Origin of the sequence: Paenibacillus ottowii (assembly GCF_050516475.1) — a bacterium.
Classification (GTDB): domain Bacteria; phylum Bacillota; class Bacilli; order Paenibacillales; family Paenibacillaceae; genus Paenibacillus; species Paenibacillus ottowii.
In genome coordinates this window covers 5,361,181-5,418,851 of record NZ_CP191577.1, presented here as the reverse complement: position 1 = coordinate 5,418,851, position 57,671 = coordinate 5,361,181, and the positions used below count along the sequence as shown (strand labels likewise).

At 46.0% G+C, this 57,671-nt stretch carries 53 protein-coding genes and 1 pseudogene (1 of these 54 running past the window's edge); 35 read left to right on the top strand and 19 right to left on the bottom strand.

Annotated elements, in window-relative coordinates:
- From ACQQ6X_RS25005 to ACQQ6X_RS24995, 3 genes are all read left to right on the top strand, one after another.
- Positions 1 to 1,226 carry the 3' portion of a glutathionylspermidine synthase family protein gene (locus ACQQ6X_RS25005; RefSeq protein ID WP_305167523.1) on the top strand. Its footprint begins 187 nt before the window's first position, so the window shows 1,226 of its 1,413 coding nt (coding positions 188-1,413); its start codon lies beyond the left edge, outside the window; it ends in the stop codon at positions 1,224 to 1,226.
- A 91-nt stretch (positions 1,227 to 1,317) separates the two neighbouring features.
- Positions 1,318 to 1,731, top strand: a complete 414-nt coding sequence (locus ACQQ6X_RS25000; RefSeq protein WP_305167460.1) for a DUF350 domain-containing protein — start codon at positions 1,318 to 1,320, stop codon at positions 1,729 to 1,731.
- A 236-nt stretch (positions 1,732 to 1,967) separates the two neighbouring features.
- Positions 1,968 to 3,044 carry a Gfo/Idh/MocA family protein gene (locus ACQQ6X_RS24995; RefSeq protein ID WP_305167459.1) on the top strand — a complete coding sequence of 359 codons (1,077 nt, stop codon included), beginning with the start codon at positions 1,968 to 1,970 and terminating at the stop codon, positions 3,042 to 3,044.
- A 49-nt stretch (positions 3,045 to 3,093) separates the two neighbouring features.
- Here ACQQ6X_RS24995 and ACQQ6X_RS24990 read toward each other — a convergent pair whose 3' ends face one another.
- Complete coding sequence (locus ACQQ6X_RS24990) at positions 3,094 to 4,563, bottom strand: MFS transporter (RefSeq protein WP_305167458.1); 1,470 nt, start codon at positions 4,561 to 4,563, stop codon at positions 3,094 to 3,096.
- A gap of 165 nt (positions 4,564 to 4,728) precedes the next feature.
- Here ACQQ6X_RS24990 and ACQQ6X_RS24985 point away from each other — a divergent pair, with 165 nt between their 5' ends.
- Positions 4,729 to 5,151 (top strand): MarR family winged helix-turn-helix transcriptional regulator, encoded by a 423-nt coding sequence (locus tag ACQQ6X_RS24985; RefSeq protein ID WP_305167457.1) that lies wholly within the window; start codon positions 4,729 to 4,731, stop codon positions 5,149 to 5,151.
- Positions 5,152 to 5,283: 132 nt separating this feature from the next.
- Here ACQQ6X_RS24985 and ACQQ6X_RS24980 read toward each other — a convergent pair whose 3' ends face one another.
- Positions 5,284 to 5,862, bottom strand: coding sequence for a TetR/AcrR family transcriptional regulator (locus tag ACQQ6X_RS24980; protein ID WP_305167456.1), 579 nt, complete (start codon positions 5,860 to 5,862; stop codon positions 5,284 to 5,286).
- A gap of 188 nt (positions 5,863 to 6,050) precedes the next feature.
- On the opposite strand from ACQQ6X_RS24980, the gene ACQQ6X_RS24975 reads away from it, so the two are divergent.
- Positions 6,051 to 7,274: an MFS transporter gene (locus ACQQ6X_RS24975; RefSeq protein ID WP_305167455.1), complete on the top strand. Its 1,224-nt coding sequence runs from the start codon at positions 6,051 to 6,053 to the stop codon at positions 7,272 to 7,274.
- A gap of 14 nt (positions 7,275 to 7,288) precedes the next feature.
- Here the strand turns inward: ACQQ6X_RS24975 and ACQQ6X_RS24970 are convergent, their stop codons facing one another.
- Together ACQQ6X_RS24970 and ACQQ6X_RS24965 are read right to left on the bottom strand one after the other, a co-directional pair.
- Positions 7,289 to 7,717: a DUF3995 domain-containing protein gene (locus ACQQ6X_RS24970; RefSeq protein WP_305167454.1), complete on the bottom strand. Its 429-nt coding sequence runs from the start codon at positions 7,715 to 7,717 to the stop codon at positions 7,289 to 7,291.
- A 12-nt stretch (positions 7,718 to 7,729) separates the two neighbouring features.
- A complete protein-coding gene (locus ACQQ6X_RS24965; RefSeq protein ID WP_305167453.1) occupies positions 7,730 to 8,284 on the bottom strand; it encodes a TetR/AcrR family transcriptional regulator in 555 nt (184 codons plus the stop codon).
- A gap of 547 nt (positions 8,285 to 8,831) precedes the next feature.
- On the opposite strand from ACQQ6X_RS24965, the gene thrS reads away from it, so the two are divergent.
- Positions 8,832 to 10,745 (top strand): threonine--tRNA ligase, encoded by a 1,914-nt coding sequence (gene thrS, locus ACQQ6X_RS24960; protein ID WP_149035254.1) that lies wholly within the window; start codon positions 8,832 to 8,834, stop codon positions 10,743 to 10,745.
- 155 nt (positions 10,746 to 10,900) lie between these two features.
- Here the strand turns inward: thrS and ACQQ6X_RS24955 are convergent, their stop codons facing one another.
- Entirely contained in the window at positions 10,901 to 11,701 is an 801-nt protein-coding gene (locus tag ACQQ6X_RS24955) for a GTP pyrophosphokinase (protein ID WP_142613581.1), read from the bottom strand.
- Positions 11,702 to 11,978: 277 nt separating this feature from the next.
- Here ACQQ6X_RS24955 and ACQQ6X_RS24950 point away from each other — a divergent pair, with 277 nt between their 5' ends.
- Genes ACQQ6X_RS24950 through ACQQ6X_RS24940 form a run of 3 tightly spaced genes read left to right on the top strand, consistent with a single transcriptional unit; the run spans position 11,979 to position 14,127 of the window.
- Positions 11,979 to 12,440 (top strand): S-ribosylhomocysteine lyase, encoded by a 462-nt coding sequence (locus ACQQ6X_RS24950; protein ID WP_013369209.1) that lies wholly within the window; start codon positions 11,979 to 11,981, stop codon positions 12,438 to 12,440.
- Positions 12,441 to 12,445: 5 nt separating this feature from the next.
- Positions 12,446 to 13,216: an SDR family NAD(P)-dependent oxidoreductase gene (locus tag ACQQ6X_RS24945; protein ID WP_305167452.1), complete on the top strand. Its 771-nt coding sequence runs from the start codon at positions 12,446 to 12,448 to the stop codon at positions 13,214 to 13,216.
- 29 nt (positions 13,217 to 13,245) lie between these two features.
- Positions 13,246 to 14,127 carry a MetQ/NlpA family ABC transporter substrate-binding protein gene (locus tag ACQQ6X_RS24940; RefSeq protein ID WP_305167451.1) on the top strand — a complete coding sequence of 294 codons (882 nt, stop codon included), beginning with the start codon at positions 13,246 to 13,248 and terminating at the stop codon, positions 14,125 to 14,127.
- Positions 14,128 to 14,194: 67 nt separating this feature from the next.
- Here ACQQ6X_RS24940 and ACQQ6X_RS24935 read toward each other — a convergent pair whose 3' ends face one another.
- On the bottom strand, positions 14,195 to 15,034 hold the full coding sequence (locus ACQQ6X_RS24935; RefSeq protein WP_305167450.1) for an AraC family transcriptional regulator: 840 nt from the start codon (positions 15,032 to 15,034) through the stop codon (positions 14,195 to 14,197).
- Positions 15,035 to 15,274: 240 nt separating this feature from the next.
- On the opposite strand from ACQQ6X_RS24935, the gene ACQQ6X_RS24930 reads away from it, so the two are divergent.
- From ACQQ6X_RS24930 to ACQQ6X_RS24905, 6 genes are all read left to right on the top strand, one after another.
- Positions 15,275 to 17,458: an alpha-galactosidase gene (locus ACQQ6X_RS24930; RefSeq protein WP_305167449.1), complete on the top strand. Its 2,184-nt coding sequence runs from the start codon at positions 15,275 to 15,277 to the stop codon at positions 17,456 to 17,458.
- Positions 17,459 to 17,577: 119 nt separating this feature from the next.
- Positions 17,578 to 19,359 carry a sensor histidine kinase gene (locus tag ACQQ6X_RS24925; protein WP_305167448.1) on the top strand — a complete coding sequence of 594 codons (1,782 nt, stop codon included), beginning with the start codon at positions 17,578 to 17,580 and terminating at the stop codon, positions 19,357 to 19,359.
- Complete coding sequence (locus ACQQ6X_RS24920) at positions 19,356 to 20,906, top strand: response regulator transcription factor (protein WP_305167447.1); 1,551 nt, start codon at positions 19,356 to 19,358, stop codon at positions 20,904 to 20,906. The genes ACQQ6X_RS24925 and ACQQ6X_RS24920 overlap by 4 nt, the downstream gene beginning before the upstream one ends.
- 87 nt (positions 20,907 to 20,993) lie before the next feature.
- Positions 20,994 to 21,947, top strand: a complete 954-nt coding sequence (locus ACQQ6X_RS24915; RefSeq protein WP_305167446.1) for an ABC transporter permease — start codon at positions 20,994 to 20,996, stop codon at positions 21,945 to 21,947.
- 14 nt (positions 21,948 to 21,961) lie between these two features.
- On the top strand, positions 21,962 to 22,900 hold the full coding sequence (locus ACQQ6X_RS24910) for a carbohydrate ABC transporter permease (RefSeq protein WP_064796667.1): 939 nt from the start codon (positions 21,962 to 21,964) through the stop codon (positions 22,898 to 22,900).
- Between the two features lie 38 nt (positions 22,901 to 22,938).
- Positions 22,939 to 24,618, top strand: a complete 1,680-nt coding sequence (locus ACQQ6X_RS24905) for an ABC transporter substrate-binding protein (RefSeq protein ID WP_305167445.1) — start codon at positions 22,939 to 22,941, stop codon at positions 24,616 to 24,618.
- 216 nt (positions 24,619 to 24,834) lie between these two features.
- Here the strand turns inward: ACQQ6X_RS24905 and ACQQ6X_RS24900 are convergent, their stop codons facing one another.
- Entirely contained in the window at positions 24,835 to 26,805 is a 1,971-nt protein-coding gene (locus ACQQ6X_RS24900) for a glycosyl hydrolase (protein ID WP_305167444.1), read from the bottom strand.
- A gap of 454 nt (positions 26,806 to 27,259) precedes the next feature.
- Here ACQQ6X_RS24900 and ACQQ6X_RS24895 point away from each other — a divergent pair, with 454 nt between their 5' ends.
- A complete protein-coding gene (locus ACQQ6X_RS24895; RefSeq protein WP_430493512.1) occupies positions 27,260 to 28,033 on the top strand; it encodes a GNAT family N-acetyltransferase in 774 nt (257 codons plus the stop codon).
- A gap of 320 nt (positions 28,034 to 28,353) precedes the next feature.
- Positions 28,354 to 29,688: an SMI1/KNR4 family protein gene (locus tag ACQQ6X_RS24890; RefSeq protein ID WP_326403292.1), complete on the top strand. Its 1,335-nt coding sequence runs from the start codon at positions 28,354 to 28,356 to the stop codon at positions 29,686 to 29,688.
- Positions 29,689 to 29,798: 110 nt separating this feature from the next.
- On the opposite strand, the gene ACQQ6X_RS24885 is transcribed toward ACQQ6X_RS24890, so the two are convergent.
- Positions 29,799 to 30,560, bottom strand: coding sequence for an SDR family oxidoreductase (locus tag ACQQ6X_RS24885; RefSeq protein ID WP_305167440.1), 762 nt, complete (start codon positions 30,558 to 30,560; stop codon positions 29,799 to 29,801).
- Between the two features lie 290 nt (positions 30,561 to 30,850).
- Positions 30,851 to 33,280: a UvrD-helicase domain-containing protein gene (locus ACQQ6X_RS24880; RefSeq protein WP_305167439.1), complete on the bottom strand. Its 2,430-nt coding sequence runs from the start codon at positions 33,278 to 33,280 to the stop codon at positions 30,851 to 30,853.
- A 311-nt stretch (positions 33,281 to 33,591) separates the two neighbouring features.
- On the opposite strand from ACQQ6X_RS24880, the gene ACQQ6X_RS24875 reads away from it, so the two are divergent.
- The gene (locus ACQQ6X_RS24875; RefSeq protein ID WP_137077759.1) at positions 33,592 to 34,437 is read left to right on the top strand and encodes a zinc ribbon domain-containing protein; all 846 of its coding nucleotides are present in this window, start codon (positions 33,592 to 33,594) and stop codon (positions 34,435 to 34,437) included.
- A 65-nt stretch (positions 34,438 to 34,502) separates the two neighbouring features.
- A complete protein-coding gene (locus ACQQ6X_RS24870) occupies positions 34,503 to 35,291 on the top strand; it encodes a TrmB family transcriptional regulator (protein WP_305167522.1) in 789 nt (262 codons plus the stop codon).
- A gap of 8 nt (positions 35,292 to 35,299) precedes the next feature.
- On the opposite strand, the gene ACQQ6X_RS24865 is transcribed toward ACQQ6X_RS24870, so the two are convergent.
- The gene (locus ACQQ6X_RS24865; protein ID WP_305167438.1) at positions 35,300 to 35,932 is read right to left on the bottom strand and encodes an NUDIX hydrolase; all 633 of its coding nucleotides are present in this window, start codon (positions 35,930 to 35,932) and stop codon (positions 35,300 to 35,302) included.
- A gap of 173 nt (positions 35,933 to 36,105) precedes the next feature.
- On the opposite strand from ACQQ6X_RS24865, the gene ACQQ6X_RS24860 reads away from it, so the two are divergent.
- Positions 36,106 to 36,399, top strand: a complete 294-nt coding sequence (locus ACQQ6X_RS24860) for a hypothetical protein (RefSeq protein WP_063211304.1) — start codon at positions 36,106 to 36,108, stop codon at positions 36,397 to 36,399.
- A gap of 78 nt (positions 36,400 to 36,477) precedes the next feature.
- Complete coding sequence (locus tag ACQQ6X_RS24855; RefSeq protein ID WP_326403289.1) at positions 36,478 to 37,179, top strand: histidine phosphatase family protein; 702 nt, start codon at positions 36,478 to 36,480, stop codon at positions 37,177 to 37,179.
- A gap of 82 nt (positions 37,180 to 37,261) precedes the next feature.
- Here ACQQ6X_RS24855 and mscL read toward each other — a convergent pair whose 3' ends face one another.
- Positions 37,262 to 37,756: a large conductance mechanosensitive channel protein MscL gene (mscL, locus tag ACQQ6X_RS24850; RefSeq protein WP_064796658.1), complete on the bottom strand. Its 495-nt coding sequence runs from the start codon at positions 37,754 to 37,756 to the stop codon at positions 37,262 to 37,264.
- Positions 37,757 to 37,907: 151 nt separating this feature from the next.
- On the opposite strand from mscL, the gene ACQQ6X_RS24845 reads away from it, so the two are divergent.
- Entirely contained in the window at positions 37,908 to 38,351 is a 444-nt protein-coding gene (locus ACQQ6X_RS24845) for a carboxymuconolactone decarboxylase family protein (protein ID WP_064796657.1), read from the top strand.
- Positions 38,352 to 38,369: 18 nt separating this feature from the next.
- Positions 38,370 to 39,317, top strand: coding sequence for a sigma-70 family RNA polymerase sigma factor (locus ACQQ6X_RS24840; protein ID WP_305167436.1), 948 nt, complete (start codon positions 38,370 to 38,372; stop codon positions 39,315 to 39,317).
- Between the two features lie 57 nt (positions 39,318 to 39,374).
- On the opposite strand, the gene ACQQ6X_RS24835 is transcribed toward ACQQ6X_RS24840, so the two are convergent.
- The 5 genes from ACQQ6X_RS24835 to ACQQ6X_RS24815 form a co-directional block, all read right to left on the bottom strand.
- Complete coding sequence (locus ACQQ6X_RS24835; protein WP_064796655.1) at positions 39,375 to 39,713, bottom strand: DUF4870 domain-containing protein; 339 nt, start codon at positions 39,711 to 39,713, stop codon at positions 39,375 to 39,377.
- A 144-nt stretch (positions 39,714 to 39,857) separates the two neighbouring features.
- Positions 39,858 to 40,541, bottom strand: coding sequence for an MOSC domain-containing protein (locus ACQQ6X_RS24830; RefSeq protein ID WP_305167435.1), 684 nt, complete (start codon positions 40,539 to 40,541; stop codon positions 39,858 to 39,860).
- Positions 40,542 to 41,007: 466 nt separating this feature from the next.
- Positions 41,008 to 41,289: a transposase gene (locus tag ACQQ6X_RS24825; protein ID WP_305167434.1), complete on the bottom strand. Its 282-nt coding sequence runs from the start codon at positions 41,287 to 41,289 to the stop codon at positions 41,008 to 41,010.
- A gap of 30 nt (positions 41,290 to 41,319) precedes the next feature.
- Positions 41,320 to 42,474: an MGDG synthase family glycosyltransferase gene (locus ACQQ6X_RS24820; RefSeq protein WP_305167433.1), complete on the bottom strand. Its 1,155-nt coding sequence runs from the start codon at positions 42,472 to 42,474 to the stop codon at positions 41,320 to 41,322.
- A gap of 43 nt (positions 42,475 to 42,517) precedes the next feature.
- Positions 42,518 to 43,555, bottom strand: coding sequence for a serine hydrolase domain-containing protein (locus ACQQ6X_RS24815; RefSeq protein WP_305167432.1), 1,038 nt, complete (start codon positions 43,553 to 43,555; stop codon positions 42,518 to 42,520).
- Positions 43,556 to 43,919: 364 nt separating this feature from the next.
- Between ACQQ6X_RS24815 and ACQQ6X_RS24810 the strand changes: the two genes are divergently transcribed.
- The 3 genes from ACQQ6X_RS24810 (at position 43,920) to ACQQ6X_RS24800 (ending at position 45,689) form a co-directional block, all read left to right on the top strand.
- On the top strand, positions 43,920 to 44,108 hold the full coding sequence (locus ACQQ6X_RS24810) for a hypothetical protein (protein ID WP_007428354.1): 189 nt from the start codon (positions 43,920 to 43,922) through the stop codon (positions 44,106 to 44,108).
- 134 nt (positions 44,109 to 44,242) lie between these two features.
- A complete protein-coding gene (map, locus tag ACQQ6X_RS24805) occupies positions 44,243 to 44,992 on the top strand; it encodes a type I methionyl aminopeptidase (RefSeq protein WP_305167520.1) in 750 nt (249 codons plus the stop codon).
- A 184-nt stretch (positions 44,993 to 45,176) separates the two neighbouring features.
- Positions 45,177 to 45,689, top strand: a complete 513-nt coding sequence (locus ACQQ6X_RS24800) for a GNAT family N-acetyltransferase (RefSeq protein WP_305167518.1) — start codon at positions 45,177 to 45,179, stop codon at positions 45,687 to 45,689.
- Here ACQQ6X_RS24800 and ACQQ6X_RS24795 read toward each other — a convergent pair.
- Positions 45,678 to 46,937, bottom strand: a complete 1,260-nt coding sequence (locus ACQQ6X_RS24795; protein WP_305167431.1) for a DUF438 domain-containing protein — start codon at positions 46,935 to 46,937, stop codon at positions 45,678 to 45,680. The two genes, ACQQ6X_RS24800 and ACQQ6X_RS24795, sit on opposite strands and share 12 nt — an antisense overlap.
- A 14-nt stretch (positions 46,938 to 46,951) precedes the next feature.
- Positions 46,952 to 47,179 (bottom strand): DUF1858 domain-containing protein, encoded by a 228-nt coding sequence (locus ACQQ6X_RS24790; protein ID WP_142613599.1) that lies wholly within the window; start codon positions 47,177 to 47,179, stop codon positions 46,952 to 46,954.
- Between the two features lie 239 nt (positions 47,180 to 47,418).
- On the opposite strand from ACQQ6X_RS24790, the gene ACQQ6X_RS24785 reads away from it, so the two are divergent.
- From ACQQ6X_RS24785 to ACQQ6X_RS24745, 9 genes and pseudogenes are all read left to right on the top strand, one after another.
- On the top strand, positions 47,419 to 48,138 hold the full coding sequence (locus ACQQ6X_RS24785) for a hypothetical protein (protein WP_305167430.1): 720 nt from the start codon (positions 47,419 to 47,421) through the stop codon (positions 48,136 to 48,138).
- Positions 48,139 to 48,179: 41 nt separating this feature from the next.
- Positions 48,180 to 48,581, top strand: coding sequence for a GntR family transcriptional regulator (locus ACQQ6X_RS24780; RefSeq protein ID WP_305167429.1), 402 nt, complete (start codon positions 48,180 to 48,182; stop codon positions 48,579 to 48,581).
- Between the two features lie 5 nt (positions 48,582 to 48,586).
- Positions 48,587 to 49,552 carry an ABC transporter ATP-binding protein gene (locus ACQQ6X_RS24775; protein ID WP_305167428.1) on the top strand — a complete coding sequence of 322 codons (966 nt, stop codon included), beginning with the start codon at positions 48,587 to 48,589 and terminating at the stop codon, positions 49,550 to 49,552.
- Positions 49,549 to 50,451: an ABC transporter ATP-binding protein gene (locus ACQQ6X_RS24770; protein ID WP_305167427.1), complete on the top strand. Its 903-nt coding sequence runs from the start codon at positions 49,549 to 49,551 to the stop codon at positions 50,449 to 50,451. The genes ACQQ6X_RS24775 and ACQQ6X_RS24770 overlap by 4 nt, the downstream gene beginning before the upstream one ends.
- The gene (locus tag ACQQ6X_RS24765; RefSeq protein WP_305167426.1) at positions 50,444 to 51,763 is read left to right on the top strand and encodes an ABC transporter permease; all 1,320 of its coding nucleotides are present in this window, start codon (positions 50,444 to 50,446) and stop codon (positions 51,761 to 51,763) included. Before ACQQ6X_RS24770 ends, ACQQ6X_RS24765 begins: the two co-directional genes overlap by 8 nt.
- 692 nt (positions 51,764 to 52,455) lie before the next feature.
- The gene (locus ACQQ6X_RS24760) at positions 52,456 to 53,613 is read left to right on the top strand and encodes a serine hydrolase domain-containing protein (RefSeq protein WP_305167425.1); all 1,158 of its coding nucleotides are present in this window, start codon (positions 52,456 to 52,458) and stop codon (positions 53,611 to 53,613) included.
- Positions 53,614 to 53,695: 82 nt separating this feature from the next.
- Entirely contained in the window at positions 53,696 to 55,030 is a 1,335-nt protein-coding gene (locus tag ACQQ6X_RS24755; protein ID WP_305167424.1) for an erythromycin esterase family protein, read from the top strand.
- A 543-nt stretch (positions 55,031 to 55,573) separates the two neighbouring features.
- Positions 55,574 to 55,747, top strand: a pseudogene (locus ACQQ6X_RS24750) (MmcQ/YjbR family DNA-binding protein); the annotation flags it as partial.
- Positions 55,748 to 55,820: 73 nt separating this feature from the next.
- The gene (locus tag ACQQ6X_RS24745) at positions 55,821 to 56,240 is read left to right on the top strand and encodes a MaoC family dehydratase (protein WP_430493511.1); all 420 of its coding nucleotides are present in this window, start codon (positions 55,821 to 55,823) and stop codon (positions 56,238 to 56,240) included.
- Between the two features lie 536 nt (positions 56,241 to 56,776).
- On the opposite strand, the gene ACQQ6X_RS24740 is transcribed toward ACQQ6X_RS24745, so the two are convergent.
- Complete coding sequence (locus tag ACQQ6X_RS24740) at positions 56,777 to 57,349, bottom strand: DinB family protein (RefSeq protein ID WP_305167517.1); 573 nt, start codon at positions 57,347 to 57,349, stop codon at positions 56,777 to 56,779.
- Positions 57,350 to 57,671 lie beyond the last annotated feature (322 nt).

Sequence of the window (57,671 nt, the reverse complement as noted above, 5' to 3'; positions counted from 1 at the left end):
TCCAGCAATTCATCCAGCGCTATATGCCAGATGAATATCTGGTGGAGCGATTGGGGATTCATCCAGGCTTGCTGCGTGCTGCACGGATGACGGCCGCGCCGGATGGCATAACCCGTCAGGACTGGATTGTGGGGGAAGCGGGGATCAAATGCATTGAGAATAACACCGATACTCCAACCGGAATTCCCGAGGTGGCTTATCTCGAAGGAAAGCTGCTGGAAGCGCTGCGTAGTGAGGGAATGTCAGAGGCTGACATGAATCTGCATGGCCCTTCCTCTGGAATGGATGAGGCGATTCAGTCTGCCTTGACGGAGCTCATTCATTTTTATAGCCGTAAGGGGTTAGGGACAAAGGTGTATTTCACTTGCTATGATTGGCATGTCGAGGATCAGACAAATACCAAATATATTATGCGATTATGTGAACAAGCCGGGTTTGAAGTGGTTTATGCGCCATTGGAAGAACTGGAAATCATCCCGAATGAAGGATTGTATCACCAGGAAGAGCAGATTCACATCCTCTATCGCCTGTATCCGCTGGAATATCTGATTGAAGATCGGGAGGAGGACACAGGGCTTGAGGTAGGGCAGGCGCTAATGGATATGGTGGCAGACGGGAAAATAGGACTAATTAATCCGCCGCAGCATATCATTACCCAGAGCAAAGGGTTCACCGCAACCGTATGGTCGCTGTACGAGCGCAATGAGCAGACACCGGCGTTCTGTGGTTTTCGTTTGTTTGACGACCGGGAGCTGGAGGTCATACGAACCTACCTGCTACCTACATATTTTGAACCATCTGTGTTTATGCAAAATAGAGAGCCTTATGTGGCCAAAGGCATATGGGGCCGAGAGGGTAAAGGGACGCACTTGATCGAACACCCTGAATCCGACGAGAGACTGGAATGCGTTTTGGGAGTGGCCCAAAATGCGAAGGCTGACCAGCCTGATCTGCTGCATCAAGCTGATGCTCCACTGACGCCTGAACAGGAGGAAGCTGCACATATTGCCGTTTATTACGAGGGACAGCCCAAGATTTATCAGCGGCTGTGGCCTATGCAGAGTGCAGAGGTACAGACTGAGGAAGGGTTATTTCACGGCTATGTGCTGACAGGCATATTCGTGATCGGAGGGCGCTTTGCGGGAGTCCTGCCGCGAATCGGCGAGAAGGTAACAGGTGATATGGCCTACTATTGCGCGGCCGCCGTTACCAACGAAACCTTCTAATCCGCCACTGTATAAGTTGAATTGCAAAATGTACAACATTCCGAACTTATCTGTTCCTATTCATTCACAAGCATCATAAGGAGGAAAAAAATTGGACTCTCATATCAGTTTGGGCAACGCATTGGGCAATGTAGGCATCGGCCTGCTTATCTTGTTTGCCATTTTAATCGTGGGTTATTTTGTGTTCAGCTTGCTGACACGTTATAACGATAATCAGGAAATCGCACACGGCAATGAAGCGGCAGGCATCTACATGGGTGCAAAGCTGCTAGGTCTGTGTATCATCGTGGGCATGGTGTCGTATAGTAGCCATTCATGGCTCGATATGCTGACCTGGTCGGCCGTGGGCATTGTAGTGTTGTGTCTGGTCTATATTATTTTTGATCTGGTGACACCGCGCACCAAGGTGTGTGAGGAAATTGCCAGAGGCAATGTGGCTCTGGCACAGATGCTGCGCTCGATCATCATTGGGGTATCTTTTGTCGTAGGTACATTTTTGATGTAATCGATGTAGTCGATCTAAAGAAGAAGTACAAAGGATCTGCAAAACCGGACAACGGAGCTGCAGATCCTTTTTTTATGGGGAATTATATTCACGGTCTAGTATCTGTCTGTAGAAGTAAAAGTTACGGCGCTCACTTCTGGTGGGACTATTCTACAAAGCTACAGGTGATACTGCATAGCAAAAGGGAATGTCTTACATATATCAAACCAAATTGTTGAGAAGGGAATTCTGAATATATGAGTACTTCTACTTCCCCAACTATCCCCATTCGGACGGGGATTATCGGCTTGGGCCTGATCGCTGAATATCACATCAGATCATTAAACAGTATGTCAGGGGTATCGATTGTGGCCGTTAGTGATGTAAATGTGAACCGCCTTCAAGCCATCGGAGAACAACTGCAACTGCCTGCTTCCAAGCGGTATCCCCATTATGAAGCACTGATCCGTGACTCAGAGGTAGATGCGATTTTGTCGCTGACACCCAATGATGTGCATTTTGACATTATTCGGATTGCGCTGGAAGAACACAAGGCAGTACTGGCAGAAAAGCCATTGACCCTCACATGGGAAGAAACCGATCAGCTGAAAAGGCTGTATACCGCGAATCCGGTGCCTTTGCTGGTTCACTACAAGCATCGCTACGGCGCGGCCTTCCAATATACCAAGCAGCTGCTGGCTGAGAATAAACTGGGTAAAATTTACAATATTCAATTCCGCTATCTGATGGATGCATTTTCACCGTATCGTCAGCATCCGTATACATGGCGACATAATTTAGCCAAGGCGGGCTCCGGAGTCGTGGGGGATACTGCCTCACACATTATTGATCTGGCCCGTTTTCTCGTTGGTGAATTTAAAAGCGTCGCGGCGCTGCTGCATATCATTACACCCGAGCGGTCTGATCCGGTCACGGGTCTGCCTGTAAAAGTGGACGTGGAAGATCTCGCCGCCTTCCATGGCATCATTGGCGATAATACCGTGGGTACCTTTATCACTCACAAAAATGCCATCGGCAAGCGCCACGATATCGAAGTGGATATTTACGGTGAGCTCGGTACGCTGCATGCCAGCCTTAATAATCCGGAAAGTATTCGTATCGTGCTGCGTGACCTGGAACATCCGGATGCCGAATACGAGACTTGGGCTGTTCCTGCAATCTATAATCATACAGCCGATGGCGACTTTGTTAAGCTGGCAAGAGGGGAGTTCGTAGATCGAGCCCCCTTGTTCGATGACGGATACAAGAATCAATGGGTACTTGAGAAAATTCTGCAATCCTGGAGAGAGAACGGACGCTTAGTAGAAGTGTAAGAGGATACGTAATCCTCATTACAAAAGCCTGTTTGGCTTCCTGATGGCCCTACCTCTTTTCTTGCTGCATTCTTGCCCGTCTAGCCCCGATCAGCCTCCAGCCTGTTAACAATGCCGCTACAAGACAGATGGACGCAGATGTCATAAAGACTACATGCATGCCTGACAGAAAAATTTCAGGGTGTCCCGGCACCAATCCGGTGACCCGATATCCCGCCTCTTTACTCATAATATAAAAGAGAATAGATGTGGCCAGCGTAATCCCTACAACCATACCGACGTTGCGCACCAGTGAATTAACACTTCCGGCTGAGCCGAGCTGTGTACGGGGGACCTTGGACATAATCAGCGAGTTGTTCGGCGATTGAAATAAACCACTGCCAATACCCAGCATGGCAATCCACAGACCGACGAGCGGGATGGAGCTGCCTGCATGCAGCTGGGCTAATCCAATTTGGGCAACGACCATAACGACCAGCCCGGCGAAGGTCAGCAGCTCAGACCCGATTTTATCAGACAGCGCACCGCTGAGCGGGGCTACGATAACCATAGAGATGGGGAACAGCATCAGCAAAAATCCGGCATAAAATGGCGACAAGTTCAGCATATTCTGTGCATAGAAAGGCGAAATGATGTTAAAGCAGAAGTTTGCGACGAACACCAGAAAAGCACACAAAATACTAAGTGAAAACAACGGGTTTTTGAATAATGTGAGCTGTAACAGCGGCTGTGGACGACGAAATTCCAATCGAATAAATGTGGCAAAAGCAACTACCGCCACCACCAGCGAAGCAATAATACGTGCGTCTCCATACCCGACCTGCTGTCCCAGTAACAATCCGACGAACAAGGTGAGAATGAAAATGGCAAACACCAGGCTACCTGGAACGTCGATCTTATCCTTCACCTTGATTAGATCCTTCGGCAGAAGCCTCCAGCCCAGAAAGACAGCGATCAGGCCTATCGGTACATTGACCCAGAAAATGTATTGCCAACCTAGCGAGGAGACAATAATACCGCCCAAGCTCGGCCCGGCGATACTACCCAAAGAAACGAAGGTTCCGATGAGGCCAAGCGCTTTGCCCCGTTCAGTAGACGGGAAGATATCTGTTACGATCCCTTGGCTGTTCGCCATGGTCATGGATGCTCCAATCGCCTGAATAATGCGGGAAATCAGCAATAGGGAGAGTGAGGAGCTAAGACCGCACAATAGGGAGCCAAGAATGAATATGATCGTACCGATTTTGAATATTTTGATTTTACCAACCATATCCCCTAGCTTGCCAAAAAATAAAATAGCGGTACATATCGCCATTAAATAGGCGGTTGTCACCCATTCAATCTGTGCCACAGGTAAATGTAACGTGCGGGACAATACAGGAAGAGCAATATTAACGATGCTTCCATCCAGGGTGGACATAAACGTAAACAGATTTAAAACAATCAAAATCATCCAACGTTTCTTCTGAACTTCGATATTTTCTTGATAGGTTGCAGCAGTTGTAGCAGTTGAACTCATTATGAACACCTCTTTATCGTTGGCAGTTCTTTCTTTAGTTGCGTGCGCAACTAAATGAACGGTTCTAGTGTACAGCAAATTAGTTGCGTGCGCAACAATAGTATTGTAAACTTTGTTTTGGTCCCAGCTGGGGATTGCCATTTTCAAGCCAATGAGGTGTATTTGATGAGAAAAAAACCGATTGGAAAGCTAATTTCCCACCTGTACCGTCGAAATCAAAAAATATTGTCCAAAAAACTGGCTCCTTATGGAATCGGTAGTGGGGGACAACACAGTTTCTTAAAAACTATTTTGCAGCAGCCGGGCATTACACAGGAGCAGCTCACGAATGAACTTAAATTTGACAAGGCAACCACAGCCCGCTCTGTAAAACAATTAGAGGAATCAGGCTACATTGAACGTAAAACGGACCCGAATGATCGTCGTTCCCAACTTGTGTCTCCCACGGCCAAGGCGTTAGAGTTCGCTCCTGTCTTACAAGGAATATTGGACGAGCTCAATGCCGGTCTTGTCCACAATTTATCCGAAGAGGAAGAGGACCTTTTGATCGACCTGCTGCAAAAGATTAGTATAGACCCTGACGAATAAGCAAAACAGGAGTTAGCTAGAGAATCGCGGCAGGTAAAAGAAAAGATAAAAAAAAAGATAAAAGAAAAAAAGCAGCCATTCACAGAAAATACCCTGTGGTGGCTGCCAGCCCCGCTATATAGCATTCGCCATTTAGTCCAAGCTAATTCCTTCGAACGCACTCATGACTAATTGTCGTACATAGGCATCGTCTAATGGATAACCGGTCACCAGCAAACGATAAAAAATCGGTCCATAAATGAGATCGATACATAATTCAACATCGAGATGCTCCTTCAATTCCCCGCGCTCTATTCCCCGCTCAATAAGATGCCGGGCTTCAAGTCGCCGGGGATGAAAATACCGGGTTCGGTATGCCTCTGACAACCCTGCATCAAGTTGCCCTTCGCCAATTAACTCCGTAATAATTTTACCTTCTCGACTGATTAGGAACCGTACTAAATTCGTAGCATGAATGAGAATATCGTCTAGTACACGACCCGTGTCGGGTACAGGCAATCTTGCCATGGTAGCTGACAGGAAGCCATCCATGACTACGGCAGCTTTGTTAGGCCACCATTTATAAATGGTGGCTTTGCTCACTTTCGCTCGTTCAGCAATTTTTTCTACCGTTACCGCTCCAAAGCCTTGCTCCAACAGTAGATCATAGGAGGCGGCAAGGATAGATTTTTGCGACTCGACATTACGCGGACGTCCTCTTTTATTCTGCACTGGAATGCTCACCTTCCACATAGATATAGGAAAACACAAAATACAAACTGTACGTTCAGTATATCAAATAATAGACAAAAATAAAAAGTTTAATTTGCCTATTTACAAAACGAAACGTTCAGTATATTATTTGGTTATCGAATTAACGAACTATACGTTCAGTATTTAAATTATTGAGGAGGATTATCATGCAAAGAAAACAACAAGCCGTAGAAGGTAACCGGATTTCAAATTGGATGATGTTTCTGTTGGCAGCCGCATGCGGCCTTATTGTTGCCAACCTTTACTATGCTCAAACCCTTGTAGGGCCTATTCATGTAGCGCTAGGCCTTTCTTCCACAACCGCGGGCTTCATTGTCACCTTAACTCAAATCGGTTATGTTGTAGGACTGCTGTTTATCGTACCGATTAGCGATATTATTGAAAATCGACGGCTCATGGTCGTATCGCTCATCATTACAGTCTGTGCATTGCTTGTTGCTGCCTTCGCTCCCAATGCCACGTTGTTCCTGACCGCATCCTTGTTCATTGGAGTTGGATCTGTAGTAGCCCAAATATTGGTACCGTACGCTACCTATTTAGCATCCGAAGAACAGCGCGGCCGGGTTGTCGGGAATGTCATGAGCGGACTCCTGCTAGGCATTATGTTCGCACGTCCATTGGCAAGCTTCATAACCAGCATTTGGGGATGGCAAGCCGTATTTATTATGTCAGCCATTGTTTTGACGTTGTTGACGATTCTTCTCTCGCGGGCTCTTCCAGAGCGCAAGCCTGTACCTACGGTATCTTACAGTAAACTGATTCTCTCGCTAGGTACTCTTTTCAAACAAACGCCTGCATTGCGCCGTCGTGCCTTATATCAAGCCTGCTTATTTGGTGCCTTCAGCCTGTTTTGGACGGTTGTTCCTCTACGCTTGGCGGATGATTTCGGCATGTCTCAGCAAGGGATTGCACTGTTTGCTCTAGTAGGTGTAGGCGGCGCAATAGCAGCTCCGATTGCCGGGAGATTGGCTGATAAAGGCTGGAGCAAAGGTTTAACCGGGCTAGCTATGGTCATTGCCGCCTTGTCCTTTTTGGTCATCTATATTTTTCAAAGTCATTCGACGGCTGCGCTCATCCTTCTCTTTGTTTCAGCGATTACACTGGACATGGCTGTATCGGGAAACCTGGTGCTTGGACAGCGTGTTATTTACTCGCTAGGAAGTGAAGCGAGAGGGCGTCTGAATGGATTATTCATGTCTATCTTTTTCATAGGTGGAGCGATTGGATCATCATTAGGTGGTTGGTCTTATGCGTTGGGTGGCTGGAATTTCAGCGCTCTGATTGGAGTCATTTTGCCTGTGCTGGCTTTACTGTATTTTTTCACTGAGAAAGAAACGAATGGAGATGTGCGAAAGAAACAAATCGGGTAAAGGTCAGCTTTAAGCTATGCCGTACGTAAAAGCATCATCATTAAAATGGCTGTTCCCAAGAGAAAACAAAGGGGCGAATAGAGCACAGTATCCCATTTTGCAAAAACCGTTCCTTTTTTTCTCTTGAAGAACCCTACCCATTTGAAATCTCCTATAGAACGTAAAATAAATAAACATGACAACAAGCCTGCACCATAGGAATAGAAGAAATGGAAAAGTCGAATTGGTACGACTCTCCCTAACTCCAGAACGAACCAAGCGGCTAAAGCTAGTAAAATGGCAACAATCGACGTCCCTATTTTGGAGGGTTTAAAAAGCAAATCCGTTCCCGTGCTTGGGATCGCTGCCTTAGCACCTTTTTGCCCGCCAAATACCCAATATAAATGCATGCCGCTCAGTACCAATAAAATTCCGCCAACTGCCCATGAAAGTAACACCAACATCTCACATCCTCCTTAATTAGAAATCCACTCTGTCCAAATCATATGAATATGCTGCTGAATGGCTTCTTCACTTAACGTCTCTTGCTTGTGACGCTCATACCAACCCAAATAGTAATGGTACAACATCCATGACCTCTGCGAGGCTTTCTCTGGCTGCATTCCCTTCTGGATTAAAAGTTCTTTCATAAACTCCATTCTCATCTGCTCGACTTCGTTGAGCAAGGAACGGTAACTATCGTCCTTCAATGACAGCTTGCGCAGATAAAACAGAAAGTCTCCCCGTTTCGTCTTGCCGAACATCTGGGTTAGTACCTCTTTGATCCGCTCATCTGCGGTCGCATGGGTGATGGACGCGGCCATAACCTGTTGTGTCGTCTGTGCCTTCCATGTCTCTACAATCTGTCTAATATAGCTGCTGCGATCGGTAAAATACCAATAAAAACTGCTCTTACTACACCCTAAAGCAGTAGCCATTTTTTCAACAATGAGTTGATCCATTCCGCCCTGTTCAAAACGTTCCATTCCTTTTTGAATCCATTGTTCTTCTGTGACAATGATCTTAGGCATCTCTTCTGCTCTCTTTCTGTACGGTATCGTCTAGATAAGAAATATTTTACAGTGTATTTAGTGGGGTGTAAATATAGGCCTATTCGTCTTCATAGCCGGATGATAAATAAGACAGAAACTTACATAAACGTCCACTTGAAATACCTGCGAATTTGATCTATAATGCTGTAGCATATAGTAATATTCAAGGCATTGACCAAAGACATGATTTCCTTGAAGGGCCGTTCAGAGAGAAAAGACGAGGCTGAGAGCTTTTCCGGCAACCGCATGTGAAGTTACCCCTTTGTAGCCGTGACGTTGAACGTGTAACTGTGCAAGCTGGCAGTGGCATCAGTAAGCGCCCACCGATTTATCCCCGTTAACGGATACCAATGGAGGGTCACGCAGGTCGTGCATGAGCATGTTTGGATGAACATGAATGTATGTACAGTAGCGGGCCGAACTAGGGTGGAACCACGAGCTGAACGCACTCGTCCCTTGAGGGAGAGAGGCGTTTTTTTGCGTTCAATTTTGATATAGCACACAATTTGAAATGGAGGCTTTAATCGTGAGTATTCAAGTGAAATTGCCGGATGGAGCCGTACGCGAGTACGAGCAGGGCGTAACCATCGCTGACGTGGCGGGTTCGATCAGCTCCGGGCTGAAAAAGAACGCAGTAGCAGGTAAAGTAAACGGGAAGGCTGTCGATCTGAACACCGTTTTGGATCAGAACGTTGACCTTGAAATTATTACGCTGGACAGTGCGGACGGTCTGGAAATTTACCGTCACAGCACAGCGCATTTGCTGGCACAGGCGCTCAAACGCATTTATGGTGAGAAAAATGTGAAGCTGGGTATTGGCCCAGTCATTGACAGCGGCTTCTACTATGACATTGATATCGAAAACCCATTGTCCGTTGACGATCTGGCGAAGATCGAAAAGGAAATGGCGAAGATTACGCAGGAAAATCTGCCGATTACACGTCGTGTGGTCAGCCGTGAGGAAGCAACTCGTATTTTTGGTGAACTGGAAGATCCATTGAAGCTGGAACTGATTCGTGATTTGCCGGAAGAAGCGGAAATTACAATCTATGATCAAGGCGAATTTTTTGACCTGTGTCGTGGCCCGCATTTGCCATCCACTGGCCGCATCAAAGCTTTCAAACTGTTGAGTGTAGCAGGTGCATACTGGAGAGGAGATTCCAATAACAAGATGCTGCAACGTATCTACGGAACAGCATTCCCTAAAAAAGCTCAACTGGATGAGCACCTTCACTTGCTGGAAGAAGCGAAAAAACGCGACCATCGCAAGCTAGGTAAGGAACTGGAACTGTTCATGTTCTCCGAAGAAGCTCCTGGCATGCCGTTCTACCTGCCTAAAGGTATGGTGGTGCGTACTGCGCTCGAAGATTACTCCCGCGACATTCAACGTCTGCATGGCTATGAAGAAGTGCGTACACCGCTGATGATGAACAACCGTCTGTGGGAGCAATCGGGACACTATGATCATTACAAGGAAAACATGTACTTCTCCGAAGTGGATGAAACTACATTTGCTCTGAAACCGATGAACTGCCCGGGGCATATGCTTGTGTTTAAAAATGAACTTCATTCTTACCGCGATCTGCCGATTCGTATATCCGAATTTGGACAAGTGCATCGTCATGAGCTGTCCGGTGCGTTGAACGGTATGATGCGTGTTCGTACATTCTGTCAGGATGATGCGCATATTTTCGTTACTCCAGAACAGATTGAAAAAGAGATTACGGACGTAATCAAGCTGATTAACGAAATGTACAGTGTGTTTGGCTTTGAATTCACAGTGGAATTGTCCACACGTCCAGATGACTTTATGGGTGAGCCAGCGCTGTGGGATCAAGCGGAACAAGCTCTGCAAAACGTGCTGGAGCATTTGGGTATGAACTACCGTATTAATGCGGGAGATGGAGCGTTTTACGGTCCGAAAATTGACTTCCACATTCTCGATGCGCTCAAACGCAGCTGGCAGTGCGGAACGATCCAATTGGACTTCCAAATGCCTGAGAAGTTCGATCTCACTTATGTGGGCGAAGACAACCAGAAGCACCGTCCAGTCGTTATTCACCGTGCCATCTATGGTTCGATCGACCGCTTCATGGGCATCCTGACTGAGCATTTTACAGGTGCATTCCCATTGTGGCTGGCTCCTGTTCATGCGAAGCTGTTGCCTGTATCCGAGAACTATATCGAGACTGCCAATGAGGTGCAGGAAGCATTGCTGAAAGCGGGTCTGCGTGTCGAAGTGGATACTCGGAATGAGAAGCTCGGTTATAAAATCCGTGAAGCGCAATTGGAGAAGGTTCCATACATGTTCGTTATCGGGGAAAATGAAAAAACAACCGGTACTGTAGCAGTGCGCAAACGGGGCGAAGGCGATCTGGGATCATTCAGCATTGCAGACATCGTTGAGAAAATCAGCACAGAGATTCGCGAGAAGCAGTAATATTTGATTGAAACAAATGTGTAAAAGAGCCGTCAAAACCAGAAACATAGTGGTTTTGACGGCTCTTTATTTATACATCATACATAAGCTCCTAAGTTCCAGCACAAGGGGGAGCAACCCCATTTGAATGCTTTAGTTATCCCGTGCCTGTATGGCTAGCAAGTCTGTGACCGAGAAGTAGCGTGATCTGCGGGAAGGGAGAGTGTCTTTAGAGCTGACTCCTCAGCTCGTTTCCCTGGAGACTCTTCCACATCCTGTTCCTCGCTAAGCGATAAAATTTCCCCGCGCAGCTTGAGCATTTTCTGATCCAGTTCGTAGGTTGCACGTGCAGCTTCGGCCAACCCGTTAACTACGTGTTCGGGCACTTTCTTATCAAACTTATAGTACAAAATATGCTCCATACTGGCCCAAAAATCCATAGCCAATGTGCGCAATTGAATTTCGACCTTAATCCAGCGTGTGCCCTCAAACAGAATCAGTGGAATCTCCACAATGACATGTAGGCTCTGATAGCCGTTGGGCTTAGGATGGGCAATATAGTCCTTGACCTCCAAAATACGAATGTCTTCCCGTGTGCGGAGGTGATCCATCAGGCGATAGATATCTTTGACAAATGCGCATACCACACGCATGCCTGCGATATCATGAATTTCACGCAATATATTGTCCAGGGTGACCTCATGCCCTTTGCGCCGAACCTTCTCTACAATGCTGTGGGGTTCTTTGATCCGGGTTTTAATATGCTCAATCGGGCTAAAACCATCTATTAGCTTCCATTCCGTCTGAATCAGCTTAATTTTGTTCTTTAATTCCTCCAAAGCTAGTTGATAAAGGACAGGGATCTTCTTCCATTCCTCTAGCTGCTTGGCGTCCACACTGTTCTGGTCCAGCTGTAGCTGAAATTCCTGCAAGGGCAAAGGGACAGCATTCAAGTGCTTCCAATCCGGTTCATTCACAGAGCATTCTCCTAAATGAGGCTTACGATGTCCTCGATCTATTTCGTAAAGATGGATTACCGTATATATTGTACACTATGTCAAAACGTACAGGCAAAGGAGAGGCGGACAAAGAAATGAAAAACAAAATAATAATTATTGTGGTAAAACCGAGTAATCCGATGTATAATTGCAAAAATGCTGATTTAAAGCATTAAACTTTTAAAAAAATAGCACGAGTATTGAGTAGTCGTCATTAGACTAAACATAAAAATTACAGAAAATGAGGATGAGGAAAATGGCAAAAGTAGAAAGCTTCCAATTAGACCACACGATTGTAAAGGCTCCTTATGTAAGAGCAGCGGGAGTAGAGCATGATGAAAAAGGAAGCACGGTACAAAAGTATGACCTGAGATTTCTGCAACCGAACGAAGATGCACTGCCAACAGCTGCTGTACACACGCTGGAGCATTTATTGGCGACGTATCTGAGAGATGAAATCAAGGGAATTATTGATATTTCTCCTATGGGCTGCAGAACAGGTTTCTACTTGATTTTATGGAATGAACACGAGCCTGAGGAAATTGCACTCGCTTTGGAAAAAACGCTGAAAAGAATTCTGGAAACGACAGAAGTTCCGGCTGTTACTGCATTGGAATGCGGGAACTACAAGGACCATTCTCTTTTTTCAGCACAGGAATATGTGAAGATTGTATTGGAGGCTGGCATTAGCCGCGATCCTTTCAAAAGAGTATTTTAAAATCTATGATTTCAATAGACCTATCTCATCAGACAGCAGTAGTGACAGGCGGCAAGTCAGGTATAGGCAAAGGGATTGTAGAGCTTTTCATTCAAAGTGGAGCTAAAGTGATTTCTGCTGATATTTCTTATGAAGAGCCGTATAGAGTGGTCCATTCACAGTTGGTCGAAACTCAATTGGACATATCCAAGCCGGATGATATCGAAAGATGGTGCGATTTGCTCATCAGCGAAACGGGAGTTCCTGATATATTGGTGAACTGTGCTGGCACTTCTACGATGGATTACGTCATTAATAGTAAGTTAGCTGATTGGGAGAAGGTATTTTCGATCAATTCAACCGGACTGTATGTCGTATCCAAACGGTTTGCCAAGGAAATGGTGGACGCGGGTAAATCTGGACGAATCATCCAAATTGCTTCTCAGGCTGGAAAAAATGGATATCGGGCTATGGGTGGATACTGTGCATCCAAACATGCGGTTCTCGGCTTGACCAAGGTGATGGCCATTGAACTTGCTCCGCACCAAATTTTGGTGAATGCGGTTTGTCCCGGTATTGTAGAAACGCCGATGAAGCATCGCGAGCGGATTGAAGGGGGCGTTATTCGCGGAATGACTGCCCAGGAAATATATGAAGAAGATTGTTCGCAGGTACCTTTGGGGAGAACCGCCGAGGTCGAGGATGTCGCCAATGTAGTGCTCTTTCTGGCAAGTCCGCTCTCCGCATATATGACAGGACAAGCGATTAATGTAACAGGTGGAATGACGATGCACTAGCATACTAGCATGATCTGGGGGATAACAACATGAAGAAATCGTTCGTTTTACTATTAGGGATTAGTTTATTACTCGTAGCCGCAGGCTGCGGCAATAAAAGTACAGACAGTAATGGCTCCAGCTCCGCTTCCGGTTCGGAAACGCAAAAGATAGTCATCGGCTCTATGGGGTCTGACTCTCAGATTTGGAGGCATATTGCCCAATCTCAGGCGGCCAAGGATGCCAAGCTGGATATTGAAGTCAAAGAGATTAACGGCGGAATCGAAACGAACAATGCGACGAGACAAGGCGATGTGGATGTGAATGCGTTCCAATCGTGGGCGTATCTGGTGAGCTATAACAAAGAGAGCAAAGCCGATTTGAAGGCGATAGCCACAACCTATCTGGAGCCGATGGGGATTTATTCGCAAAAATTCAAGAGCATTAATGAAGTGACCGACGGAGCGTTGGTGGCTTTGGCGGACAATCCGGCGAATACAGCAAGAGGTTTGAGGCTGCTGGAAGCCTCCGGTTTAATTAAGCTTAAACCTGATTTTGACGATGCCTTAGGTACAGTCAACGATATTACTAGCAATCCTAAAAACCTGAAATTTGAACTAATCGATGATAAAACAGGTCCGCGCGTGATTCAAGATGTAGGCTTGGTGTTGATTGGGAACACGATTGCTTTGGAAGGCGGTCTGAATGTACTGAAAGATTCCTTGTTCCATGAAGAGATCAGTCAGTCGACAAAGAACAATATTAACGTTCTGGCTACTTCATCCGATAAGGCAAATGATAAGGGACTACAAAAGTTAGCAGATCTCTATCATAACGAGGATACTCAAAAGTACATTAAGGATGAATTTGGCGGCACCAAAGTAGAGGTTAAAGAGCCTGTTTCTTATTTGGAAGGACAAACTGCAAAATAAACAAAAAGAGGTCAGCCAGATTTTCTGGTTGACCTCTTTTGTTCGTTTGAGGCTTCTATTCGTAATTTCAGTAGTCGTTTTGGGTTTGAGCATGAGTTTCGGCTCGGTAATGCTTGGGGGAGAACCCCTTTATCTTTTTAAAAATTTTTGAGAAGAGTAAAGGATCATTGTAGCCGACTGAACGGGAAATATCGCCTATCGAAAGTTCAGCGTTTCCCATCAATTCACAGGCTTTGTTGATTCTATAGCGAATCAAATAATCCTGAATGCTTGTGTTTACTCGTTGTTTGAATAGTGAACATAAATAGCTTCGATTGAGACCGATAAAATGTGCAATGTGCTCAATGGTAATTTTCTGAGCATAATTCATTTCGATAAAGTCCTTCACTTTTTCAACGTAAATTTCTGCCCGACCTTCCTTTTGGTCGGAAGACGCTGCCGGACTGAACTCTATAAGCTCTGATAACATTAAGTAAAGCAGCCCGGTCAGTCTGGTTTCCCGACCCTTAGGGCATTCACTTGATTCGTTCATTTGCTGCAAGTACTGATAAATCAAATGGTCTCCTTCAAAGTAGAGGATTGGTGACGTCATCGTCAGGCCCGCTTGCCTGAGAAGTGTTTCTGCCAGTGTCCCATTAAAGCCAAACCAGCAATAAGACCAAGGGTTTATGGCATCGGCTTGATAATAAGTGATGACTTGCGGGCAGATTAGAAACCACTGTCCTTTCCGCAGGCGGTAGCTGAATCCACCGACCTCAAAGATCCCCTCTCCGTCCAAAATATAATGGAGCAAATAGTGATCTCTTATCGCAGGTCCAAAAAAGTGACTGGGTATGCATTCCTCTATGCCAAACTGAGTGAGATACAATTCAGAGTGTTGTTTACTACGTGGCAAATACTCTATCACGGTAAAATCCCCTTATGTAAATTATCAAGCATTATAACATAAATAGTGAGCACCATGCCATGTACTTCATATCTAAAATTAATATATGATTTCTGTAGAACCTACTGCTATATTATTGTATCTTATCAAGCTTTACACCATATGAACTTAGTTGATGACTGTTACAAAATGCTTCTTCTGAGTGCCTTTTTAGGTGTGGATATCTGATGATTACTATTTATGAGAGGGGTTATTTTCCCAATGGGTATCATTGTTCAAGAGCAACCGGGGCTGTTTCATTTACAGTCATCTGGCATGAGTTATATTATTCAGATTGTCGATGGATTTCCTGTGCATGTATACTGGGGAGACAGGTTGAAGCACCGTGAGCCCATGGCTGATCTATTGCTTCACACTCCCGCGACGGCTGGATTGGATCGGCTGCCGCAAGAATACCCACAGTATGGAAGTGGGGACTTCCGTACCCCGGCGTATCAAGTAGAACTGGAGGATGGAACTCGCATCACGGAGTTAAAGTATGATGGTTACCGGATCATCAAAGGGAAGCCAGCTTTACCCGGCCTTCCGGCCGTCTATACCGAGAATGAAGCTGAAGCGGATACGTTGGAACTGGAATTAAAAGATGCCTTTTCAGGTCTTAAAGTGGTTCTTCTTTACACTGTCTTTAAGGATCGAAATGTAATTGCCCGTTCGGCTCGTCTGAGTAATGGGGGGGAACAAAATCTTCGACTCCTCCGTGCGCTAAGTGCCAGTGTCGATTTCTCGGGAAAAAGCGATTTAGAGTTCATGTATCTTTCGGGAGCATGGGCCCGGGAAGGGAATATTACCCGCAAACCGATTTTGCAAGGTGAAACCCGAATTGATAGTAAAAGGGGCATGAGCAGTCACCAGCTTAATCCTTTTACTGCATTGGTCACGCAGGAGACAACGGAGCATCATGGTGAGGCATTCGGCTTTAGCCTTGTGTATAGCGGGGGATTTGAGGCGGGAGCGGAATTAGATTCATTTGGCTCTACACGGTTTAGCATTGGTGTAAACTCCTTTGACTTTTCATGGTTACTGAACCCAGGGGAGAGCTTCCAAACGCCAGAAGCTGTTATGGTTTACTCCAGTCAAGGGCTGGGAGAAATGTCGCGTACATATCATCGTTTGTATCGGACTCGGCTTTGCCGAGGGACATATCGGGATGAAGAACGCCCTATTTTGGTCAATAACTGGGAAGCTACCTATTTTGACTTCAATGCAGATAAGCTGGTATCGATAGCGAAAGAGGGGGCAGAGCTAGGCATCGAACTCTTCGTCCTGGATGACGGTTGGTTCGGCAAACGGGATTCTGACAATTCGTCTCTCGGTGATTGGTATGAGGATCGTCGGAAGCTACCAGACGGACTCGCGGATGTTGCGAAACGTATCAATCAATTGGGACTTAAATTCGGGCTTTGGTTCGAGCCGGAGATGATCTCCCCAGACAGTGAGCTGTACCGGAAACATCCGGACTGGTGTCTTCATGTTCCAGGGCGGAGACGTAGCGAAGCCAGATGGCAGCTGGTGCTGGACTATACTCGCAAGGAAGTGCGCGATTACATCTACGATTCGCTGGCAGCCATTTTCTCCAGCGCCCCGGTCTCTTACGTGAAATGGGATATGAATCGCTGTCTAACAGAAATGGGTTCCGCCGAACTGCCGCCGGAGCGCCAATCCGAGACTGCCCATCGCTATGTTCTTGGATTGTATGAGCTGCTGGAGCGCATCACTACCGATTTCCCGCATATTCTTTTTGAAAGCTGCTCAAGTGGCGGAGGACGCTTTGACCCAGGCATGCTTTACTACATGCCTCAAGTCTGGACTAGTGATAACACCGATGCGGTGGAACGCCTGAAGATTCAATATGGAACCAGCCTTGTCTATCCCGTAAGCGCCATCGGAGCGCATGTGTCGGCCGTTCCGAATCATCAAGTTGGACGCATAACCCCCCTTGATTTTCGAGGTGATGTGGCCATGTCCGGAAATTTTGGATATGAGCTTGATCTCACGAAATTTACTGATGACGAAAAAGAGACGGTCAAACGCCAAATCGCAGTCTACAAGCAGATACGCGGCTTAGTACAGAAAGGTGACTTGTATCGCCTAAAGAGTCCGTTTGAAGATAACGAATCGGCTTGGATGTTTGTTTCTGAAGACCAAGAGGATGCCGTCGTCTACTATTTCCAAGTGATGGCTGTCCCGAACGCGCCTTGGCGAGCTCTGCGTCTTGACGGACTAAATCCAGAACTCGAATATGAAGTTCAGTCAGGAAATAGCGGGCAAAAGTCTATCCATGGGGGGGATCGGCTTATGAAGTTGGGCCTCCCTCTTGTCTACAGACAGAAAGACTATGAAAGTGGATGGTTCAGGCTTCGGGCAATAAGACCCGGCAAGGCTTAAGGATCAGAACAACAGTACAATTGCCAAAAGAGAGAAAAACAATCGATGGAGTTATGCCCCTTTTTGTATGAAAAGGGGCATTTTGCGCGTATCAGCGTACTGATCGGGGAGGGCAAGTCGTGTTTTTTATACGAATGATGAATGACATGAAACTGAGAAAGAAAATGACGCTTACATTCATTTCGGTAGCTGTTCTTCCCTTGTTGTTATGTGGCCTGTTTCTGACGGGGAAGCTTCGAGAGGCCGTCATTAAAGACGCCTTTATGCAAGTGTCCAACAATGTTGGGCGGGTCCGAAATCGTACAGAAGAATTGATCAAAGTGCCGCTGGACATCTCATACCGGCTGACCAATGACAATCGGATGAAAATGGTAGCCAGCCAGAAGTATGACAGCTACCTCGAAGTCATTCAGGCCTACCGGGAGTATACAGGTATTCGTGACTACCTCCAGTTGTACAAAGAGATATCCGGCATCCGTGTCTATGTCCCTAATCCTGGAGCACTTAACAATTGGGAATTTATCCAGCCGGATGATAGGATCATAACCGCAGATTGGTACAAGGAGGCCATCGCGCAGAAAGGATTGGCCGGCTGGAACTTAATCAAGGATGAGAGGGATGATGCCGATTATCTCAGCCTGATTCGTTCATTTTCAGTGGATTCACCAGGGCGAAAAGGGGTTCTGGTCATAAATGTGAACCAGCGCCAATTAAATTCAATCCTGAATCAGGAATCGTTCCCTACCTTGATCGTGGATAGCCGGAATCAGATTGTCGTGTCCAATGAAGCAGAGTTGTTCGGGAAGAATCTTTCTGAAATTCATGCCGACGAAAATATACTTTTCCAACAGGAAGGAAGTTACAACACACTCATTAACGGAAAAGCATCGAAAGTGGTAATCGCCAATCTAACTCCACAAAACAGCTGGAATGGACTTCGCATCATTTCCGTTTTTTCCGTTTCTGAAATTACACGAGATGCTAATCAAGTGATATGGGTCGGCGGAATCGCGATCACGGCTAGCCTGATATTTGCAGCCTTGCTGATCTATGCTTCTGCTTCGCTATTATCCAGAAGGCTTCTTCGCTTGAGTAAACATATGACCCAAGTAGGGGCGGGTTCATGGGAAACCTATCTCCATATCGACGGAAAAGATGAAGTTGGTCTACTATCGAGGGAATTTAACGCGCTCGTCAGCAGCGTAAATCATCTGGTTCAGGAGGTCCAAGAGACGAATCGCCAGAAAAACCTTGTGGAGCAAAGACAAAACGAGATTAAGTTCAAAATGCTGGCGAGCCAGATCAACCCGCATTTTCTCTTCAATTCTCTAGAGTCGATTAGAATGGAGGCCCACATTCGCCAACAGGACGATATCGCTAAAGCAGTCTGGCAGTTGAGCGCGTTGTTGCGCAGCAGTCTGGAGGCTGGTAACGACAAGATTCCACTGCGTAAAGAGCTTGAGCAAGTATGCTGTTATCTTGATCTTCAAAAATTCCGGTATGAAGACCGTTTGGAGTATCGCTTAACGGTTGATCCGGATGTAGAGGAAACGTTGGTTCCACCTCTGATTATCCAACCATTGGTGGAGAATTCTATTGTACATGGTCTGGATAATCAAGCAGAAGGAGCTGTTATTGAAGTGAAAGTTAAGAAAATCCCGGAGGGGGTTCGAGTTATGGTGTGTGACAACGGCGCCGGTTTCACGGACGATCGTCTCGCCCTTGTACGAGCAGAGCTTGCTGCATCCGTACATGAACAGGAGGTCCAGCGAATTGGACTACGAAACGTAAATGATCGTCTCGTCTTACTGTATGGGACCTCTAGTGCCTTACATATTGAGAGTGAGCCTGGGGAAGGCACTTGTATACAGTTTTTCATACCTGGGGGTGAATCCGCATGATTAAGGTAGTCATCGTTGACGATGAGCCGAAGCTTCGCCAAGGGCTTCAAACGCTGATTCCATGGGAAAGTCTCGGATGTATCGTTACAGCTACGGCAGCCAATGGAAAAGAAGCGTTGGGCGTCATCGAGGAAAAAGCTCCTGATGTCGTAATCGTCGATATCCGCATGCCAGTTATGGATGGTCTGCAGTTGATCGAGCACTTGAGATCCGGCGGTCATCATATGCATTTTATGATCCTTAGTGGATATGCCGACTTCGAGTATGCCAAACAAGCGATTAAATACGGGGTGTTCGGCTATCTCCTTAAACCAGTCGACATTGATGAAATGTCGTCCAGTTTAAAACAGATACGCGAGCGGATCGAAGAGGAGCGCCTTCAAGAGGAATGGCGTAAGAGAGAGGGTATAAATCGCGATTTATACCTGCACAGTCTGCTTGTCCCTCAAGAGAAAACGGAGGATCCTGCCAAGTTGAGAAGTAAAGCAATAGAAGCGGGTTTGTTATGGACCAGCTACGAAGTCGTGGTCGTCTACCCGCGTGTTTCTGAAGTGGACCGTTCAGATGTCGCATACCAGCTTTCGAACGGATTGAAGGCAAAGATCGAGGGGCAGATGATGGGGCTTGTTACAGTAATCCCCCCGTATACAGTCCTGTTGCTCAACGCGCCGCTGCGCGGAAAAGAACGGCGTGAAATTCTGCACAATGAGATTCATAGTGTTGCGGATAATGTTAGGTTCGCCGCTGCAACCGGAGGGGCCGTATCTGCTCCTGAAGATATTTATAAATCTTTTTTAAAGGCCCAGGAAGCGGTAAAACAATCCTTTTTCAGCGAGAAGAATCGACTGCTAGGTCCGTATCCTTTCTTTTCTCCTGCGCTTGATTCCCCCCGATTGTCTGCTGATAAAGCTGAGGATACGATGGAGGAATTCATCTTCCGCCTGTATTACAGTCTGGAAGTAGGAAACCAAGCCGCCATACTGCCGTTATTGAACGAGACGGCAGCATTTTTTCTCAAACAGGGGCAAGACGAGAAGTCGATCAAAGAGTCGTTCTTTTTTCTATCCAATGCGATCATTCACAAGCTGACCGCGGGTTTTTGTATTGAGTTGAAAGAGACGGAGGAAGTTTCCCGTTTTTTGAATGGGATCTACCAGCATGATCATCTACATGATCTATTGGAAGAAACCCACCGTTTCCTGCTAACATTGGCGCAAGACTCTGAATCCCGTGGAAAGGAGCAGGAATTCAAAAAAATGATCGACTTCATTCACAAGCATTATGCAGACAACCTGAGACTGGAAGCGTTAGCCGGGCTGCTAAACTATAGTACCGCCTATTTGGGCCAGCTTTTTAAGAACAAGACGGGAGAGTACTTTAATACCTATCTGGACCGAGTCCGTATCCAAAAGGCCAAGGAACTGCTGGGTCAGGGAATGAAAGTATACGAGGTCGCCGAAAGCGTCGGCTATACAAGCGTCAACTACTTTTACAGCAAATTTAAAAGGTATGAAGGCCGTTCACCGTCGGAATATAGGAATCCATAATTTGTGGATGATTTTCTCCGAAATCCGTTGTATGGGCGCTGACTCCTCTCTGTCTTATGATGGATTTTAAGAGAGGGGATGACAGAAATGAAAGCGGTAACAGCGGTTTCGGAAAAAACATACAAAAAAAAGAGGAATGCTTGGGAGGTATTTAAAAGCCAGCGGTATCTTTACTACATGTCCATTCCGTTTGTTGTTTGGGTTTTTATCTTCCAATACTTGCCGCTATGGGGTTGGACAATGGCTTTTCAGAAATATAGACCCGGTTTGAGCTTTTTTGAACAGAAGTGGGTAGGCCTGGAGCATTTTCGTACTTTGTTCCGAGATGAACATTTCTACCAAGTGCTGCGGAATACACTGGCAATGAGCCTTATGGGACTGATTGCTGGTTTTATTGTACCCGTTGTCTTTGCTCTACTGCTTAACGAGGTTCGTATTCAGGTTGTAAAACGATTTGTTCAAACCGTATCTTACCTACCGCACTTTGTTTCATGGGTAGTTGCTGCAGGCATTGTCACCAAAATGCTTTCAGCGGATGGCGGTGTCGTAAACGATGTGCTCATGGGTCTAGGCATCATCGATCAGCCAGTCCAGTTTATGGCCCAAGGTAAATTATTTTGGTGGGTTGTAACTTTCGGAGACATCTGGAAGGAAACCGGTTGGAACGCCATTATTTATCTGGCTGCCATCGCCGGTATTGGTCCTGAATTATACGAGGCTGCGCGGGTGGACGGCGCTAGCCGATTACAACAAATGTGGCACATTACGCTGCCGGGGATCCGGTCGACCATTATCATTCTCCTGATTATGTCTATTGGCCATCTGCTCGGTACGGGATTCGAGAAACAATTTCTGCTGGGCAATCACCTGGTCATCGATTACTCTGAAGTACTAGATTTGTATGCGCTTAATTATGGTCTGGCGATGGGACGTTATTCTTTCGGGACAGCCATTAATATCTTCAATTCGGTGATAAGCCTGATCCTATTGTTTGCGGCTAACGGAATCTTTAAGCGCTATACCAACGAGAGCATTATGTAAGGAGGAGAATGGACATGGAGGCTGTCAAAAGCACTACGCCGGTCGGCGGATTAAACAACAAGCTTCAGGCGAAATCACTACAAGACCGAATCCTGGGGGTAGTTGTTTATGTTTTCATGATTGTGGTCACCGTTCTGACGATCTACCCGTTCTTAAATGTGCTAGCTATCTCTTTTAACGATTCGGTAGACACCATTAGAGGTGGGATCACCATCTGGCCAAGGCAATTTACTCTGAAGAATTACGATTTGATTTTCACCTATGAGGGGTTAATCACTGGGTTCAAGATCTCCTTTCTACGAACCGTCATTGGCACCGTAGCGGGCCTGGTCAGCGGTTCGATGCTTGCTTATACACTTGCACGAAGTGATTTTCAAGCTAGAAGGTTCATCTCCATCTTTCTGGCCGTCACCATGTATGTTTCAGGAGGGTTAATTCCAGGTTTTATCCTGATGAAGGAATTGCATTTAATTGATACATTTGCTGTCTATATTTTACCAGGTCTTGTAAGTGCGTTTAATGTCTTCATTATTCGTTCCTTCATTGACGGTCTGCCTTATGCGCTACAGGAATCAGCCAAGCTGGATGGTGCCAACGATTTTACGATCTACTGGCGCGTTATTCTTCCTCTTTGCAAACCAGCATTAGCGACCGTAGCGCTCTTCTTGGCAGTAGGACAATGGAACTCTTGGTTCGATACTTATCTGTTTAATGGGTCCAACGAATCGTTGACGACCCTGCAATATGAATTGATGAAAATTCTGCAAAGTACTACAACAAGCGCAACCAATTCCCAAGACGCTGCCAATATGGCGGAGCGTATGGCACAGGTTTCACCGGAATCCGTTAAAATGGCAATCACCATCATTGTTACCGTGCCGATTCTTATCGTCTATCCTTTTCTACAAAAATATTTTGTTAAAGGTATGACGCTTGGAGCGGTAAAAAGCTAACACGAGGCAACATTCATTATAATGGGAGGTTTTGCTCCATGAAGCCAAAAAAACATAGAATGGTCGTATCTTTCGTAATGTCACTGACTTTAATCGCGACGCTCGCAGGATGCGGCGGTAATAAAGAGTCTGAGGCTACCAAAGCCGTAACAACAGGAGACATCACGCTTACTTATTTCTCGGAAGACTCCAGCACCAATTGGAATAACATGAAGGATGAAGTCGGTAAGGTCATCGCTGAAAAAACGGGAGTAACTCTAGATGCTGAATTCGCTGTCGGCGACCCGGTCCAAAAAATTTCCTTGATTGCAGCCACAGGAAACTATCCTGATTTAATTGCTGCTAAGGCGGATGTCGGCAAACTTGTCGATGCTGGTGCAATTATTGATCTAACGGATTTGATCGACAAGCACGCACCGAACATCAAAAAAATGCTGGGTGACAAGCTTGTTCGGACAAAGTACAGTTTGGATGACCCATCGATCTATGTGATTCCGACCTGGTCCGCTGTTGAGGAAAAGAAGATCAAACCTGACGTAGGATTTAAACTCCAGCATCGTGTCGTCAAGGAAGCGGGATACCCGGACATTCGTACGGTACAGGATTTTGAAAAAGTCATTAAGGACTATATCACCAAGCATCCGACGGACGAAAATGGCAACAAAAATATCGGATTGTCCCTAAATGCTGACGATTGGCATATGTACCAGGTCACGAACTCAGGATTTCAAACGACCGGGGGACCAGACGATGGCGAATACTTCATCGATCAAAAAACACATCAAGCGACTTATCATTTCCGCCGACCGGAAGAAAAGGAATATTTCCGCTGGTTGAATCACATGAACTCCATTGGATTGCTGGACCCAGAAAGCTTCGTACAGAAGACAGACCAGTTTAAGGCAAAAGTAGCTTCAGGACGTGTACTGGGCTTGGCCGATCCAGAGTGGGACTATGGTGACGGACAAAATGCGCTCAAGGCGGAAGGCAAATTCGACCAAACGTACGGTCATTATCCAGTCACCATGAGCAAGGAATATAAGGATACCAATTTCTGGCTTCCTGGTTTTGATGGTGGATATGGAATCTCGATCTCTAGCAAGTGCAAGGACCCGGTACGTGCTATCCAGTTCCTCGACTTTCTGGCATCGGAAGAGGGGCAAGTCCTGAATAACTGGGGAATTGAAGGAAAGCATTACACGGTTAAAGACGGCAAGCGGACGATTATTCCGGCTGTGCTGGAACGGATGAACAATGACAATGCAGCTTTCCAAAAGGAGTCCGGAATCGGTCTATATTGGAACCTGATGGTCCATTATGGTGATGGCATCAAGGACTCCACCGGCAACTACTTTACTCGCAGTTATCCGGAGATGCTGACAGCAACTTATAACAAGTCGGAGAAGGAAGTCCTGAAAGCCTATAAAATCGATCATTGGAAAGATCTTTTCCCAAAAGAAGAAGAATTCCAACCGAGAGCATACGGAGCAGCCTACACGATGTCTCTCCCCAATGATGATCCGGCTGTTATTCTCGGAGCCAAGATGAAGGATATTACATGGAAACGAATTCCGGAAGCGGTCATGACCAAGCCGGAAAACTTCGATAAGGTTTGGGATGCCTATATGGCAGAGCTGGAGAAAGCCGGAGTGCAAGAAATGGAACAATCCTTTACCAAGCATATTCAAAACCGGATTAAGCTATGGTCTTCCAACTAATTCGTTTTGCATAAAAGACGAGGCCGTTTCCACTTTCCAATTGGAGAGGAGACGGTCCTTTTCATAATGGCTTGTCCTAGACTACATTTGTGCAAAGTACAAACATCAGCCACCCCGGTTACTTTCTAGGATGGCTGATGTTTTTTAGAGACAGGCTTCTACGCTTCTTCATGGTGCTGGATGGGACAGTACAGTTACGGATACGTTACGAGCGCCTTACTCTACTTCATTCTTGGACGAAGTAAATAGGTCTTGGGGAAGCTCATCCCTCGTGATCACGTAATCGCTGTTGAACACTTTTATGAGATGATCGAGTGAATTATATTGTCCGTTGCGGACGAAATCGCCCGTCCATGTGGTGAAAAAGAGCCAATGCGCTGAATATGCCTGAAGCAATTCAGGATCGCCAATCGGGCCGTTTTCGGACAGACCAACCAGCTTCTTGTCTTGCACGAGATTTACCAAGCTGTCGTACTTGCCGATACTTGGGTTATAATTAGCCGCCTGGTTATAGATATCCACACTTACAATATCGACGACATCGTCTCCTGGATACCAGTCAGGACTCTCGGAGTTCCATACCCAGATCAGATTGTTCAGGTGATGGTAGTGTGTTAGGCGGTCGTACATGATACGGTACAGTTGTTTGGCGGACTCTGGTCCTTGGGCGCCCCACCAAAACCATTTGCCCTCCGCTTCGTGCAGCGGTCTCCACAGCACTGGAACGTGAGCATCTTGGAGCCGTTTCAATTGAGCAGCAATGGCATCGATGTCTCGCAGCATAAGCTGATACTCTTCCGACTCGGGATGATTTAGCGCATATTGGACGTCGAATGTAGTAGCGTCCGTATAAAATCCGCGCCACCATTCTTTACCCGGAATATCTTGCAGTCCCTTGGGGGCATTCCAGTGCCATGCGAACGTGACAATTCCACCTTCTTTGGCCCATTGAATCGCCTTTTCCACCTCAGTTGAGGTGGCACCATGCTCGACGCGAGAGGGGGAATAATCCATCATGTCCGTTGATAATATAGCAGGGTACTTTCCGGTATGGTCTTTAATCCACTGGGCATCCTCCAGAGTGTGCTGACCGGAAAGAATATGGCTACCGTAACTATCGACGAGATACCTCATGAGTGCCTTGGTTTCCGCAGTCGCATTCGGGTTTACCGGCTTTTTCTCAATCTGATGCAGTTTAGGGGGGGACACTGCTGACAGTTTGACGTAGTCAAGATGAAATCGATCTGAGTCGACATTGAACTGTATCGTGTTGTTTCCCGAATTCAGCATAAGTTTACCGCCGGATACCTCTGTGTAGCTTGCTGTTGCCGGGAGTGATATTTCGCTGGTCTGGCCGTTGACCACCAAATGGGTCTTTTTATCTCCAGTGGGGTTACTGTAACCGATTGCAAGATTGTAAAGTCCGCTCGAGGCTGCGTTATAGGCAAGAGTTAGCGAACCTGTGCCCTTAATGGCTGCGTAACCGGTACCAGAATACCCCGTATCAGTCGCTTCTATGCTGACCTCACCAGTTATGGCTCCCTCTTCGGCTTCAATTTTGCTGATTGCAGCAGGCAGATTGGCGAATTCAACCTTTACATACTCGATCCCGTAATATCCCCAGCCTCTTGAAAAAGTCAGCTCGTTGGTGCCAGCATTCAGCATGATTTTGGTTACCACTTTCTCATTCATCGATGCACCTTTTGGAGGAGCAGCCAGCGTTATGTTTTCAGTCATGGTGCCATTGACCTCGATGCTGGTATCCTTGGAGCCGGTGCCCGCCGGAATGTAGTAGCCGAGGCTCAGTCTATATAGACCTGCTGTAGGCACGTTTACTTTAAATGTAGCCGTTCCATCAGACTTCCCAGAGTTTGAGTCATAGTCATAAAAGAAGGATACATAGCCATCACCTTTATAAAACGTATCGCCGTTATAGGGTGTATCCCGTTTTTCTACGCCGTAACCTTGAAGAAGTGCCTCTTTGGAGCTGACGACTGTAGAAAAGGGGCTGCCGTTAGTGGATAAACCTTGACTTGCATTCATCGCCGTTCGACCATCCACATCGGTGACCAAGTGAGTTGATTCTGCTTTTGCTAAGCTTGGAACTAAATCGAGAGATACCAACAAAAAGAATAAGAGCACAAAACTGAGAATACCGAAAAACCTTCTTTTCCATGGATATGGCATATGACTCACTCCTTGAATTATTAGATGTTGCCGCCTCAATTGATCTGCAATACATATTCCGGAAAACGCTTTCAATAGAGTGTACATATGAAGTACACTTTGAAGTAATCGATGACAGGTAATTAGGGACCAGCTTGCACTTTTAAGCATTCTTTCTTTACTTGTATGCGTTTTCAATATTTGTCATTGTTTTTAGTGCCTCACCTCTCTTTAAATTCATCATAAATTAGAGGCGAGGCAGGAACTATACAATGAATTTCGGAAAAAATCATCCTTAAATTATGGATTTTCATACTCAGGAGGCAAACAACCTTCATAACTTTGGAGAAGTAGAACTCAGGATTTTAAGGCTATATGGGATAAGTAGGAAGGATCGTTTTAATTTGTGGTATCATGCCAATAGGAATACTACCCATATGGCAATGAAAGGGACTAATGCATGATTTCTCATCGATTGCTTACCAACGAAGCTATTAATCAATTAACGGACCAGATCCATAGAGACCAACACTTGTTGTTCTATAGCTATTTAACTCAACGTAAGGAGCAGGCTACATTCGTTGGTCAATATGTAGACGACAAGCTGACGGCGGTTTTAGCATACTTTTGCGGGCTCTCCTTCCCTGCATTTTCTTTCCACTGCCTAAACCAAGAAAACCTTAACTTTCCAGCTCTTATTGCTTTTACGAAGGAAACCATTCAACTTAAGCAACATTCCGTTTGTGGTACAATCCTGTGTGATTGTGACCTACAACTTTTTCAGTCGCAGGGGCTCATAACTGGTAACCCACAACGTTTCTTAACAATGAAGCATACAGATCAATCGAAACTGCTTGATTCTAACTTGGCTGAGTTAATTAAGAAAAACGAAGTTCCAGATATAGTGGATTTATTACGAAGTGGGGGCATGAAATTTTTTACAAGGAGCGAACTCGAACAATATCCATTCTTCGGGATCAAGGAATGTGGTCATTTGATTGCCGCAGGCGGCTTCCACTTTTATGATTCTAAGCTCGTGGAGCTCGGAAACATATATACAAGCCCTGCTCACAGAGGAAAAGGACTAGCAAAGCACTTAACGAGCCAACTCACCAAACTGGGCAGAACGCTTGCATCAGATGTTTATCTGGGAGTGCTGAAGGAGAACCAAGTTGCTGTACATCTTTACAAAAGCTTAGGCTATGAGGTTACGGCTGAACAGACGATGGTTGATTTTAAACTATCCTAGTGGTTGACGAACTAGGCCGGATGTCGCGAGTCGATTGACAAGTACAACGAAGGAGGAAGAAGGCCTTGGAACAGAATGATATTAATATTCATCAACTGACTGGTGAGATCCATCAAATTTTACACAAGAGAGTTGATAAATTAGGTGTAGCATACGGCATCGTTACTGAATTTAGTTATAGTCCTGAGGAGCCACTGTCTTGGACTATTAGTATCGAAGACTCTAAAATCGTGCTCACGTCGGACATGTTGTTTCAATATATGAAACAGCATCAAAATTTAGAGGATACGTTAACTCATTTTATGCGTGATCACTTTCCATTGTGGTTTGGGAAGAACGAAACGCAACTGGATCGAATAAAAAACAAACTGAATCAGGCCATGCGCCAAGACACGGATTTCTCGGTGTTTGGAGCATCCTCACATCAATATAAGGTCAATGAGAAACTTCCAGCTAAAGCGCTGGCGGACTGGCAAGCCCATAATCAGGTCACCCTTCCTGAGCCTTATGCACAGTTTTTAACGAAAATCGGCAACGGAGGCGCCGGTCCCTATTATGGAATTTATTCAATTGAAAAGGCAACTTCCTACACCGAGCGCCAGGCACTCCTGGCAAAATCCGTTCTGTATCCCGGGATGACCAAAGAGGAATGGAACCATCTGACGGAACCTCTGACCTCGGATGAGGACATCCCCGATGAGGAATACGACGACGCACGTAATAAGGTGCTGGGCGGCATGTTGTGCATAGGCACCCAAGGCTGCGAATACGACATGTATCTCGTACTTGAAGGCAAACACAGGGGGAGAATTGTGTACACCTCCGGTTTTTATCCCGATCATCCCTTTTTCTTTGTCTATGAAGACAGCTTTCTGGACTGGTACGAGCGCTGGCTGGATGAAATTATTCTGGATTATGATATCGGGTGGTTTGGCAGTCGAATGCCAGGCGATGAGAATGCGCTGATCCAGATTTACCAGAGCACTCCAAACGAAGAAACCCAAGCCAAAGCACTTGAGGCTATGTTCAAGTTTAAGAAAGTCTCGCAGCCAACCCTTGGTTTTCTGAAAAATATTGTGGAGCAAAGCCCAAAAAATCGGGCCACATCCATTCGGCTAATCTGTAAAACTTCTTTTGATACGGGTGGAAAATATATTCTGGAGCTGTTGCAATCGGATGAACATGAGGAGTTTTTGCAAGCTTTAATGATTCTACACGCTTCCAGAAAAACAGCGAATTTAACGGAATTCATTCCATTGATCTTGCAAAGACTTGACAGAATTCGCGACGTAGAAACGTTGCGTTATGCAGGGTATATCTTGGAGGATTACGATGCAATTACGCTCCAGAACTTTGCGCCTTTTCTGTGTCATGCCGAACTGAACATGCAAACCACGGCCATCTATGCCACGCGCAGTTGTGAGAACAAGCTGGAAAGCTGGCAGATTATTGAACAGATGTTGAAGGGAGGCGACCCGCAGGTTCTGAAAAACTCGATTTTATACTGGGGCATTATTCCACATGAGAAGTTGCTGCCTTATTATAAGTCGGTATGGTCGGAGTATAAAAGGAATCCGAATTTCAAAGAAAAATTTATCGGTTGTTTGCGAGAACTGCATTTGCCAGATGATTATTTTGACAAGGACGAAGCGTAAGAAATGAGATTTGGGAATGATGATACCGTGCCAGTCAATCTACAAGGTAAATCAATAAAAAGCGAAGTGAAAAAAGGGCAATCCCGCAAAAGGACTGCCCCATAAGCGAGCTATTCTATTGAATTTTTCGTTGCCTTATACATATTTTCTACGTGTTCGTCGACTTCATCTCGTGACATGCGTAAGCGAGGCACAGAGGTACCATATCCGATTTCTATTTTTCCTTCTTCTAATCCTTTGAAAATTCCATCTGCGAAGTCAGCTAACGGTTCTCCATGCGTATGCAACCCTGCTCCACCTAAATCTGTATTCACTGCTGGCGGGACAACTTCAATTACCTCTACAGACGTATCAGAAAGTTGGTGTCTTAGGCTGATTGTAAATGAATGAAGGGCCGCTTTTGTTGCTGAATAAATCGGAGCAATCACAAACGGCGTAAAAGCTAACCCAGAAGTGACGTTAATGATAGTCGCCTCTGCTTTTGCTGCAAAATATGGAGCGAATAGCATGGATAGATGGAAAGGTGCTTCAATATTAGTGGTAATTTCTTTGCTGAAATAATCCCAATTGTTTTTTGCATCCGCTTTTAACACATTAAAACGTTGTTGGATACCGGCGTTGTTAACTAACACATTTACTTCTGGATAGTTGGCAGTTACCCACTCCGACAATGCTATACGCTCGGACTCCATATTCAAATCACTTACATGAGTAATGAGGTTAGGCAATTTCTCTTTTGCTTTTTGAAGTACCTGTTCACGCCGTCCAGAAACAATGACTTTATTTCCGGCTTTTAAAAATCGTTCCGCAAAAGCTAATCCTATTCCAGTACTTCCACCGGTAATGAGTATTGTATTTCCTGAAAGTTTCATTAAGTTTTCTCTCCTTTTAGAATTCAGTCATCAACGAAATTTTATCTGGAATGAATGAAGGGTTCCTTAGATAAAATGATATATTAAAAAACGGCAGACCAGGATTTTATTTTTGTATCCTAGTCTACCGTTTTTTATTTTATTTAGTCTGTCTAAAATTTATTTTCGCCAGGCTGCTGAAAAATGAACGACAGTGCTTTTTTTTAAATCTCATTATAGATCTGCACTAATCGGACCGTAAATGACGGGAACAGTGGAAGCGCAGCTCTATCTAGCTACACGTCCCGCACTTATCTGGCCGGGATGCTGCGCGTTCCCTCCGTCATGGGGGAGGAGCAGAGCGGACACACTGGCGGCGTGTCTGCACTGGCCGAATTTGTGCGGCGCCCACCTACGGTGTCGCGCCGCATCCATGCCTTGCAGGCGGCGTCCGTGCATTTCCACACAGGCACATTGACGCGTGGCTCTGTCTGTGACCTAGCTGTCGCCGAGGTCGTCCGTGCTGTAGCGGCGGCGGGAGCTGCTCCCGACCTGCTGCTCACGCGGGTTGCGGTCCCAGACGCTGTCGCACCGCCGCCGCTCCGGCTGCCATACCCGGAAGCCTTCGGTTGGCCAAAGCTGCTGCGGCGCGTTTCTAGTTTGGAAGCCTCAGGGGTGACCCCATAGGCTTCCAGCAGGAAGCGCGACACGGCGGCAGGCTTGCCGTGATTGGAGGCGGGGGAGGTGATGTATAGCAGCTCCTTCGCCCGGGTAACGGCCACGTAAGCGAGACGGCGCTCTTCTTCGAGCGCGGCCTCGTTATCCACGGCCACTGCTGGGGCGGCACCTGCCCGACGATCCTCCGGCAGCTCGCTGTGTAGAGCCGAGCTGTGCGGCAGGATGCCTTCGCTGGCCCCGATCCAATATACGCAAGGGAACTCTAGTCCCTTGGCGCGGTGGATCGTCATGAGCCGAACAGCATCGCTGTCTTCCTCTCTGCGGAGCGATTCCATTTGGCGGTGGCGTTCGGAAAGCTCGTCCGCAAAGCTGACGAATGCCTCCACGGTGTCAAATCGCTTGGCTGCCGTTTCGAGCTCCTCCAGACTTTCTTGCATCGTTTCCTTATAATGGGTCCACGCGCCCGTATCGCCACTTTCCAAATATTTGTCATAAAAGACACGCCGCATTTCCTGAATGGCATAGGCTGGCTTCATAGTAGCAAGACTGCGAATCAGACGAATGCGTTCTTTTACCTGTTCACGCTGAAAATCACGCAGTCGATCCCAGCGGCTGAGGTGGATTAGCGGGTATTTTTTAGCCTGCTGTTTCTCTTCGCGCATAATCCATTCCATCCCAGCCTCACGGGAGACATACAGCGGTCCAAGGGTGCTTGGAATGGATTCCATTCGTCGTGGGTTCAGCGACAGACGCAAGTGGTCCATTAAAGGACGAATCAGAGACTGATCGTAAAACACGGTCCCTGCTCCGTACTGAATAAAAGGAACATCCCGCATAATCAATTGCTCAAAAATAGATCGGCTTCCGCTGGCCGTTCGGTGCAAAATGGCGATGTCCCGGTATTGAAGCCGACCTTCCTCTACCTGCTGGAGTAGATGAGTAACAATATGTCCCGCCTCTTCCTCAGGTCCGGATGGAGTCGCAAACTGCGGTGGCAAGCCCTCACGTCCGGCAGCCGCAAGACGTTTGGAGCGTCGATGGACATTTTTAGCGACGATGTTGGAGCCCAGCCCCAGAATGCGCGCATCACTGCGATAATTGATATCAAGGGTAATGACCTTTGCATCTTTATAGACCTTATCAAACTCTAGAATGGATTCCTGGCGTGCGCCGTTAAAGGTATAGATCGTCTGGTCATCATCTCCGACGACCATCAGATTGCGATGCCTCGCAGCCAATCGCTGCACCATATCATATTGCAAGGCATTCGTATCCTGAAATTCATCGACCATGATATAAGAAAAACGCCGTTGAAGCGGCTGAAGCACATCCGGGTCACGCAGCAGCGCGGAGGCACGCAGCAGAATATCGTCAAAATCCATCTTATTGCGCTCTCGTTTCCACGCTTCATAGGCGAGCATGGCACGCTTGGCATCCGCTTCCTCGCGGATGGTTTCCGGCAGCTCGTCTGCGCTACGACCCTCCGCCTTCCAGGCGGAGAGGGCGGACAACAGGCTTTCCGGCTGGAAAGCCTCGCTCAGTCCAAGCTGGCGCAGCATCATTTTCATGACGGTATGCTGAGCCTGCGTTTCACCGAACACTTCGTCTTGCACGCCGCGATGACGCAGCATCGCCAGAGCGAACGAGTGGAAGGTACGCGCCTGTACTGCACGTGCAGCGGTAGGTCGCACACCGGGTAATCCGGCGATGCGCAGCTTCATTTCGGCAGCGGCCTTGCTGGTGAAGGTCACCAGCAGGATGGACGATGCAGGGACATCCCGCATCGCCATAAGGTAGCCTGCACGGGCCGCCAGCACCGTGGTTTTGCCGCAGCCAGCCCCTGCCAGGGTCAGAAGCGGGCCTTTACCGTGGCGTACGGCCTGAATTTGCGGGCGGTTCAGATGAATGCCCGCATTCTCTATAGCACGGAAAAAAGTCGCGTCTTGGTCGGTGTCGGGCACCAGCGTTATACTGGTATCCATAGAAGCTCGACGTGCCTGAGGGATCGTCGTTGAATAAGGAACCCCGATGGGTCGGGGGTAAAAAGCAGGATTTGGGTTCATGATCCTGAAACCCCTTTCGTTCTTAAAATCTTCCATTTTCACAAATGGGGGTAGTTTTTGGTATGATAGAGTTCTAGTCAGCTTGAGTTGATGATAAGAACAAGACTATGGACTAAAATGGTGCTGAATTCATGCGGATCTAGAGCTGGAGCGTCAGAATGTTAATAGGCTGACGCCAATGCCTATAGCCTTCAAATAGGCGATAGGACCGCATTCCATTATACAGGAGTTCGAGGCTTGCCAACAGAAAAAAACTTTAGGATATACGGACGGTACTGTGAAATCCGGCTGGATATGGGGAGGAAATGAAGATGAAGCTGATTCAACGTATAAAGGAAGGCGCTAATCGCGCAACAGAAAAGGCGCAGCATGCTGTCGAGATTAGTAAGATCAATTCACAAATTACAACGATTCAGCAGGAAATGGATGTACATTTCTTACGAATGGGTCAAATCTTTTACGAGGGCTACCGGGCATCCGATATGTCCGTGGCTGAAACTGAGATGACACAGCTATCCACAGCTTGTGATGAGCTTCAGGATGAAATTGATGAGCTGCGCAGCAGAATTGCAGAATTGAAAAATGCCCATTTATGTACCTGTGGTGCAGTTGTGCCGCTGGATGCAAACTTTTGCCCCAAATGCGGACGCAAGCTGAATGAAGGGCAGACAGCCTCCAAGCAAGTAGCGGCTGTGCGGGAGGAGGTGCCAGCAGACGCCTATTCTTTTGATCTGCGCAAGTCAGAGGCAGTGAAGGATGCTGCGCCTGTTTACATGGAGCATGCAGAAGATGAAGTCATCGATCGGCATGAACAGGATGAGCAGCATGAAACGCATGACCCAACGGGATTAGATCGCAATTACACGGTATCTGATTTTACTCCAGAAGAAAAAGCGGCGTTCGACGAAGAGTGGGAGCGCCGTCGTCAGGAGGAACTGGAGAAAGAACACCGCCGGCTTGAAGAACTGGAACGTGAGCGCGAGCGTCAGGAGGAGCTGGACGAGCGCATTCGATATTGGAAAGCCAATAATTCCTTGGGTGAGAAGCCAACAATGACGTCTACACAAATACGTGAAAATGTAAAATGCCAAATCTGCACAGCGGAACTACCTAAAGGCTCCAAATGGTGCCCGCGCTGTGGAGCTGAACAGATTTGACGCAGCCGAACAGGCTGCCGCAGGGCACAGACATAACGCCGGGCAGCATAGGGGGAACAGAACATATGGAGCGTCTGCTGCAACATCTGCGGAATCTGGGTTTTACAGAGATGGAAGCCAAAGTGATGGTCGAGCTTTCGAGACAAAATGCGGCTTCCGGCTATGAAGTGGCTAAGCGTCTGGGAGCATCGCGTTCCAACGTGTACGCAGCTTTGCAGCGTTTGGCCGGACAGGGATATCTCAGAGCCAGCGCGGGAGAACCTGTACGCTACAGCATGCTGCCGCCGGGTGAGCTGACCCGAATAATCGAAGGGCAGATGCGGGCATCTCTGCTGGCGGTGGAGAAGGAAATGCCACGAACAGAACCAGCCCAACCGACCTTTTATAACGTGGAAGGTGACCGGAAGGTACTGGAAAGCCTGACACGTGAGCTGGAGCGAGCCAAGCACGAGATTGTATTGAATTTGTGGCGCGAGGAAGCCGAATTGCTGCGAGAGGCGTTGAAAAAAGCCGAGAGTCGGGGTGTGCGTCTGCTATGGTCCTGTGACAACGGTGAAAGTATGCTTGAACCGTGGCTACCGAGTACGTCTGGTACGGAAGATCAGGAACCGTCAGGGCGCAAGTTTTCTTTTGTTATTGATCGGCGTTGGTGCATGCTGGGGATGCGGGGAGAGAATTGCCCGACACAGGCGCTTATAACCGAGCATCCGGTGATGACAGGTTTGCTGCTGGATCATTTTGCTCAGGATCTTATTCTGTATGAGCTGGAGCATGATATGGGCAGTGAGCTGTCAACCCGGTATGGCTGGCGGTATGAAGGCATTATCGGCAAATATATGTCAGCCGGAGAATAGCATAAGGACTACTGTGAGGGAAGTTCCATCAGAGCCCGGCATATAGCTGTAATGTAGCCTGCTTTGTGAGGCACGAATTGATCTGGTGTAATCAGGCGGCGAGTTCTTTCCGGGTGCGGCCCAGACGTAATACCTTGGGCTTCGATAAATGGGACATGGCCTTCAAACAGAGCCAGTGCTTGGTCAAGGTCTGCTTCGTACAGTCCGGCAACTTCTTCCTGCTGAAGACGATAGGCTTCCAGGGGCTGGTTGGACAGCAGTCCAAACACCGAGCTAACCTCCCGATCCCAAAAAGAGGTGCCCTGTGCGGTGCCTTTACTTTCATATCGAACGGTCATCAGCGGTGTTAAAGAGGTAAAGGGAACATGAATGCCCAGTTCCTCCTCCAGCTCGCGAGCCGCCTGAGACATATCTTCGCCTGAAGTCAAATGCCCTGCTGCTGTAATATCATAGCATCCAGGGAAGGTGTCCTTTGTATCCTGACGCTGTTGGAATAGCAAGCGGCGGCCTGTCGAAGTGTCGCGTGCCAGCCAGCAGTGAAAGGTATGGTGCCAGTAACCCTTGGCGTGTGCTTCTTGTCGGGTGGCTGTGCCCAGGGGGTCGTCCTCATCGTCATAGATATCCAGAAGCTCGCTAGTCATGGTGGTTCCTCCTAGTGATAAGCAGAAAGTTAAAGTCTACCTTACAGTATAACGTGTTTTCCGCTCCGACGATATGATGGTCGATGTGGAATGTGGAGTAGTTTTTGGGGTATGCTGGGAACATGGGGATTTGCGCCATAACATAGATTTATGATGGAAAGGAGCGATTTTACATGGAATGTATTGTACATTTCCGAGTTATGCATCCAGAGGAGCCCAAAGAACTGCGCGGGTTGATTATGCTGGAAAGCGGAGGCAAGCCGGGGATTGATCAAATAACAGATATGTTCAAAAATATGGGCTATGATGTGCGTCCAGACAATCCGGAGGAATTGATTTTTAAACCAGTCGATGCCAGAGCGAACTATACATATATCCGGGTTATTGAGCTGGATACAGGTGAGGAAGTTTACCATGAAGACAGGGATTTGCGCGCGATTTTGGAAAATTTGCTGAATAAACATTAATTAAAGAGATCAGGAGAGCTGACCGCTGGAATGAGATCAAGCGATCCTGTCGCCATTCTTAGGAACGGAGAACCAATGATGAGATTGTATATTATCCGACATGCAGACCCTGATTATCCTAACAATACCATCACGCCAGAGGGACATTTGGAGGCCCAGGCACTGGCCAAACGGCTGTCTAGTCACGGTCTGGACCGCATTTACGTCTCACCTATGGGGCGGGCATTGGATACGATGCGCTACACCGCCGACTCTCTCGGTATGACTTATGAAGTGGAAGACTGGACGCAGGAGCTGGCCCTAAAGCTGGAGGAAACTCCATACGGCCGTCTTTCCCATTGGGATTTGCCTGGTGAAGTGATTCGGTCTGAGCTGCCTCTGCCGACTCATGACTCTTGGAAGGAAATATCCTATTACCAAGGGACGCAAAGTCCCGAAACCTTCGAACGGCTGAAGGTTTATTCTGATGAATTTTTGAAGCGGCAAGGCTTTGAACGGGTAGAGGGCAGGTATAGAATTTTGAAGCACACGGAAGACAGGGTAGCCGTATTTTGTCATGGCGGCTTCGGGCTAACCTGGCTTGCACATCTGTTGGAACTACCGTTGGCTTTGGTCTGGTCCGGTTTTTGGATGCCGCCTAGCTCCGTAACTACCATCTTGTTTGATGAACGCTCCAAGGAATGGGCAGTTCCCCGTTGCATTGGCTTCGGTGATGTCTCCCATCTGTACGCAGAAGGGTTACCTGTCAGACCGCGGGGAATTATCACTAACTTCAACTAATTTTTTTTGAGCCATGCTAAAACGGCTTAAGACGATACACCGTCTTAAGCCGTTTGTTGTCTTCATAGGAGTGCGGGTTGTGTCAGCGTGCTTCAACGAATCCCTCTAGCTTGGAAGTGCAATGTGCGCAGCGAGTAGCAGCTATAGGGATTTCGGACAGGCAATGCGGGCACTCCTTGATCGTTTTTTCCTGAGGAGGCTTTTCCTGCTCTTTGCGCTTCAGCATGTTAATCCCTTTGACCAGCATGAACACACAGAAGGCCACGATTAGGAAGTCCAGCAGGACATTGATAAACTGACCATAGGCAAGGACCGCAATTCCTGCTTCCTTGGCTTGTGCCAGAGTCTTGCGTGTACCGTCAGCATTTAGAGGATCAGCAGCTTGTAAAGCCACATACAAGTCTGGAAAATTCATACCGCCCAGGAGTTTACCAATCGGAGGCATAATAATATCGTTTACCACAGAAGTGACAATCTTGCCAAACGCTCCACCAATGATAACACCGACCGCGAGGTCAATCACGTTACCCCGTACAGCGAATTCTTTAAATTCTTTAATAAAACCTTTTCCGTTCATATGAGTGCTCACCTTCTTTGCATAAAATCATTTATCTATAATACATGCTCTATCAATTGAGGGCAATTCCAAATTGATATATTGCACTTTGTCACAAAAGCACATGTTCATTTGTCTTCTGTATGTAAACCAATAATGGAGGCGATGTATCGTGAGTTTAAGATTTAACCACAGAGCAGTGAGTCCTAGTACATTCAAAGCAATGATGGAAATGGAAAAGTATATTTCCGGTCGTTTTACAGACAAAGTATTGTACGAACTGCTGAAAATTAGAGTATCGCAAATCAATGGCTGTTCCTATTGTCTCGATATGCATGCAAAGGATTTGCTAAAACTAGGGGATTATGCTGATCATATTTTGCAGCTTGCTTTATGGCGGGAGGTTCCTTTGTTCACGGAAAAAGAACGTGCTATGCTCGAATTAGCTGAAGCGGTCACTCATATCTCAGTGCAAGGGGTACCTGCAGACTTGTATAATCGGGTCAGAGAACATTTTACAGAGGAAGAGTACTTAGATTTGATCACTGCCATTAATGTGATCAACAGCTGGAACCGGATTGCCATCGCGACCGGGATGTATCCAGGCAGTCTTTAATGAACAGGGGGCTACGCTTTGACTGGCAAAGAACAAGGGATTGAACAAGAATCGGTGGAATCGGTGGAATCGGTGGATGTAAGTCTGGAGGAGCTGTATCAGAAATATCGCAAATATTCTTTTGCTATTGCGTATCGCATGCTTGGAACGGTTACGGATGCCGAGGATGTCGTTCAAGACTGCTTTGTCGAGCTGGAGAATAAGCCCCTGAGTGATATACAGAATCCTAAAGCCTATGTAGCCAAAATGACGATGAATCGGTGTCTGAATCTACTGAATTCTGCGCGTAAGCAAAGAGAGACGTATGTAGGACAGTGGCTGCCAGAGCCGCTAGGTGAGAGTGCAGACCTCCCTGCCGATTGGTTAGAACGTAAAGATATGATATCTTACGCATTTCTGGTTCTATTGGAGCAGCTAAAACCGATAGAGCGGGCTGTTTTTGTGCTGAGAGAAGCTTTTCAATATGATTATAAAGAAATTGCGGAATTACTGGGAAAGACCGAGAGCAATTGTCGTCAGTTGTTCAGTCGTTCCCGTCGTATTCTGTCTTCCGGAGAAGCTGCTTCTGAAGCTCCAAGCCGTCCTCATATAAATAACTCTTCGCGGGTAAAACTGCTGGAACGGTTTACAGCTGCCTTTCTCGCCTACGATGTCACTGCAATGCTGGAACTACTGGCTGAACAGCCTGTATTTGTGTCAGATGGCGGAGGTAAGGTGCATACCGTGATGAGGCCGATGGTTGTACGCAAAGGCGTTCTCGCCTTGTTGACCTCTCGTCGCGTATTAACTGTTTTACGAGAAAGAGATGTGGTCCACACCGTCATCAATGGTGAGGTTCAGCTGGCATTTCTGAAAGACGGCGAAGTGAAAGAAACTTTATGTTTCAGGCTGACACCTGACGGGGAGTGTATTCAACATTTTTATTTGATGGTCAATCCAGATAAGCTGGGATACGTTCATATATGACAAGACCAACGGAAAAAACCTTGAGTCCTTGCTGAGGATCAAGGTTTTTTGCTATTTTCATAACTGCCGGGCTTGATGAAGAGCTAAATCCCCTACCCAGGGAAGCTTAAGCCATTTTCCTTGTCCCGCACGAATTAACAGGATAATCCACAAAGCAAGGCTAACCAGTGTTAGCAGGGAAGCGAGGAAAGGACCGAGTAGCGGAATGAATCCGACCAGCACATGTCCGATCATGAGGGCTGCAAAAAAAAGTATGGATTGCAGTGCGTGAAATAATACAAATCGGCTTTTCTTTTCCAGCATGACAAAGGCTAGCGCGCCAATAAATGAGAACAAATAGCACAGGACAGCTGCTATATTTTCATCCAATCCTGTGGAAGACTTATAGACTGACATGTCAGGCATATCCTCCTTTATAAATGATTCAAGCTAAGTCCCCGTACTATACAAGCTATGAGGACAGGATTGAAGGATATGCCCGATCTCGGTAAAAAAGTTGTCTCTACACAAAACATACTAACTCATTGAACCACTTCCACCTTATAAATTGCCAGATAGTCTTTCCCGAGAATTCGTTTCGGTTCCCGCCAAACGTTTTAGAAACGTATTTCTCCAGCTTACGGACAATTCCTCCACTTCGAGGATTTGTTTAATACCCTCGATATGATCCTTCTCTTGATGCATAATTCGATTGGCAAATGAAACCGTAATTGCTTTCGGATGGCGATGAAGGAGGGATAGTTCGTCAGCTTTAGAGGCAACGCCCTCTTCCAGAACGCGAAAGTAGAATCCCGTGTAGCCTGTTTGCTGTACCTTCAAGGGCATGTCCGGTACACCGTACTTGATGGACAACTTGTAGCAAGGCTGTCTCGGCTGGCTAACTTGAACGATTGCTTTGCCAAGCTTAAAGACGTCTCCAATGCAAACATCGGATTCCAGCAAACCCTTTATCGTTAAATTTTCCCCGAACGCGCCGTAATCGAGCGGTCTCTGCAATTCATTTTCCCAGAACGAGTAGTGTTCATAGGGATAGACGCATACAGCTTTCTCTTTACCCCCGTGATGAACTAGATCGCCCTGCCCATCCCCTTCGAAGTTTAGATAGGATAAATACAGATGTTCATCTGTGGCCGACTTGAATATCCCCGTAGCAACGTCCTTCTGATTAAAACGAATCTGCTTGGGCATGCCAACATTAAGTGAAAGGATTTTAATAGATGCCATTCGGATCACCCCTACTCTTTTTACATGTCAGTAATTCCTCTTTTGACTCTGTTCGTCCTCATTTTCATTTCCATTCTACACTCCTCCATGCGCTCTGTGCGAATTTTTGATTAGCTCCATCCATGTGATAGAGTCCTTTTTGGGCATCTCATCGTGCCGGAAGCGCATGTTCCTCGTTCGATCATACCCGATCTCGGCAGATAAAAATAAATTAGAGAATGTGTGTAAAAATACGAAAAGGCCGAACGAAAAGGATTCGTTCAGCCTTTTAAACAGTTATGCACATGTTTTGCACATGTTGTACATACTTTATCCACCACATATAAATATTTATCCACAAAAATAACATGGTTTATACACAAATTGTGCACAATCTGTAGACAATATTGTGTTTATTCATACTTCGCACACAGTTTGTCCACAAATTATCAACATATTGGGAGTAAGTGTGGATATACTACCTCAATTATCGGTCACCGCGTTGTAAATGTCGGCGAGGATGTGTGATTTTACCCATTTTATTCTCGTCATCCTCTTTGGGGATAAGTCGTTCATCGGTACGTCCTTCGTGATGGTTATCAAAGGCGTATTCGGTCATTTTCCACTCGGAAGTACCCAAAACAACATCAGCGGGGAAGTGCTGGCCTCTGTGCAAATGTTGCTCATGTCCATCCTCATCCACATAAATACCATCCACTTCTACCTTTTCACCCGTAAGTGGGAGTAAATCCTTTCCTTTGCGTTCCATTGGTATCCCCTCCGTCTGGCTTATTCCTCGTTAATTTGTCCGGACAGAGGTCCTTTTATCCACAAGCTGCTGCAAAATGTCCTCGGCAATCTGGTCTGCGGGATGAGGTTTGCGAAGTGACTCAATCACCTGCTTCATTTCCCCAGCAAGAGAGGGCGTGGAGATCAGATCCAGACAATGCTGAATCAGTTCCTCCGTGGTGCGAGCAATGCGGGCAGCTCCTTTTTGCTGCAGATACAGAGCATTATTTAGTTCCTGACCAGGTACGGGTTTGAACACCAGGATAGGCAAACCAGATGCGATGCTTTCTGAGAGCGTGATACCGCCAGGTTTTGTAATCACCAGATTGCTTGCTCGCATAAGTGCTGGAACGTAGTCCACGAATCCGTAGGTATAGATGTCTGGATGATCTGCATATAGCGCATCCAATTCTGCTTTCAATTGCTGGTTGCGTCCGCAGACGATCAGCAGTCGTAGCTGCGGAAGGCGGCTCAAATGACGACAGATATCCAGTATGCCGGATAACACACCGTAGGCACCTGCCATAATGAGCAGTGTGGTCCTCTCAGTCTGTAACGGTGGAATTGCCTGTTGCTGATCAGGGGCTGCTTCGTCGCCAGATGGGTTATAAAAAGAAGCGTGAATCGGAATCCCAGTCGCGGCAATACGTTCGATAGGGATTCCCCGCTGCGCGGCTTCCTGCTGAAGATCCTCAGTGGCTACATAATAGCGATCAATATCGGGATGTAGCCAGCGCCCATGCAGGTCGAAATCTGTAACCACGTTGACAATCGGCAGATTCATGCCCATTTTACGGCGCAACGCCGGAAGAGCGAGCTGCGGGAAGGTATGGATCACAAGATCTGGCGACTCCTTTTTCAGTGTGAGAGCAAGTTGACGCATTCCGAATGAATGCAGCACATGGCCAAAGGCCGATTTAGCCTGCATACCGCGCGTGATGTTATAGACCCAGCCGTATAGCTGTGGAATGGTTTTGAAGCTTTGCATATATACAAATTTAGTCAGCCCATTCAGCCATGGATGTGATTCAGCCATCAGGTCGAGTAATTGTACCTCGCAGTGTCCGAGTCTTCGCAAACTATCCATGATTGCCCGAGCGGCCTGGACATGGCCTTCCCCGTAGCTGGCGTATAATATTAGAATTTTTGGTGCTGAGACTTCCATGATTGTTTAGCCCCCTATATTCAATAAGCACATGAAGCTCATTTCAGGAACGTTCCAAGTTGAGGGAGGATACGGCTGGCAAAACGAAACGCTCTAGCAGTGTTCGTGGGTTTTTCCAGCGGCTCACCTTGCTGTCAGCTGTAAACACCACGACTGCGTTCGCTTCCGGTATAAGATAAATTTGCTGTCCTCCATGTCCGTGCGCACATGCATAATCCATGCCGTGGAGTCGTCCAGTCCACCATTGGAATCCGTAATCTCCGAATTCCGGATAGCCTTCAACCTGTCGCTGCGTCGCCTGATGCAGCCAATCGGCTGGAATCAATTCTCTCCCATTCCAGACGCCTTGATGAAGGCAGCAATCGCCGAATTTAGCCATGTCTCGCGACGTCAGATACAGACCAATGTGACCCATGGTGTAGCCCTCTGGATCTTGTGCCCAACCACTTTTTCCGAAACCTAACGGTTCGAATAAATGCTGGAGAGCATACGTATAGGCATCAACCCCACAGCAACGGGTGAGCAGTACGGACAACAGATGCGAATCCACACTGCGATATTGGAATACGCCGATTTGATCCTCCTGTACAGGTAACCGTAGGGCAAAGGACGGCCAGCTTTTACTGCGATGAAAACGGTGGATAAAAGCTTCACCGAGCTTTTTGCCTGTCTGCCAATACAAGCCTGACGTCATAGTCAGCAGGTGACGAATCGTAATCCGTTCTAGCAGTGTTTCCTTCCGCTGGGGTAAATACTCAGGAATCAGCTTATGCACAGCTGTCTCGGGTCCGGGCATATCCCCGCGTGCCATAGCAATGCCGACGAGCGTAGAGGTGAAGCTTTTGGTCGCAGAACGCAAATCATTCAAAATGCTTGCTTCATGACCGTTGTAATAGCGTTCCCAGATCAGCCTGCCGCGTCGAAGTAGCAGGAAGCTGTGCATTTTCGGAAATTTGGCTCGGATTTCGTGGTCTGCCTGATCAAGTAGGGAGGCATTGATGCCTTCCTCTTCACAAGTTCCGAGGTTCAGCGCAGACAGCCGGGCAACAGGTGCAGTGAACAGCGGAGCATTACGGCTCATCCTTTTCCCTCCCTTGTTATGTTTATTTATTTTACCCCAAACACATACGCTCCAAAAGCCGATAAATAAGGTATACCTCGATGCAGCAGCTAATTGAGAATTCCAAATGCTATGAAGCGTAAAAGATGGGTAAAATCAATGTAAATTTACTGGAAAGCTGAAAGCTGTATTTGAATATGGTATAATGGGGTAGTGATTCAGCCAAACGAAAATCGGTTAATAATAGTGTCAGGTACATGCCTCGCATCAGGCATTCCCGACCTAAGCTGCACTAGACATACTACTTCACTGCATAAGGACATCAATACTTTTCGGCATTCTCTTCAACGGAGCACTTATTTTCAACGTTTTGGGAGGGAGTTACATGGCAACGAAAGGTCACAATGAAGTTAAGGAAAGTCTGCGGGAAATGACTCGAATTTTCCGGCCTAAGGATCCCAAAAAATTTGTAAAGGAATATGTGCGAAAATACCGGATAACAGGAGGGTATGAGGAAGAGTTGACCATGGTGGTGGAAAACGAACTCGGCCGCATAAATTCTTCAGTATCTTAAGGGTTCGCTTACGAACAACTAGAAACACGACTTTTATAAACCGTCTATCCGCAGAGGAGACGGTTTTTTTGTGTCCGTCCTGCATACAATGGGATAGGTTTAGTGATTTGTATGTACAAAGGAGGCGGATTCCAATAGAAGTAGCGATACGAACACCGGAGGAAATCGGCTATATGAGGGAGGCCGGACGTATTTTGGCAGATTGCCATCGTGCGCTGGAAAGTCGTATTCTTCCGGGAATCACAACGCTTGAAATTGATGCTTGGGTGGAGCAATTTCTAACCAAGCGTGGTGCTACGCCTGAGCAAAAGGGCTATAAGGGGTTCCCTTATGCTACCTGCGCTTCGGTCAATGAGGTGGTATGTCATGGTTTTCCCTCGGAGCGGGTGCTTCATGACGGGGATATTGTGACCATCGACATTGTGGTCAACAAGGATGGGTGGCTGGCTGACCGGGCATGGACCTACGCAGTGGGTAACATCAGCCGGCCGGTAGCCAAGTTGCTGCGACAGACCCATAAGGCGCTGATGCAAGGCATCGAGGTTGCCCGCCCGGGCAAGACCTTAGGGGATATCGGGCATGCGGTGGAAAAAGCAGCAAGATGGCGACGGTACGGTAACGTCAAATCTCTGATCGGGCATGGGATCGGGCGCCACATGCATGAGCCGCCGGACGTTCTCCACTACGGCCGTGCTAGAACGGGATTGCCGCTGCGCGAAGGGATGGTGATTACCATTGAGCCGGTATTTACCCTCGGACCCGAAGGCGCGGTGCTCTGGGGGGATGATGGCTGGACTATCAGCACAGCAGACGGCAGTTGGGGCGCTCAATACGAGCACACCATTGCGATTACAAAAAACGGTCCTTATATTTTGACCTCGTAAAAGAGTATTGTGCCATAGGGAGTCCAATGTACGGGTCGTGTGCATAAGACTCTCTTGGTGAGTTTTTTAGAATGGCATATCCGCTTCACCAAACAATGAGCTTCTTGTTATAAATCATAGATCGAGATTTGGATCGTCGGTATAATAGGAGGCATAATATTTGGAAACTAGGAGTGGAATCAACATGATGATCAGGGAAGCGACAATATCAGATGCCGAAGACATCGCCAAAGTGCACGTAGACTGCTGGAGAACAACGTACAGAGATATCATGCCTGCCGAGGTTCTGAAGCGGCTTTCCTACGAGCAAAGAACAGAACTGTGGAATGCGAATCTATCTACTGAAGACGGCCATCTCGTATATGTTGCTGAAAATGAGGAGGGGGAGATTATCGGATTTGTGAGTGGAGGTCCGGAAAAGTCAGGGGAATATCCCCCATACGGGGGGGAGATAACGGCTCTTTATGTTTCGAGTGAATACCGTAGTTTAGGGCTGGGCAAGAGGCTATTTTTACGCTTGCTTCAACATTTTAATAGTATGGATATTCACTCAGTTATGGTGTGGGTGCTGGCTGATAATCCAGCGTGTACTTTTTATGAAAGGCTGGGGGCCAAACCTGTAGTAGAACAGCATATTATAAATATGGGCGACAAAAACCTGAACATGGTTGCTTACGGCTGGTTGCTACTCGGATAGTATACGCTTTTGTCCTTCCAAGGCGCGAATAGGAGCGATATTTTGCGTGAATTCCAGCGTTCCCAGATAGCGTCCTTCGGCATCACGAATAGCAAAGTAGCGGATGTAGACAAATTTGTCCTTGATTGGAATCCAAAAATCTTCAACATCCTTGCGACCAGCTTTAAAATCCTCCAGTAGTTTCTCAACAACATGCACACTTTGCGGCGGATGGCAGTTTTGTACGGTACGACCAATGACGGCCTTGGTACGGGCAAAGATCCGTTCTTTACCGTGAGAGAAATAGCGAACAACATCATTTTCATCGATAAAGGTCAGGTCCACAGGCAGATGATTCAGCAGCAGTTCCAATTGTTGTACAGATACAATCCCTGTCTCGAATCGCACGAACCCTTGCGGAGTAGCGGAAGTGCCTTCTGTTTGCTCAAGGGCTTCTACGGGGTCCTTTGCCCGTTCAGGTATCCATTCACGTTCAGGAGCGGTCAGACAGAAACCGATTTCCTCGCTTTCCCGGGCTATTTTCAGCCATTCATCCTCGGTCAGCTTACTGAGTGCCATCGGCAGCAAAATATTCTCTTCCTTGAATATCATTTCATTCACTTCGCTCATGATATGGGCAAGTGCCTGCTCAATCTGTTCACGATCCCCGTTATACTCAGTGAGCAGCTGTTTTGCATCCTTGATGGCGGCGCGAATACCGTCGTCCACCCCCCACATCACTTTGGTTGGACCAAAGATTCCATAGCGTTCTAGATAAGGAAAGACCAGATTCTCTTTGCGGCTATAGTGCTTGTCGAGATCCATTAGCAGACTTAAATCCTCAAGCAGCTTGTAAATCACCTTAGGGCTGTCTTCCTTTTGAAATTGCTCTGCATGCAATGCTAGCTTAAAATTGACCAGCCGTTCGATCTCTCGATTTTCCAGCTTGAAGGTGTGGACAGGATGCCCCGGTTGTTCCTCCGGTCCTGAAGGACGGTGAATATCCTCAATAGAGCCCTTGAATATCGACGTATGAACGGAACAGAGACGTTGGACCTCCGACACCGGGATTCCCTCCTCGGTCATCAAGGCATGCTCCATAGCTGAAATTTCCGCCACGCTTACTCCGCCAACGGCCTCTGCAAAACGCGCTTTGACTTCCTCCACGCTTTTCCCGGCATGTAGTTCTTTTATAATTTCCTTCAAGGTTCGTTGACGCTCCGTTAATTCCTGTGCTGTATGTTCACGGTTGTTAATGAGCTCGCTCATGATGGTTAACTCCTTTATTTTTGAATGATAAAACCATGTTGCATAAACGTCTGCTGCACAGTTTCCATACTTATTTTCTTTAACGCAATTCCTTTGGACAGTGTCATAAAACGTCCTGCGGTTTGAAGCATGCCAGGCTTAGCAATATCGTGAAAACCCAGTTCTACCATAATGTCTTTCACTTCAGGATAACGATTAACAAGGTTAAATATGGACTCATCCCAATGCAGTATTTGATCCATTTTTTCATCCCCTTGATTGAGAACGTTTTTCATTTACAGAGTAGCATAGGCTCAAACGAGCTATTGTGATTGTACGCACAATATTGTTCAGATGGTTGACAACGGTAAATCTTGGTTTATATACTGTGTATAAAGATATATACAGTAATAACACTGGAGACACTGTGGTAACACTTCGAACTGAAGAGCGAACGAGGTCGTTATTACACAGGCAGTGCAGAAGGGATCAGGATAAGAAAATGACGATCATGAAGCAGGCATGGATGATTACCCGTCAGGATTTTCGCAAGAATCCATATGCAGCACTATGGACGTTGCTATTTATTGCGTATTTGGGATTTACCATGAGTTTTGCGGTAAGTGTGCAATGGGGTGAGCATGCAGCCTTGAGTCCAGTAGCTGATTTCATTATGCTGGCGTTGATTCCGTTTTTGGGATTCTTTTATAACCGTCGAGCGTTCAAATATTTGCAGGAAGATTCTTATACGCACATGTTAGCTTTTTTTCGCACCTTGCCTATACCGATGAAAGCCGTAATTATGAGTCGAATTCAACAGGCGGTCTTGGCGTTTGTCGCGAATAGTGTGATATTTTTTGCTCTTATGTTTACATTGTCAGGTACGCTTCGGATATATGCCAGCACAGGTTTCTTTGTATCGTTTGCTCTGACCTGGATAGGCTACGGAATGCTCATTCAAGCCATCTATATTCATTTGGAATTTCTGAAAAGAGGAAAAGAGTACTTCTGGCTATCCATTGTCGTCATGATCATGTGCGGAATAGTTACAATTATAGTTCGAGTATGTGGGGCCAATCTGGTACTGATAACGGCATCTTATAGTAAGGAATGGATGCTCTTGTCTCCGGTAATGTGGGGAGCATTGCTAGTAGGAGCCTTAGGAATGTTCACGTCCTATCGGGTGACACAGCGTAAGCTCATGAAACGGGACTTAACTTAGTCGTATGTATACAAAAATAACTAAAAAGGGGGGGAGAGCAGGTGAATATTCCAGTGCAAATTGATGAGAATAGCGCGGAACCGCTGTATGCACAGATTGAAAAGCAGCTTCGTTCACTCATTGTAACCGGACAGATTGCAGCGGGAACGCTGCTTCCCTCCATTCGTGAGTTTGCGGGGACGCTCCGTTGCAGTGTAATTACCGTCCGGCGGGTCTATCAGGATTTAGAGAACGAAGGCTTGCTTCGTACCCGGCAGGGAACGGGCACCTTTGTAGCTCTGGTCGAGGATGATATGCGTTCAGGTTACCGCCTTAAAGCGGTAACTGAGGCATTGGAAACAGCGATTGCCACAGGCATCGCCGTACAGATGACAGAGCAGGAATTAATGGAGCTTTTCGCAGAAATGGTGAAAAGAAGGTATGAAGTCCAGGTGAAGGAGTGACAGCTGTGAACAATCATGTGGAAGTTCCTATGGAAATACAGAGGAAAGTACCTATTATTGAGATGAGCCAGGTCTATAAAACCCGGGGTGACCGGAAGATTGGGCCGATTAATCTAACGGTGGAACCAGGATATGTAGTCGCTTTGGCTGGACATAACGGATCAGGGAAAAGCACATTGATTCACTTGCTGACTCAGCTTATTCATCCGGATTCCGGTGAGATTCGTTGGTTCGGTCAAGCCTACCCCGATGGTATGCCGGCAGGTACACGACAATGGGTTGGGTATATACCGGAGCAGCCGGTTCGCGAGGAGGATCGATTAACGGCAGAAGCAGCAGCGACTTTTCGGGCCTTGTGGTATCCCGGCTGGGATGAAACACGTTTTCAGCGGTTAATGGACCGCTTTCAGGTTCCAGCACATACGAAATTATCGCGTATGTCCAAGGGACAACGACGGAAATTCGAACTGGCTGCTGCCCTGGCGCCGCACCCTCGTGTGTTGCTGCTGGATGAGCCTTCATCGGGTTTAGACCCATTTGCCTGGAAAATCATGCTGGAGGAACTGCGGGATTGTATGAAGAACGGCAAAACGACAATCATTATTGCTACCCATATCATGGACGAGATCAAGCGTTTGGCGGATTACATTGTCTTGATGCACGATGGCAGGCTGCTTGGCAAGCTGGAAAAAGATCATCTGCTCGAAAATAGCAAGGAAATGTGGTTTGAAGGTACACCCGAGGAGGCATCGGAGCTTCCGGGAGTTGTAGAGACGGAGAGTGATGGGAATTTACAGCGAGTTATAACGCTGGCCGCCGGGGAGACCAGTGCTATATTGGAACAAGCGGGGATTCGCCCCATCCGTGTGCGGCGTCTGGAGCTGGATGATATTTTAGTATATTGGTCTGCAGGACAAATATCTGCGAATGCAGAGACATTCATGAAGAAAGAAGGGATGGAGCAATCATGAGCATGTTGGAATTGGAAAAGGTCGTGAAGCAATATGGGAATCATACAGCAGTAAACGGAATATCGCTGAATGTGAATGGCGGCGAGATTTACGGACTGCTGGGAGGCAATGGAGCAGGCAAAACGACAACGATGCGCATGGTGCTCGGTCTGATTTACCCTGACGGGGGGAGCATCCAATATGAGGGCAAGCCCTACAGCAAGGAGCTTCAGCGGACAATGGGCTATTTGCCTGAAGAGCGTGGGCTGTACCCCAAGGTGAAGGTAAACGAGCAGATTAACTACTTGGGCAGGCTGCGCGGAATGTCGGCCAAGGAGGCGGACCAAAGTCTGCGCTATTGGCTGGAACGTTTTGGAGTGCCAGAATATTACGATAAGCGGATTGAGGAGCTATCCAAGGGAAATCAGCAGAAAATGGGCTTTATTGCTGCGGTTGTGCATCGCCCGACGCTGCTCATTTTGGATGAGGCCTTCAGTGGACTGGACCCGGTAAATGTTGAATTGCTTAAAGATACGGTGAAGGAACTGCGGGACGAGGGTGCTGCAATTTTATTCTCAACCCACCGCATGGAGCATGTAGAGGAACTGTGCCGACATATTACGATTTTGCATCGCTCGAATACCGTAGTGCAAGGAAGTGTGCAAGAGATCAAGGGCCGCTACCCACGTGAAAAAGTTCGCCTCATCACTACAGGTGGAGTGAACGGACTGGAACAGCTGCCCGGCGTACGCCGTGTAGAGCATTTGGATCGTGGCTGGATGCTGCATATTGAGCAGCCGGATACGGCGAAGTTAATTTTGCAAACAGCGTTGGGACAAACGGATGTGGAGCATTTTGAGATCAAGGAACCTACGCTCAATGAAATTTTCATAAGAGAGGTGGGAGATTCCCATGAATAGACTGGGTACAGTGATCGGTTTTACGTTTCGTCAGAAGGCGAGGACCAAATCTTTTATCATTACGACACTGGTATTGGCCTTACTCATCACACTGGGCATGAATCTGCCGTATATCATTTCCTTGTTTAAAGGAGAAGGGACCGGAGGTTCCGGCACAACGGCAGCCGAGCATCAACGCTTAGGTCTGATTGCCGGGAACCAGACAGAAGTGGCGAGTCAACTGGAACAGTTTACCAAGGGGCAATCCAACCCGGCAGCCATCTGGGTACGTTATGACAGCGTACAAGCGCCAGCAATGCAGCAAGCCTTGAAGAATGGGAAGCTGCAAGGTTACGTGCAGTTCACAGACCCCGCCGCCAAGGGAGACACGTTTCCCAAAGTGGAGTACGTCTCTGTAGAGAAAAAGCCATCTCCGGCTGTAATCACATTGGTGCAAACAGGACTTCAGGAAGCAAAAGTCAAGGCTATTGTGGGTAATAAATCATTGACCAGTGATCAAATTCGTGAGATCAGTACACCTGTAATAGTGAATAGCAGAGAAGCAGACAGTTCATCTGAAGTAGGGGGAACTGTAGGGACAAAGGAAAAAGAAACCTCAACGATTAACTATGGTTTAGTGTATGTACTGATGATTTTGTTCTTCACCTCTTCCATGATGACGGGGAATATGATCGCCGCAGAAGTAACATCGGAAAAAAGCTCACGGATCATGGAAATTCTCATTACAAGTGTGTCGCCGTTGACTCAAATGTTTGGGAAGATTATCGGCATCTTCCTGGTTGGTCTGCTGCAAATTGCCGTTTTTGCAGCCGTTGTCTGTGCCAATCTTATGTTGCCACATAATAATGTGATCCTTAGCTCTGCCGGGCTGGATTTGTCACAACTGAATATCTCGGTACTAGGATATGGTCTCATTTTTTACATCCTTGGCTACTTTCTATATGCAGTACTGTTCGCCGCGGTGGGCTCCATTGTTAGCCGTACCGAGGAGCTGGGGCAGGCCATTATGCCAATTACCGTGCTGTCACTCGCAGCTTTTTACATCGGAATCTTCAATATCGCAGCACCTGATACGATTTTCATTAAGGTGGCCGGATACATTCCGTTCTTTTCTCCGACCGTCATGTTGCTACGCATCGGACTGGAACGGGCAAGCCTGCTGGAAATTTGGTTGTCACTTGCCATTCTGTTTGCGTCCATCCTGTTCTTTGGCTGGCTGGCTGCCAAGATCTACCGTACGGGTGTCTTGATGTATGGCAAACGACCTTCATTCAAAGAGCTAAGAAAAGCGATGAAGGCTTATAAGATTTAAGAAATTTGAGAGAACTCTGTGTGTGGTGTCGTAATTAGTGAGAAAACTTTCAGATTAAATGAGGAAAAATTTCATAATTGATGAGAAATGAGTATTTATTAAAGCTGTATACTAATTATTAATGACGGATAACAAGATACCTCTTCTTAATAAGTATTTAATAAAAAGCCCGATGAGCACGGGGGCTGACCCCATTACGTGAGACAAATCAAAACACCTTCAAGAGAATCAAGCCATGTCGTAAGATATGGAGATAACCTTGGAGGTGTTTTTACGTTGGCAACGAGAGTGAGTTACCCCCTAGAAATAAAGATGCAAGCGATTGAATTGAGTTATTCACTCCGAACAATATTAGGATTTATATAGCGTGACATTTTGTCACTACTGTATGTGACAGAAAAACACTTAGAATCACAGAGGAAGTTTTAACACATTAACAATAAATGAGGAGGGGAGATTTTCATTGTGTATGATAAAAATTTAACGAGGCGTGAAAGGGGAAACAGGTATGTCCTATTTATGAAAAATAAACCCGTAACAAGAGTGTTTTAAGGAAAAAAAGGAATTTACCGTTTTAGGACACAATAGCGTTTGTGAAAATAATAATGAGTAAAGATAATTGCAAATCCACTCTTGCCCTAAAACAGCAAATAACTACCGATACAATATGAATAGAGGAGAGGAATATCTTTATGAAAAAGCATTGTCAAATTGCATCTACAGGTTTAGTCCTTTTAATGGCTGGAAGTTCTCTGTTATACACAACACCAACCTCAATTGTAAAAGCGGAGTCCATTCAAAATGTATCTAGTCCGTTACAAACAAGCACTCAAAGTGAACGTAATTCCGTCAAAGAGGCAATGCGGGATACATTGCAACTTGGATATCCTGGGATACTTGCTAAAACTTCTGAGGGTGGAAAAACATGGAGTTATGCCGCTGGGTTAGCGGACCTGAGCACCAAGAAACCAATGAAAACAGATTTTCGCTTTCGCATTGGTAGTGTAACGAAGACATTCATTGCAACAGTTCTACTTCAATTATCTGAAGAGAACCGCTTGAATCTAGACGACTCCATTGAAAAATGGTTGCCTGGTGTCATTCAAGGAAACGGATATGATGGTAACCAAATTACTATCCGGCAGATATTGAATCATACAAGTGGTATCGCTGACTATGTAAATTCAAAAGACTTTGATTATACGGATACAAAAAAATCGTATACGGCTGAAGAATTCGTAAAGATGGGGATTTCTCTTCCCCCAGACTTTGCCCCAGGAAAGGGTTGGTCTTATTCAAACACAGGATACGTAATACTGGGGATCCTTATTGAAAAAGTAACTGGAAACAGCTATGCAGAAGAGGTTGAAAATCGGATTATTGAACCGCTTGATTTGTCAAATACATTCCTACCTGGCAATTCAAGCGTGATTCCAGGCATCAAGCATGCCCGTGGCTATTTCCAACTAGACGGAGCAAGTGAGCTAAAAGACGTTACTTATATTAACCCAGGTAGCTCGGATGGAGATATGATTTCTACTGCTGACGATTTAAACAAATTCTTCTCTTACTTACTCAGTGGTAAATTACTGAAGGAACAGCAACTAAAACAAATGCTTACTACAGTTCCTACAGATAGAGAAGGAACCGGATATGGTCTTGGGATCTTTGAAACTAAGCTTCCAAACGGTGTCTCGATATGGGGACACAAAGGTAGAGTTCTAGGGTTTACCACTTTTGCTGGTGGCACACTTGGAGGCAAGCATACATTGGTCGTCAATTTGAACAGCTTTAAAGCTGATAGTCCTGATCCATTTAAAAATATTTTACTTGCTGAATTTAGCAAGTAGGAAAAAAGGAAAACAATGGTCTAAACTGGGCTCTTTAGAGCATGTCAAAAAAACTAACAAATAAGTATTTTAGGAGGGTATTATGAAAAAGAAAATGATTATTGCACTTGGTGTTTTTGCTATGATACTGACTAATTTTGTAGGAAGTACTTATGCAGACTCGAAAACAGGAGTTTCTGTTACAGCTCCCTACAATACAAATCAAATAACGGAATGGTTAGAAATGCATGCAAAGCCTTTAAAAACAACTAATCCAACTGCATCTTTTAATGATTTAAAACCACTTAAGAATATGGTAGGTTCAGCTTCAATTGTAGGTTTAGGTGAAGCTACGCATGGGGCTCATGAAGTTTTTACAATGAAACAACGCATTGTTAATTATTTAGTATCTGAAAAGGGATTCATCAACTTAGTTTTAGAAGAGGGATGGGACAGAGCTTTGGAGCTTGATCGATATGTTCTTACTGGTAAGGGAAACCCAAGCCAACATCTATCACCTGTATTTAACACAAAAGAAATGTTAGATCTACTTAGTTGGATTCGACAATATAATGCTAATCCAAAACATAAATCTAAAGTGCATATCATTGGGATGGACATTCAATCAGTAAACGAGAATGTTTATAATAATATAATAGAATATATAAAAAGAAACAATTCAGATCTTGTGCCTAGAGTAGAAGAGAAGATAAAAGGTCTTATTCCTGTAACAAAGGATATGAATACTTTTGAGAGCCTTACGAAAGAAGAAAAAGAAAAGTATATTTCAGATGCTAAACAAATCAGTGCTTTATTAGAACAAAATAAAAGTTATCTGAACGGAAAATCCAAAGAGTTCGCATGGATAAAACAAAATGCTCGTATTATTGAACAGTTTACTACAATGTTAGGAGGAACATCCCCTGATAAACCATCGGATTTTTATTTGAAACATGATATTGCAATGTATGAAAATGCGAAGTGGACTGAAGAACATTTAGGGAAAACCATAGTTTGGGGACATAATGGACACGTTTCGAAAACAAATATGATTCCATTTATATACCCTAAAGTAGCTGGGCAGCATTTAGCAGAATATTATGGAGAACGGTATGTATCTATTGGTACATCTGTTTATAAAGGGCAATATAATGTCTATAATAATGATGGTGAATTTGGCCCATATGGAATATTAAAATCAGATGATCCAAACAGTTATAATTACATTTTTGGACAGGTCAAAAAAGATCAATTTTTTATTGATTTACGTAAGGCGAACGGAGTGACAAAAACTTGGTTAAACGAACAACATCAAATTTTCGCTGGAATAACTAAAGAAGGCCCTGCTATACCAAAAACTGTTGATATATCATTAGGTAAAACGTTTGATATACTTGTTCAAATTCAAAAAGTCAGTCCATCTCAACTACATCAATAATTTGTAATAATGTGCGAGAAGGCTTGCTTAAGGGCGCAACGATTCGTGAAAAGTTTGATTTGGTTGGAATCGGGTTATCGAACTTGGGAAACAATATCCTCAGGGCGTTCAATTTATTAAGCAGTATTCGTTCTCGCCTTATTATTTACGAAGAGGTAAAGCAAGAAGTCTACACCGGCGGCTGGTGTGCGCCAATGAACGAGTTATATTAAGAAGCTATTCAGGAGAAGTTATTTATCCCGATGAATCAGAAAATGATGGTGTAGATGCATTACGGGACATTTGTTTATATGCTGAAGGCCCATCTACATGGAATCTTCGAGTTAGGCAGTGAGAGCGTTAGTGGTGCAATTCGTTTGTGTTGGAATGCTGTGACTCTTAGAGATTTAACATAGGTAGATGGACAATAGTCGCCTTCAAAGGAAATTCGATAACAACCTTTGAGGGCGGCTTCTGTTTATGGATGGTTTATTAGAAAAAAATGGAGTTGTGTACTTAGTAAGTATTTAATAAAAGACCGATGAGCAAGTATCATCAGCTCATGCTGATTTTTTGCGAAAAGCGTTTGAAGAGGTAAAGTCTGGTTATCACATGAACAAGGAACATTGGAATACAGTAATATTAGATGGTGATCTGCCCGAAGATGAAATTCACGATATGGTGCATCATAGCTTCGAATTGACCAAGCCAAAAAGCTCCAAAAAACATACTAGCTAAAGATAAATTTCTTGTTGACAATTAAATTTTGCGGAAGTCATTATGTATAAGTATCCATTTCGAGAGGTGTAATATGAAGTTTAATGAATTCTTTATAGGGCAGCGGTTCGAGACTGATTCTATAAGAGTAACCAAAGAAAAAATTATGGAATTCGCATCTGAATTTGACCCTCAGTACATGCATTTGGATGAGGAGAAAACTCAGGAAGGCATGTTTGGAGGAATTATTGCTTCAGGAATCCAAACATTAGCCTTAACATTTAAACTATGGGTAGAGTGTGGTTTATACGGTGAGGATGTAGTGGCTGGTACTGCTATGGATAACATCCGATTTATAAAACCTGTATACCCTGATGATGAGTTACATGTAGTTGTTGAAGTCATTAATCTAGAAGATAACCGAAAGAATACAGGGATTGTAACTGTGAATTTATCTACTTTTAATCATACGACTCAAAAAATTTTTGAAGGGGATCTTTCTGTAATAATATAAAAATAACGTATCTTTAAATAAATGAAATTGACAGGATATCCCTAATTCATGTATTCCAAAGCGGGGAGAAAACATAGTAGCTCTTATCGTCAGCGCAAAGGAATACACAAAAAATAATTGTGTCCGTTCAGAGGATGGCTCCTGCAGATGCAGGAGCTGTTTTTGTTTGCACTAAACATTCAGTTGGCAGCATCATTGACACTGACCAGCACCGGGAAAATCCAGTGATGTTCTGTTGGGGGAAGCAAAATTTAAGGAACTCCTTTATGAGAAGATATATCCTTTGATGACATGAAAGAAATTTTAGGTACTACCTTTTACTGGATAGAAAAAGAGCTTACAACTTTATTGTATGTACACAGTGTCATAATTAGTGAGAAAATTTATAGATTGAACGAGAAAAATAATCATAATTGATGTCTGAAGAAAATAAAGTTTTAGACTGATCCGACAAATGCAACAGCGGTGGATAAGGACGCGAAAATAAAGTCCTAGACTGGCCGCTGTTGTGGTCAACATTCAACTATCGTGTCCTGTTAGCCTAATAACTCTGCAGTTTGTAAGAAAGCGTCCAGCCGTTCCTTTTGAAGAAGATGATGACGGTAATGCATCTCCACCATCGTGAACCATTCGACCGCGTTTAACGCGCCGAAGGCTACGGCCGGATGAGTCGTCTTTCGCTGCAGCCGCTCTGGGTCTATGTTCTGCAGCGATGCCCCAATCTCATGCATGCGGCGCCTTGCTTCCTTCAGCTTGGCGACAAGCTGCTCCTTGCTTTCTGGCTGCGGAGGCGTATATTGCAAGTCGGCCGGTACCTGAATGCGAACCGGTGGGAAGCTCCCTTGCTCAAACACGGCATGGCCGGCCTCCGTCTTCTCGCCGCCCTCCTCGTTGCCGCCACCGAGCGCCATACACTGCTCCGCAAGACGGAGCTGCAAGTTCAGCGTGGAATGGGGCAGATGCAGGTACATTTGGCCAAGTGACCATTCGTTCTCGCTTGGCTTGCGACACAGTTCCTCCATACTATACTTGTCTAGCTCTCGAACATAATGCTTCGAAATCTCGTCGAACCTTACCAAAATATCCTTAATCGCTATGTTCTTATTCAGAAGATCATCTCCTCGAATACTGAATTACTCTCATCATATGAGAGGGCTTAAGAAAAATGCATATTCGCATTTTATTTTTTCAATACTTTATTTTCCAGTAAAATACTATATCTTCTAAATACACCGGCCACCGTCGCTAGCGCGTCGATCGCGAAGCTGACATCATTCCGGAAGAGTTGGGGGCGCAAACTCAGCTGCGCATGCAGGCCACGCATCGCCAGTCTATAACTTTATTGATCTCAGTCTAGTTCTTTATTGTTTAGTCTAAAACATTATTATTCGCTAACAATTGACAATGAAGAAGTAGTACAACTTCTTATTA

What these genes read in the sequence shown, in the direction of transcription:
- ACQQ6X_RS24995 (WP_305167459.1), top strand. Translation starts at nt 1,968, where the DNA reads ATGAGTACTTCTACTTCCCCAACTATCCCCATTCGGACGGGGATTATC.
- ACQQ6X_RS24990 (WP_305167458.1), bottom strand. Translation starts at nt 4,563, where the DNA reads ATGAGTTCAACTGCTACAACTGCTGCAACCTATCAAGAAAATATCGAA.
- ACQQ6X_RS24985 (WP_305167457.1), top strand. Translation starts at nt 4,729, where the DNA reads ATGAGAAAAAAACCGATTGGAAAGCTAATTTCCCACCTGTACCGTCGA.
- ACQQ6X_RS24975 (WP_305167455.1), top strand. Translation starts at nt 6,051, where the DNA reads ATGCAAAGAAAACAACAAGCCGTAGAAGGTAACCGGATTTCAAATTGG.
- ACQQ6X_RS24970 (WP_305167454.1), bottom strand. Translation starts at nt 7,717, where the DNA reads ATGTTGGTGTTACTTTCATGGGCAGTTGGCGGAATTTTATTGGTACTG.
- ACQQ6X_RS24965 (WP_305167453.1), bottom strand. Translation starts at nt 8,284, where the DNA reads ATGCCTAAGATCATTGTCACAGAAGAACAATGGATTCAAAAAGGAATG.
- ACQQ6X_RS24950 (WP_013369209.1), top strand. Translation starts at nt 11,979, where the DNA reads ATGGCAAAAGTAGAAAGCTTCCAATTAGACCACACGATTGTAAAGGCT.
- ACQQ6X_RS24945 (WP_305167452.1), top strand. Translation starts at nt 12,446, where the DNA reads ATGATTTCAATAGACCTATCTCATCAGACAGCAGTAGTGACAGGCGGC.
- ACQQ6X_RS24940 (WP_305167451.1), top strand. Translation starts at nt 13,246, where the DNA reads ATGAAGAAATCGTTCGTTTTACTATTAGGGATTAGTTTATTACTCGTA.
- ACQQ6X_RS24930 (WP_305167449.1), top strand. Translation starts at nt 15,275, where the DNA reads ATGGGTATCATTGTTCAAGAGCAACCGGGGCTGTTTCATTTACAGTCA.
- ACQQ6X_RS24920 (WP_305167447.1), top strand. Translation starts at nt 19,356, where the DNA reads ATGATTAAGGTAGTCATCGTTGACGATGAGCCGAAGCTTCGCCAAGGG.
- ACQQ6X_RS24915 (WP_305167446.1), top strand. Translation starts at nt 20,994, where the DNA reads ATGAAAGCGGTAACAGCGGTTTCGGAAAAAACATACAAAAAAAAGAGG.
- ACQQ6X_RS24910 (WP_064796667.1), top strand. Translation starts at nt 21,962, where the DNA reads ATGGAGGCTGTCAAAAGCACTACGCCGGTCGGCGGATTAAACAACAAG.
- ACQQ6X_RS24905 (WP_305167445.1), top strand. Translation starts at nt 22,939, where the DNA reads ATGAAGCCAAAAAAACATAGAATGGTCGTATCTTTCGTAATGTCACTG.
- ACQQ6X_RS24900 (WP_305167444.1), bottom strand. Translation starts at nt 26,805, where the DNA reads ATGCCATATCCATGGAAAAGAAGGTTTTTCGGTATTCTCAGTTTTGTG.
- ACQQ6X_RS24885 (WP_305167440.1), bottom strand. Translation starts at nt 30,560, where the DNA reads ATGAAACTTTCAGGAAATACAATACTCATTACCGGTGGAAGTACTGGA.
- ACQQ6X_RS24880 (WP_305167439.1), bottom strand. Translation starts at nt 33,280, where the DNA reads ATGAACCCAAATCCTGCTTTTTACCCCCGACCCATCGGGGTTCCTTAT.
- ACQQ6X_RS24875 (WP_137077759.1), top strand. Translation starts at nt 33,592, where the DNA reads ATGAAGCTGATTCAACGTATAAAGGAAGGCGCTAATCGCGCAACAGAA.
- ACQQ6X_RS24870 (WP_305167522.1), top strand. Translation starts at nt 34,503, where the DNA reads ATGGAGCGTCTGCTGCAACATCTGCGGAATCTGGGTTTTACAGAGATG.
- ACQQ6X_RS24865 (WP_305167438.1), bottom strand. Translation starts at nt 35,932, where the DNA reads ATGACTAGCGAGCTTCTGGATATCTATGACGATGAGGACGACCCCCTG.
- ACQQ6X_RS24860 (WP_063211304.1), top strand. Translation starts at nt 36,106, where the DNA reads ATGGAATGTATTGTACATTTCCGAGTTATGCATCCAGAGGAGCCCAAA.
- ACQQ6X_RS24855 (WP_326403289.1), top strand. Translation starts at nt 36,478, where the DNA reads ATGAGATTGTATATTATCCGACATGCAGACCCTGATTATCCTAACAAT.
- mscL (WP_064796658.1), bottom strand. Translation starts at nt 37,756, where the DNA reads ATGAACGGAAAAGGTTTTATTAAAGAATTTAAAGAATTCGCTGTACGG.
- ACQQ6X_RS24835 (WP_064796655.1), bottom strand. Translation starts at nt 39,713, where the DNA reads ATGTCAGTCTATAAGTCTTCCACAGGATTGGATGAAAATATAGCAGCT.
- ACQQ6X_RS24830 (WP_305167435.1), bottom strand. Translation starts at nt 40,541, where the DNA reads ATGGCATCTATTAAAATCCTTTCACTTAATGTTGGCATGCCCAAGCAG.
- ACQQ6X_RS24825 (WP_305167434.1), bottom strand. Translation starts at nt 41,289, where the DNA reads ATGGAACGCAAAGGAAAGGATTTACTCCCACTTACGGGTGAAAAGGTA.
- ACQQ6X_RS24820 (WP_305167433.1), bottom strand. Translation starts at nt 42,474, where the DNA reads ATGGAAGTCTCAGCACCAAAAATTCTAATATTATACGCCAGCTACGGG.
- ACQQ6X_RS24815 (WP_305167432.1), bottom strand. Translation starts at nt 43,555, where the DNA reads ATGAGCCGTAATGCTCCGCTGTTCACTGCACCTGTTGCCCGGCTGTCT.
- ACQQ6X_RS24810 (WP_007428354.1), top strand. Translation starts at nt 43,920, where the DNA reads ATGGCAACGAAAGGTCACAATGAAGTTAAGGAAAGTCTGCGGGAAATG.
- ACQQ6X_RS24800 (WP_305167518.1), top strand. Translation starts at nt 45,177, where the DNA reads ATGATGATCAGGGAAGCGACAATATCAGATGCCGAAGACATCGCCAAA.
- ACQQ6X_RS24795 (WP_305167431.1), bottom strand. Translation starts at nt 46,937, where the DNA reads ATGAGCGAGCTCATTAACAACCGTGAACATACAGCACAGGAATTAACG.
- ACQQ6X_RS24790 (WP_142613599.1), bottom strand. Translation starts at nt 47,179, where the DNA reads ATGGATCAAATACTGCATTGGGATGAGTCCATATTTAACCTTGTTAAT.
- ACQQ6X_RS24785 (WP_305167430.1), top strand. Translation starts at nt 47,419, where the DNA reads ATGACGATCATGAAGCAGGCATGGATGATTACCCGTCAGGATTTTCGC.
- ACQQ6X_RS24770 (WP_305167427.1), top strand. Translation starts at nt 49,549, where the DNA reads ATGAGCATGTTGGAATTGGAAAAGGTCGTGAAGCAATATGGGAATCAT.
- ACQQ6X_RS24765 (WP_305167426.1), top strand. Translation starts at nt 50,444, where the DNA reads ATGAATAGACTGGGTACAGTGATCGGTTTTACGTTTCGTCAGAAGGCG.
- ACQQ6X_RS24760 (WP_305167425.1), top strand. Translation starts at nt 52,456, where the DNA reads ATGAAAAAGCATTGTCAAATTGCATCTACAGGTTTAGTCCTTTTAATG.
- ACQQ6X_RS24755 (WP_305167424.1), top strand. Translation starts at nt 53,696, where the DNA reads ATGAAAAAGAAAATGATTATTGCACTTGGTGTTTTTGCTATGATACTG.
- ACQQ6X_RS24745 (WP_430493511.1), top strand. Translation starts at nt 55,821, where the DNA reads ATGAAGTTTAATGAATTCTTTATAGGGCAGCGGTTCGAGACTGATTCT.